Annotated in this window: 56 protein-coding genes and 1 tRNA gene (2 of these 57 cut by a window edge); 25 read left to right on the forward strand and 32 right to left on the reverse strand. The window is 74.2% G+C overall.

Going from position 1 to position 55581, the window contains the following annotated elements:
• On the reverse strand, positions 1–92 hold the 5' end (the start) of the coding sequence (locus tag ACTMS2_RS16725; protein ID WP_441176174.1) for an alpha/beta fold hydrolase. It extends 2773 nt beyond the left edge of the window; only the first 92 of its 2865 coding nucleotides appear in the window; the start codon lies at positions 90–92; its stop codon lies off the left edge, out of view.
• Between the two features lie 364 nt (positions 93–456).
• On the opposite strand from ACTMS2_RS16725, the gene ACTMS2_RS16730 reads away from it, so the two are divergent.
• Genes ACTMS2_RS16730 through ACTMS2_RS16760 form a run of 7 tightly spaced genes read left to right on the forward strand, consistent with a single transcriptional unit; the run spans position 457 to position 8710 of the window.
• Entirely contained in the window at positions 457–1626 is a 1170-nt protein-coding gene (locus tag ACTMS2_RS16730) for a hypothetical protein (RefSeq protein ID WP_441176175.1), read from the forward strand.
• Positions 1613–4141: a nitrate- and nitrite sensing domain-containing protein gene (locus ACTMS2_RS16735; RefSeq protein ID WP_441176176.1), complete on the forward strand. Its 2529-nt coding sequence runs from the start codon at positions 1613–1615 to the stop codon at positions 4139–4141. The genes ACTMS2_RS16730 and ACTMS2_RS16735 overlap by 14 nt, the downstream gene beginning before the upstream one ends.
• On the forward strand, positions 4138–4608 hold the full coding sequence (locus ACTMS2_RS16740) for a roadblock/LC7 domain-containing protein (protein ID WP_441176177.1): 471 nt from the start codon (positions 4138–4140) through the stop codon (positions 4606–4608). Before ACTMS2_RS16735 ends, ACTMS2_RS16740 begins: the two co-directional genes overlap by 4 nt.
• Complete coding sequence (locus ACTMS2_RS16745; protein ID WP_441176178.1) at positions 4605–5078, forward strand: DUF742 domain-containing protein; 474 nt, start codon at positions 4605–4607, stop codon at positions 5076–5078. The genes ACTMS2_RS16740 and ACTMS2_RS16745 overlap by 4 nt, the downstream gene beginning before the upstream one ends.
• Positions 5056–5793 (forward strand): GTP-binding protein, encoded by a 738-nt coding sequence (locus ACTMS2_RS16750; RefSeq protein ID WP_441176179.1) that lies wholly within the window; start codon positions 5056–5058, stop codon positions 5791–5793. Before ACTMS2_RS16745 ends, ACTMS2_RS16750 begins: the two co-directional genes overlap by 23 nt.
• Before the next feature lie 45 nt (positions 5794–5838).
• Complete coding sequence (locus ACTMS2_RS16755) at positions 5839–6387, forward strand: hypothetical protein (RefSeq protein ID WP_441176180.1); 549 nt, start codon at positions 5839–5841, stop codon at positions 6385–6387.
• 22 nt (positions 6388–6409) lie between these two features.
• The gene (locus ACTMS2_RS16760) at positions 6410–8710 is read left to right on the forward strand and encodes an AAA family ATPase (RefSeq protein WP_441176181.1); all 2301 of its coding nucleotides are present in this window, start codon (positions 6410–6412) and stop codon (positions 8708–8710) included.
• 33 nt (positions 8711–8743) lie between these two features.
• Here ACTMS2_RS16760 and ACTMS2_RS16765 read toward each other — a convergent pair whose 3' ends face one another.
• The 19 genes from ACTMS2_RS16765 to ACTMS2_RS16855 all read right to left on the reverse strand — a co-directional run bounded on the left by ACTMS2_RS16765 (position 8744) and on the right by ACTMS2_RS16855 (position 21775).
• Positions 8744–9172, reverse strand: a complete 429-nt coding sequence (locus ACTMS2_RS16765; protein ID WP_441176182.1) for a gas vesicle protein K — start codon at positions 9170–9172, stop codon at positions 8744–8746.
• Complete coding sequence (locus ACTMS2_RS16770; protein WP_441176183.1) at positions 9169–9423, reverse strand: gas vesicle protein; 255 nt, start codon at positions 9421–9423, stop codon at positions 9169–9171. Before ACTMS2_RS16770 ends, ACTMS2_RS16765 begins: the two co-directional genes overlap by 4 nt.
• Before the next feature lie 42 nt (positions 9424–9465).
• Positions 9466–10305, reverse strand: coding sequence for a GvpL/GvpF family gas vesicle protein (locus ACTMS2_RS16775; protein ID WP_441176184.1), 840 nt, complete (start codon positions 10303–10305; stop codon positions 9466–9468).
• Positions 10289–10657, reverse strand: a complete 369-nt coding sequence (locus ACTMS2_RS16780; protein ID WP_088998131.1) for a gas vesicle protein — start codon at positions 10655–10657, stop codon at positions 10289–10291. The genes ACTMS2_RS16775 and ACTMS2_RS16780 overlap by 17 nt, the downstream gene beginning before the upstream one ends.
• 1 nt (position 10658) lies before the next feature.
• Positions 10659–11003: a gas vesicle protein GvpO gene (locus ACTMS2_RS16785; RefSeq protein ID WP_363896366.1), complete on the reverse strand. Its 345-nt coding sequence runs from the start codon at positions 11001–11003 to the stop codon at positions 10659–10661.
• Positions 10957–11268: a gas vesicle protein GvpG gene (locus ACTMS2_RS16790; protein ID WP_441176185.1), complete on the reverse strand. Its 312-nt coding sequence runs from the start codon at positions 11266–11268 to the stop codon at positions 10957–10959. Before ACTMS2_RS16790 ends, ACTMS2_RS16785 begins: the two co-directional genes overlap by 47 nt.
• A 3-nt stretch (positions 11269–11271) precedes the next feature.
• A complete protein-coding gene (locus ACTMS2_RS16795; RefSeq protein ID WP_441176186.1) occupies positions 11272–12027 on the reverse strand; it encodes a GvpL/GvpF family gas vesicle protein in 756 nt (251 codons plus the stop codon).
• Between the two features lie 2 nt (positions 12028–12029).
• A complete protein-coding gene (gene gvpJ, locus ACTMS2_RS16800; protein ID WP_441176187.1) occupies positions 12030–12473 on the reverse strand; it encodes a gas vesicle protein GvpJ in 444 nt (147 codons plus the stop codon).
• On the reverse strand, positions 12470–13705 hold the full coding sequence (locus ACTMS2_RS16805) for an SRPBCC family protein (RefSeq protein WP_441176188.1): 1236 nt from the start codon (positions 13703–13705) through the stop codon (positions 12470–12472). The genes gvpJ and ACTMS2_RS16805 overlap by 4 nt, the downstream gene beginning before the upstream one ends.
• A 2-nt stretch (positions 13706–13707) precedes the next feature.
• The gene (locus tag ACTMS2_RS16810; RefSeq protein ID WP_441176189.1) at positions 13708–14184 is read right to left on the reverse strand and encodes a hypothetical protein; all 477 of its coding nucleotides are present in this window, start codon (positions 14182–14184) and stop codon (positions 13708–13710) included.
• A 275-nt stretch (positions 14185–14459) separates the two neighbouring features.
• Positions 14460–14969 (reverse strand): GNAT family N-acetyltransferase, encoded by a 510-nt coding sequence (locus ACTMS2_RS16815; RefSeq protein WP_441176190.1) that lies wholly within the window; start codon positions 14967–14969, stop codon positions 14460–14462.
• A 152-nt stretch (positions 14970–15121) separates the two neighbouring features.
• Positions 15122–16021: a hypothetical protein gene (locus ACTMS2_RS16820; protein WP_441176191.1), complete on the reverse strand. Its 900-nt coding sequence runs from the start codon at positions 16019–16021 to the stop codon at positions 15122–15124.
• Positions 15990–16751, reverse strand: a complete 762-nt coding sequence (locus ACTMS2_RS16825; protein WP_441176192.1) for a DUF3618 domain-containing protein — start codon at positions 16749–16751, stop codon at positions 15990–15992. Before ACTMS2_RS16825 ends, ACTMS2_RS16820 begins: the two co-directional genes overlap by 32 nt.
• A 22-nt stretch (positions 16752–16773) precedes the next feature.
• Positions 16774–17166 carry a phage holin family protein gene (locus ACTMS2_RS16830; protein WP_441176194.1) on the reverse strand — a complete coding sequence of 131 codons (393 nt, stop codon included), beginning with the start codon at positions 17164–17166 and terminating at the stop codon, positions 16774–16776.
• Entirely contained in the window at positions 17163–17876 is a 714-nt protein-coding gene (locus ACTMS2_RS16835; RefSeq protein WP_441176195.1) for a hypothetical protein, read from the reverse strand. Before ACTMS2_RS16835 ends, ACTMS2_RS16830 begins: the two co-directional genes overlap by 4 nt.
• A gap of 221 nt (positions 17877–18097) precedes the next feature.
• Entirely contained in the window at positions 18098–18640 is a 543-nt protein-coding gene (locus tag ACTMS2_RS16840) for a DUF3263 domain-containing protein (protein WP_441176196.1), read from the reverse strand.
• Positions 18641–18823: 183 nt separating this feature from the next.
• Positions 18824–19840, reverse strand: coding sequence for an ABC transporter permease subunit (locus ACTMS2_RS16845; protein ID WP_441176197.1), 1017 nt, complete (start codon positions 19838–19840; stop codon positions 18824–18826).
• Positions 19837–20847 carry an ATP-binding cassette domain-containing protein gene (locus ACTMS2_RS16850; RefSeq protein ID WP_363619664.1) on the reverse strand — a complete coding sequence of 337 codons (1011 nt, stop codon included), beginning with the start codon at positions 20845–20847 and terminating at the stop codon, positions 19837–19839. Before ACTMS2_RS16850 ends, ACTMS2_RS16845 begins: the two co-directional genes overlap by 4 nt.
• Positions 20848–20989: 142 nt before the next feature.
• Positions 20990–21775, reverse strand: a complete 786-nt coding sequence (locus tag ACTMS2_RS16855; protein ID WP_088998118.1) for a DeoR/GlpR family DNA-binding transcription regulator — start codon at positions 21773–21775, stop codon at positions 20990–20992.
• Between the two features lie 194 nt (positions 21776–21969).
• Here ACTMS2_RS16855 and ACTMS2_RS16860 point away from each other — a divergent pair, with 194 nt between their 5' ends.
• Genes ACTMS2_RS16860 through nagA form a run of 3 tightly spaced genes read left to right on the forward strand, consistent with a single transcriptional unit; the run spans position 21970 to position 24925 of the window.
• A complete protein-coding gene (locus ACTMS2_RS16860; RefSeq protein ID WP_441176198.1) occupies positions 21970–22899 on the forward strand; it encodes an SIS domain-containing protein in 930 nt (309 codons plus the stop codon).
• Positions 22896–23816 carry an ROK family protein gene (locus ACTMS2_RS16865; protein WP_101412986.1) on the forward strand — a complete coding sequence of 307 codons (921 nt, stop codon included), beginning with the start codon at positions 22896–22898 and terminating at the stop codon, positions 23814–23816. The genes ACTMS2_RS16860 and ACTMS2_RS16865 overlap by 4 nt, the downstream gene beginning before the upstream one ends.
• Positions 23816–24925, forward strand: coding sequence for an N-acetylglucosamine-6-phosphate deacetylase (gene nagA, locus ACTMS2_RS16870; protein ID WP_441176199.1), 1110 nt, complete (start codon positions 23816–23818; stop codon positions 24923–24925). The genes ACTMS2_RS16865 and nagA overlap by 1 nt, the downstream gene beginning before the upstream one ends.
• 300 nt (positions 24926–25225) lie before the next feature.
• On the opposite strand, the gene ACTMS2_RS16875 is transcribed toward nagA, so the two are convergent.
• Positions 25226–26434: a DUF4032 domain-containing protein gene (locus ACTMS2_RS16875; protein ID WP_441176200.1), complete on the reverse strand. Its 1209-nt coding sequence runs from the start codon at positions 26432–26434 to the stop codon at positions 25226–25228.
• A 112-nt stretch (positions 26435–26546) separates the two neighbouring features.
• Here ACTMS2_RS16875 and ACTMS2_RS16880 point away from each other — a divergent pair, with 112 nt between their 5' ends.
• Positions 26547–27308 carry a phosphatase PAP2 family protein gene (locus tag ACTMS2_RS16880; protein WP_441176201.1) on the forward strand — a complete coding sequence of 254 codons (762 nt, stop codon included), beginning with the start codon at positions 26547–26549 and terminating at the stop codon, positions 27306–27308.
• A gap of 9 nt (positions 27309–27317) precedes the next feature.
• Positions 27318–28556: an APC family permease gene (locus ACTMS2_RS16885; RefSeq protein ID WP_441176202.1), complete on the forward strand. Its 1239-nt coding sequence runs from the start codon at positions 27318–27320 to the stop codon at positions 28554–28556.
• Between the two features lie 18 nt (positions 28557–28574).
• On the opposite strand, the gene ACTMS2_RS16890 is transcribed toward ACTMS2_RS16885, so the two are convergent.
• Positions 28575–30365, reverse strand: coding sequence for an NAD-binding protein (locus ACTMS2_RS16890; protein ID WP_441176203.1), 1791 nt, complete (start codon positions 30363–30365; stop codon positions 28575–28577).
• A gap of 91 nt (positions 30366–30456) precedes the next feature.
• Here ACTMS2_RS16890 and ACTMS2_RS16895 point away from each other — a divergent pair, with 91 nt between their 5' ends.
• The 4 genes from ACTMS2_RS16895 to ACTMS2_RS16910 all read left to right on the forward strand — a co-directional run bounded on the left by ACTMS2_RS16895 (position 30457) and on the right by ACTMS2_RS16910 (position 34524).
• A complete protein-coding gene (locus ACTMS2_RS16895) occupies positions 30457–30948 on the forward strand; it encodes an MSMEG_6728 family protein (RefSeq protein ID WP_441176204.1) in 492 nt (163 codons plus the stop codon).
• 90 nt (positions 30949–31038) lie between these two features.
• Positions 31039–32571, forward strand: a complete 1533-nt coding sequence (locus tag ACTMS2_RS16900) for an FAD-dependent oxidoreductase (protein ID WP_441176205.1) — start codon at positions 31039–31041, stop codon at positions 32569–32571.
• Positions 32572–32641: 70 nt separating this feature from the next.
• Positions 32642–33829 (forward strand): hypothetical protein, encoded by a 1188-nt coding sequence (locus tag ACTMS2_RS16905; RefSeq protein WP_441176206.1) that lies wholly within the window; start codon positions 32642–32644, stop codon positions 33827–33829.
• A gap of 251 nt (positions 33830–34080) precedes the next feature.
• Positions 34081–34524, forward strand: coding sequence for an HNH endonuclease (locus ACTMS2_RS16910; RefSeq protein ID WP_441176207.1), 444 nt, complete (start codon positions 34081–34083; stop codon positions 34522–34524).
• 114 nt (positions 34525–34638) lie between these two features.
• Here the strand turns inward: ACTMS2_RS16910 and ACTMS2_RS16915 are convergent, their stop codons facing one another.
• A complete protein-coding gene (locus ACTMS2_RS16915; RefSeq protein WP_441176208.1) occupies positions 34639–36513 on the reverse strand; it encodes a hypothetical protein in 1875 nt (624 codons plus the stop codon).
• 311 nt (positions 36514–36824) lie between these two features.
• Between ACTMS2_RS16915 and ACTMS2_RS16920 the strand changes: the two genes are divergently transcribed.
• The gene (locus ACTMS2_RS16920; RefSeq protein WP_441176209.1) at positions 36825–38384 is read left to right on the forward strand and encodes a hypothetical protein; all 1560 of its coding nucleotides are present in this window, start codon (positions 36825–36827) and stop codon (positions 38382–38384) included.
• 104 nt (positions 38385–38488) lie between these two features.
• On the opposite strand, the gene ACTMS2_RS16925 is transcribed toward ACTMS2_RS16920, so the two are convergent.
• Together ACTMS2_RS16925 and ACTMS2_RS16930 are read right to left on the reverse strand one after the other, a co-directional pair.
• Positions 38489–39262 (reverse strand): enoyl-CoA hydratase/isomerase family protein, encoded by a 774-nt coding sequence (locus ACTMS2_RS16925; protein WP_441176211.1) that lies wholly within the window; start codon positions 39260–39262, stop codon positions 38489–38491.
• 123 nt (positions 39263–39385) lie between these two features.
• Positions 39386–41779, reverse strand: a complete 2394-nt coding sequence (locus ACTMS2_RS16930; protein WP_441176212.1) for a M4 family metallopeptidase — start codon at positions 41777–41779, stop codon at positions 39386–39388.
• A 168-nt stretch (positions 41780–41947) separates the two neighbouring features.
• Here ACTMS2_RS16930 and ACTMS2_RS16935 point away from each other — a divergent pair, with 168 nt between their 5' ends.
• The 3 genes from ACTMS2_RS16935 (at position 41948) to ACTMS2_RS16945 (ending at position 44724) form a co-directional block, all read left to right on the forward strand.
• On the forward strand, positions 41948–42442 hold the full coding sequence (locus ACTMS2_RS16935; protein WP_441176213.1) for a hypothetical protein: 495 nt from the start codon (positions 41948–41950) through the stop codon (positions 42440–42442).
• A gap of 69 nt (positions 42443–42511) precedes the next feature.
• Entirely contained in the window at positions 42512–44131 is a 1620-nt protein-coding gene (locus ACTMS2_RS16940; RefSeq protein ID WP_441176214.1) for a succinic semialdehyde dehydrogenase, read from the forward strand.
• Between the two features lie 2 nt (positions 44132–44133).
• Entirely contained in the window at positions 44134–44724 is a 591-nt protein-coding gene (locus tag ACTMS2_RS16945) for a TetR/AcrR family transcriptional regulator (RefSeq protein ID WP_441176215.1), read from the forward strand.
• Positions 44725–45022: 298 nt separating this feature from the next.
• On the opposite strand, the gene ACTMS2_RS16950 is transcribed toward ACTMS2_RS16945, so the two are convergent.
• Positions 45023–45619 carry a hypothetical protein gene (locus tag ACTMS2_RS16950; RefSeq protein ID WP_441176216.1) on the reverse strand — a complete coding sequence of 199 codons (597 nt, stop codon included), beginning with the start codon at positions 45617–45619 and terminating at the stop codon, positions 45023–45025.
• A gap of 718 nt (positions 45620–46337) precedes the next feature.
• Between ACTMS2_RS16950 and ACTMS2_RS16955 the strand changes: the two genes are divergently transcribed.
• Together ACTMS2_RS16955 and ACTMS2_RS16960 are read left to right on the forward strand one after the other, a co-directional pair.
• The gene (locus tag ACTMS2_RS16955) at positions 46338–47558 is read left to right on the forward strand and encodes a LysR family transcriptional regulator (protein ID WP_441176217.1); all 1221 of its coding nucleotides are present in this window, start codon (positions 46338–46340) and stop codon (positions 47556–47558) included.
• A 40-nt stretch (positions 47559–47598) separates the two neighbouring features.
• A complete protein-coding gene (locus ACTMS2_RS16960; protein WP_441176218.1) occupies positions 47599–48801 on the forward strand; it encodes a LysR family transcriptional regulator in 1203 nt (400 codons plus the stop codon).
• Positions 48802–48869: 68 nt separating this feature from the next.
• Here the strand turns inward: ACTMS2_RS16960 and ACTMS2_RS16965 are convergent, their stop codons facing one another.
• Genes ACTMS2_RS16965 through ACTMS2_RS16975 form a run of 3 tightly spaced genes read right to left on the reverse strand, consistent with a single transcriptional unit; the run spans position 48870 to position 50502 of the window.
• The gene (locus ACTMS2_RS16965) at positions 48870–49289 is read right to left on the reverse strand and encodes a VOC family protein (RefSeq protein WP_121401524.1); all 420 of its coding nucleotides are present in this window, start codon (positions 49287–49289) and stop codon (positions 48870–48872) included.
• Positions 49290–49299: 10 nt separating this feature from the next.
• Positions 49300–49746 carry a helix-turn-helix domain-containing protein gene (locus ACTMS2_RS16970; RefSeq protein ID WP_441176219.1) on the reverse strand — a complete coding sequence of 149 codons (447 nt, stop codon included), beginning with the start codon at positions 49744–49746 and terminating at the stop codon, positions 49300–49302.
• A 36-nt stretch (positions 49747–49782) separates the two neighbouring features.
• Positions 49783–50502, reverse strand: coding sequence for a TetR/AcrR family transcriptional regulator C-terminal domain-containing protein (locus tag ACTMS2_RS16975; protein ID WP_441176220.1), 720 nt, complete (start codon positions 50500–50502; stop codon positions 49783–49785).
• Between the two features lie 100 nt (positions 50503–50602).
• Here ACTMS2_RS16975 and ACTMS2_RS16980 point away from each other — a divergent pair, with 100 nt between their 5' ends.
• The gene (locus tag ACTMS2_RS16980) at positions 50603–50830 is read left to right on the forward strand and encodes a hypothetical protein (protein ID WP_089003170.1); all 228 of its coding nucleotides are present in this window, start codon (positions 50603–50605) and stop codon (positions 50828–50830) included.
• Positions 50831–51128: 298 nt separating this feature from the next.
• On the opposite strand, the gene ACTMS2_RS16985 is transcribed toward ACTMS2_RS16980, so the two are convergent.
• Positions 51129–51205, reverse strand: a tRNA-Thr gene (locus tag ACTMS2_RS16985).
• A 331-nt stretch (positions 51206–51536) separates the two neighbouring features.
• Here ACTMS2_RS16985 and ACTMS2_RS16990 point away from each other — a divergent pair.
• Positions 51537–52628, forward strand: coding sequence for an ABC transporter ATP-binding protein (locus ACTMS2_RS16990; protein ID WP_441176221.1), 1092 nt, complete (start codon positions 51537–51539; stop codon positions 52626–52628).
• 60 nt (positions 52629–52688) lie between these two features.
• Here ACTMS2_RS16990 and rlmB read toward each other — a convergent pair whose 3' ends face one another.
• Together rlmB and cysS are read right to left on the reverse strand one after the other, a co-directional pair.
• Positions 52689–53822, reverse strand: coding sequence for a 23S rRNA (guanosine(2251)-2'-O)-methyltransferase RlmB (gene rlmB / locus ACTMS2_RS16995; RefSeq protein ID WP_441176222.1), 1134 nt, complete (start codon positions 53820–53822; stop codon positions 52689–52691).
• Positions 53822–55237: a cysteine--tRNA ligase gene (gene cysS / locus ACTMS2_RS17000; protein ID WP_441176223.1), complete on the reverse strand. Its 1416-nt coding sequence runs from the start codon at positions 55235–55237 to the stop codon at positions 53822–53824. The genes rlmB and cysS overlap by 1 nt, the downstream gene beginning before the upstream one ends.
• Positions 55238–55301: 64 nt before the next feature.
• Between cysS and ACTMS2_RS17005 the strand changes: the two genes are divergently transcribed.
• Positions 55302–55581 carry the start of an IclR family transcriptional regulator gene (locus ACTMS2_RS17005; RefSeq protein WP_089003149.1) on the forward strand. It continues 368 nt past the right edge of the window, so the window shows 280 of its 648 coding nt (coding positions 1–280); it begins with the start codon at positions 55302–55304; the stop codon falls past the right edge of the window.

The raw sequence follows: 55581 nt of genomic DNA on the forward strand, positions 1-55581 counted from the left end.
GCGAGCAGCACGACGACCACCGTCGCGGCGACGACGCGCCGGCGGGTGGGCAGGGCACGCCGGATCCACGCGGCCGACAACGGCGATCTCATTCGGCACACGGTACGGCCCGGATCCTGAGCGTTGGCTGAGATCCTCCGTACGTCCGTCCGGTCGGGCCGATCGGCGTCCGGGGCACGCGGTCCAGACCGTCCCAGGAAGATGAATTCGGATCACGTGAATTCCGATGTTCGTCGGAAATCCACTCCGATCCATCCTTGCCACTCTCCGTCCCGGCACCCACCGTGCCCGCCGAGTCACCCAGGGGTCACTTCGGGCTTCATGACGCAAAGCTGACTGTTCGACGGCCGGATCAACTCCCCGCTGGTCGGTTAGTTTTCCGGTCCGGTGCACGGGACTTCGCCGTCGACCCCCGACACCCACCACCATCCCGTGCTCCCGCCGGAGGAGACAGACATGACAGTCCCCGCGCCGCCGGCCCGCCGGCGGCCCACCACGGTGGGCCGCGTACTGCCGCTGCTGCTCCTCGTCGCCCTGCTCGCGCCGATGACCCTGCTCTTCGTGCAGACCTGGCGGCTCACGGCCGACGACCGGGACCTGGCCAGCCGGGAACGGCTGGGCGTGGAGTACCTGCGCGCCCTCGGCCCGGTCACCCACGCCCTGATCGACGCCCAGTCCGCCGCCGTCGCCGCCCGACCCGCCGACAGCGCGGCGCTGACCCGCGCGGTCGAGGCCGCCGCCTCCGTCGACACGCGGATCGGCGCCGAGCTGCGGACCCAGGAACGCTGGGCCGGCCTGCGGGCCAAGATCGAGGCGCTGGGCGCCCGCGGCCCCGCCGACCCGGAGGCGGCCTTCGCCGCGTACGGCGAGGCCACCGACCTGCTGCTGGCCCTGCACGACAAGGTCCGGGAGACCTCCGGACTCGTCCGCGACCCCCGGTCGGACTCCTTCTTCCTCCAGCACGCGAGCCGGGACCTGCCCGAGACGGTGGTGGCGACCGGGCGGCTGGCGGACCTGGCCGTGCTCGCCGCCCGCCGGCCCGCCGCCGACCGCAACCGCACCGCCGTCGAGATCGCCGCCCTCCGGGTCGCCGTCCTCACCCCGGCCGGCGACCTGGTCACCGACCTGCGGGCCGCCGTGGACAGCTCGGAGAGCGCCGACCTCGGCGCGAGCGTGCTGACCCCGCTCGACACGTACCAGCGGGCCGTCGAGGCGCTGGCGGCCAACTCCGCCCCGACCGGCCGCGACGCCGTTGCCAACCAGGCGCAGATCACCGACGCCCGGCGCGACGCGCAGGCCGCCGCCGAGCAGCTCCAACCCGTCATCCTGGACGAACTCGACGCGCTGCTCGCCGAACGCCTCGGCGGCCTGGACCGCAGCCGGTGGCTGACCGTCGCGGCGGGGGTGCTGGCCGTACTGCTGTGGGCGGCACTCGGCGCGGTGTGGCTCGCCGCCGCCCGCCGGGCCCGACAGCGCGCGGCACAGGCCCGCCGCGAGCGGGACGGGGCCGCCACCCCGCCGGAGGCCACGCCGTGGCCGCCCACCGCCGAACCGCGTCGACTCCAGCCCGTGGGGCCGGCCCGCGAACCCGGCGCGCAGTGGGGGCCCGCCGATGCTGCTCGCTAGGCTCCGGATCCGGGGCAAGCTCGCGCTGCTCGTGGTCATCCCGCTGCTCAGCATCGTGGGGCTGGCCGTGCCGGCGGTGCTCGACCGGGTGTCCGCCGCGCAACGCGCCGGCGACATCGCCGAGCGGGTCCGCGTCGCCAGCCGCATCGGCACCCTCGTGCAGGACCTGCAACAGGAACGCGTCCTCTCCGTCGGCCTGCTGCTCGGCCGGGTCACCCGCACCGAACTGGTGCAGCGGACGGCCAGCGTCGACGACCGGGTCGCCGACCTGCGGGCCACCCGGGGCGACAAGCTGCCGAGCCGGGTCGCCGAGGCCCTGCACGGCGTACGCGGGCTGACCGACCTGCGGGCCGCCGTGCTCGCCGGGGCCGCCACCCCGGACCAGATCATGGCCGCGTACGGGCCCGTCAACACGGCGCTGATCGAGTCGCTGCGGCTGCCGTTCGGGGTGGACACGGAGACGGCGGCGGGACGGCAGGTGCTGGCCCTCGACGGGCTGCTGCGCGCCGACGAGGGGCTGGCCGCCTGCGCCACCCTGATCGTGCTCGTCAAGGCCACCGGCGCGCCCCGGGCGAGCGCCTCGTACGTCGCCTGCATGGCCGCGCTGCGCGTGGACAACCAGCGGTTCCGCAGCCTCATCACCCCGGAGCAGTTCGCCCTGGCGAGACTCAACGACGCGGCCGTGGCCGCCCGTACCAGCGCGGACTTCCTCCACACGAGCGCGTTGGACCCGGCCGGCGCGACCAGGGACATCCCGCTGGACGCGCTCTTCCCGTCGGTCCGCTCGATGATCACTTTCGGGCAGTTCATCGAGAAGAAGCTCGTCGCCGACGTCATCGCCGAGGTGACCCGGCAGCAGCGCCGGGCGCTGACCGAGGCGTACCTGGTCGGTGGGGTCGCCACCCTGATCCTCGCCGTGGTGGTGCTGCTCAGCGCGGCCGTCGCGAGGACGGTGGCCCGGCCGCTGACCCGGCTCACCCGCTCCGCCGACCGGGTGGCCCGGGTCGCCGAGGCGGAGCTGACCCGGGTCGCCGACGACGAGACCGAGGGCGTAGCGCCGGTGCGCCTCGACCCGGTCGACGTACGGGCCCGCGACGAGATCGGCGACCTGGCCCGCGCGTTCGACCGGGTGCAGAGCACCGCCGCCCGGCTCGTCGAACGGCAGGTCGCCGGACGGCGCAACGTGGCGCAGATGTTCGGCCACGTCGGCCGCCGTACGCAGAACCTCGTCGGCCGGCAGATCGCGCTGATCGACCGGCTGGAGCGGCAGGAGACCGACCCCGACCGGCTGGAGCACCTGTACCGGCTCGACCACATCTCCAGCCGGCTGCGCCGCAACGCGGGCAGCCTGGTGGTGCTCTCCGGCTCGGCCGGCGCGGACCCCCACGTGGCGCCGGTGCCGCTCGGCGACGTGGTCCGGCTGGCGCTCGGCGAGATCGAGGACTACACGCGCGTCGACGTGCGGGTCCCGCCCGGCGTGTCGGTGGCGCCCGGCGCCGTCGGCGACCTCGTCCTGGCGCTGGCCGAACTGATGGAGAACGCCACCGTCTTCTCCCCGCCGCACACCCGGGTCACGGTGGACGGCGAGCAGACCGGCTCCGGGGCGCGGCTGACCGTGGTCGACCGGGGCATCGGCATGACGCAGGAGCGGCTGGCGGAGGAGAACGCCCGGCTCACCCGGCGGGAGCGGCTGGATCTCGCACCGACCGAGGTGCTGGGGCTCTTCGTGGTGGGCCGGCTGGCCCGCCGGCACGGCTGGACGGTGCGGCTGGCACCGACTGCTGGCGGCGGCGTGACCGCCCACCTGGAGGTCCCGGAGAGCTCGCTGGTGATCCACCGCGCCGAGCGGGCCGGCGTGGCCGTGGCCCGGGCCGCCGTACCCGCGCGCGACCGGCGCTCCCCCGCCGACGCGCCGGAGGCGGCCCGGGTCCGCGCCACGGCGGCCGAGGCACCGCCCGCCCGGATCCACGCCACAGCGGCCGAGGCACCGGCTGCCCTGCCCCGCGCGGCGGTCGGGACGGCGCCGGGGGCCCCGCCGTCCGGGTTCGACGCGGCGCTGCTGAGCCGCGCCACGCGCAGCATGGAGTCCGGCGCCCCCTGGGACGCGTTCGGCTCCGGGGGCGAGCCCGAGGCGCCGGCCGGCGCCGCCCCGCCGGGCATCCGCCAGCGGGTGCCGGGGGCCACCCTGCGCCCCGCCGACCCGCCGGTGGTGGGGCCGGTGGAGGCCGGCGGCGCCGATCCGGCCGCCGCCCGCGCCCTCGTCGAGGCGGTCGAGTCCGGCGTACGCCGGGCCGAGCGCGGCGGCCGTACCCCGGACGGCACGGTGCCGGGCCAGTTGACCCGGCGGGTGCCCGGGGCCAACCTCGCCGCCACCCCGGCCCGGCAGCCCGACAGCCCGCACCCGGGAAATCCGGACGAGGTCCGCGACCTCCTCACCGAGTTCGAGGCGGGCGTCGCCCGCGCTCTGCGTGAAGTCAGTCAAGACCACCGCTACGAAGAGGGAACATCACGGTGACCAGCCCCTTCCTGCACGACAACGTCGACCACCAGAACCCGGGCGCCGGGGACCTGAGCCCGGAGGCGCGCACCTTCAACTGGTTGCTGGACTCCTTCACCTCCAGCACGGCCGGCGTGCTGGAGGCGATCGCCGTCTCGTCGGACGGTCTGCTGATGGCCATGTCGGCGATCAAGGACCGCTCCAACGCGGAGCGGCTCGCCGCCGTGGTCTCCGGCATGACGAGCCTCGCCGGTGGCGCCGCGAGCTGGTACGCCCTCGGCGGGGTGAACCGGGTGGTCGTGGACATGGCCGAGGGCTACCTGCTGATCAGCGCGATCAGCAGTGGTTCCGTGCTCGGGGTGGTCGCCGACCGCTCGGCGAACCTCGGCACCGTGGCCTACGAGATGACGCTCTTCGCCGGCCGGGCCGGTGGCGCCCTCACCCCGAGACTGATCGCCGAGCTGAAGAACGCCGCTCAGCAATGACCCCGGAGGTCGTCGGCGAGGGACCGGACCCGGAGCCCACGATCCGGATCCGGCCCTACCTGCGCGCGTCGTCCCCCCACGACGCCCGCCCCGGCCTGCCGGCGGCCACGGCCACGCCGACGCCCGAGGACGGGCCGGCGGGCCCGCGCCCGTTCGTGCTCACCGCCGGGCGGGTAACCGGCGCCGACCCGGCGATCGGGCTGGAGACGCAGGTGACCGCCCGACCGGCGACCGACCGCGCCGCGCCGCTGAACCTGCTGGCGCCCGAGTTGCAGGCGATCGTCGCGCTCTGCGACGAGCCGATCTCGGTCGCCGAGATCTCCGCCCGCACCCGGCTGCACTTCGGTGTGGCCCGGGTGCTGGTCGGCGACCTCCGCGCGGCGGGCCACCTGGACGTGCACGACGGCGCCGACGCCCTCGACCCCGACATCATCCTCCGAGTGATTGATGGACTCCGTGCGATCTCCTGAATGGCCGGCCGCCCCGCTGGGCGGGATCGCCGCCAACAGCGCCGCCGCCCGGTACGGCTCCCCGACGGGGCCGCAACCCGCCGCGTCCGCGCCGCCGCCGCACCGGTCGCCGGCCACGGGCGTGGCCTCGGTGCCCCGGCCCGCGCCGGCCGCCGCGCCGCCGATCCCCGTCAAGATCCTCATCGCCGGCGGCTTCGGGGTCGGCAAGACCACCACGGTCGGCGCGATCTCCGAGATCGCCCCGCTGACCACCGAGGCGGAGATGACCAGCGCCGGGATCGGCATCGACGACCCGGGCGTACGCTCCGCGAAGACCACCACCACGGTGGCGATGGACTTCGGCTGCGTCACCATCGACCGCAGCCTGAAGCTGTACCTGTTCGGCACGCCGGGGCAGGCCCGCTTCGGCTTCATGTGGGACGACCTGGCCCGCGGGGCACTCGGCGCCCTCGTCGTGGTGGACAGCGCCCGGCTGGACGACTGCTACCCGGCGATCGACTTCTTCGAGCGGGCCGGCCTGCCCTTCGTGGTCGGCGTGAACGCCTTCGACGGGCGGCTGGCGCACGACCTCGACGCGATCCGGTGGGCGCTGGCCGTCGGCGACCACGTGCCCCTGGTGCAGTTCGACGCCCGGGACCGGCTCTCGGTGCGGGACGCCCTGCTGGTCGTCCTGGACCGCGCACTGGAGCGGGCCACCCGGGAGAGGAAGTCCTGAACCGCCGCGGCGGTTCGACCCGTTTCGCGAGAAGGGGTGGTCGTGATGAGAGGTGGACTGGACGAGACACTGGCCCGGATGGCCCGCCGCGAGGAGGCCCTGCGCCGGCGGGCCGCCGACGCGGGGGCGGCGGGCGGGGAGGTCGCCGAGCCGGCGGAGGCGCACGACGGCTCCGGCCCGGGCCGCGCCGGGACCCGGGCCGAGGTACGCAACGCCGGACCGGGCTGGGCCGACACGCGGCGGGGCGCGGAACCCCGCGACCCCGTGGCGGAGGTCGCCGAGGCCGTCCGCCGGGTGGTGGCCGGCCACCCCGGCACGGCGGTCAGCATCCGGGTGGAGCACGACGGGCAGGCGTACCCGCTGCGGGTCGCCTGGACCGACGCGGGCGTGACGGTCGGCACGGAGGCCACCGCGCCGCCGCCGGAGTGGCCCCTGTCGGTCAAGACCGTGCCGGCCTGGACGCCAACCCGGGAGGGGCTGACCCCCGACCCGGCGGCGCGGCTGGCCGCGCTGATCCGCCGCGACCCGTCCCTGCTCGGCGACGGTGACGGGCCCCGCGCGGCGCAGGACGCCCCGGGGGCGGGCGCGGCGTGACCACGGCGGCTAGGGTCGGGCGGTGGCGGAACCCGACCTGACCCTGACCGCGAGCCTGCGGCCGGCGGCCCTGGACGCCCGGCGGGGCGTCGTCCGGCTGCACCCCGAGGTGCTCACCGCGCTGGCGCTGCGCCCCGGCGACCCGGTGCGGCTGGCGGGCCGGCGGACGACCGCCGGCATCGTCGCGCCGGCCGAGCCGACCGCCAGCACGGCGCTGCTCTACGCCGACGACCTGCTGCTGGGCAACCTCGGGATCCGCGACGGCGGCCAGGTCACGGTGAGCCCCCTGCCGGTCACCCCGGCCCGCCGGGTGCTGCTCGCCGGTCCGGCGCAGATCGCCGCCGTGGTCTCCCCCGAGATGCTCCGCCTGGCCCTGCTCGGCAAGGTGGTGACGACCGGGGACGACGTGTCGCTGCTGCCGCAGGACGTGCTGCCCGACGCCTCGGTGCGCAGCCTTGTGGAGGCCGCCCGGCGCAGCCTCTCCAACAGCGTCGGGTACGCCTGGACCAGCACCCTGCTCGCCGTGGTCGCCGCCGAGCCCGACACCGGCTCGCTGGTCACCATGGACACGGTGGTCGGCTGGGAACACGGCCAGGCGACCCACGGCTCCGCCGGCACCACGCCCGGTGGGGGGCGCCTCGGGGCCGGCGGCCCGACGGCGAACGGGACCGGCCCGGGCCGACCGGGTGCCGCAGGCGTACGCGGCGGCGGCCCGGTCGTGGACGCCACGGGACGGACCGCCGGGAGCGCCGACGACGCGCCGCCCGCCGTGGACGAGCTGCCCGGGCTGCGGGCGCAGGCCGAGGAGCTCACCGAGCTGCTCGACCTCGGCTTCCACCACCGGGAGGTGCTCGGCCGGCTGGGCACGACCGTCTCGCTGGGCGTGCTGGTCGCCGGGCCGGCCGGCTCCGGCAAGGCCGCGCTCGTACGCGCCGTGGCCGCCCGGGTCGGGGCCCGGGTCAGCCCGCTCTGGGCCCCCGAGGTCGCCGCGCTGACCAACCAGGCCGCCGCCGACCGGCTGCGCACCGCCGCCGCCGAGGCGCGCGCCGACGGCCCCGGGGTGCTGCTGGTCACCGACGTGGAGGCACTCGCCCCGGCGGACGGCCCGGGCCCGGTGGCGACCGTGTTCCGGCAGGTGGTCGCCGAGACCGTACGGGCGGGGGTGGCGGTCGTCTGCACCACGGGCCGCCCCGAGGCCGTCGACCCCGCGTTGCGCGCCCCGGACCTGCTCTCGCTGCGGATCAGCGTCCCGCTGCCGGACGCGGCCCTGCGCCGGGAGCAGTTGACGGTGCTGACCCGACAGGTCCCGCTCGCCGACGACGTACGGCTCGACGAGGTCGCCGGGCGTACCCCCGGTTTCGTCGCCGCCGACCTGGCCGCGCTGGTCCGCGAGGCCGGGGTGCGCGCGGCGCTGCGGCAGAAGTCGGCGGAGACGCCGACGGTGGCCATGGCGGACTTCGCCGCCGCGCTGGAGGTCGTCCGGCCCACCACCATGGCCGCCTCCACCCTGGAGCTGGCCTCGGTGACGCTGGACGACGTGGGCGACCTGACGGAGGTCAAGGAGACGCTCACCGAGTCGGTGCTGTGGCCGCTGACCTACCCGGACACCTTCGCCCGGCTGGGCGTGCAGCCGCCGCGCGGGGTGCTCCTCTACGGCCCGCCGGGCTGCGGCAAGACCTACCTGGTGACGGCGCTGGCCGGCTCGGGGCGGGCGAACGTGCTCTCGGTGAAGGGCGCGGAGCTGCTGTCGAAGTGGGTCGGCGAGAGCGAGCGCGCGGTCCGCGAACTGTTCCGCCGGGCCCGGGAGGCCGCGCCCACCCTGATCTTCCTGGACGAGGTGGACGCGCTCGCCCCGGTACGCGGCCAGGCCAGCGACGGCGGCACCACCGACCGGGTGGTGGCCGCGCTGCTGACCGAGCTGGACGGGGTGGAGACGCTGCGCAACGTGGTGGTGGTCGGCGCGACGAACCGCCCCGACCTGGTGGACCCGGCACTGCTGCGCCCCGGACGGCTGGAACGGCTGGTCTACGTGCCGCCGCCGGACGGGCCGGCGCGGGCGGAGATCCTGCGCGCCTCGGCGCGCAACGTGCCGCTGGCACCCGAGGTGGACCTCGCGGAGCTGGGCGCGGAGCTGGACGGCTTCTCGGCCGCCGACTGCGCCGCGCTGGTGCGGGAGGCGGCGCTGGCCGCGATGCGGGAGTCGCTGACCGCGTCCACGGTCACCGCCGCGCACGTGGCCTCGGCCCGCGCCCGGGTCCGCCCGTCCCTGGACCCGACCCAGGTCGCCTGGCTCGCCGCGTACGCAGAGAAGCGGGCCGGCTGACCGCCGGCTCCCCGGTGCGACGGGCCGGCGGGGTCAGTCGGTCGGCAGGAGGGGGCCGAGCGGCCCTAGGTCGAGGTTGAGGTCCTCGGGGGCGAGGCCGAAGTACTCGCGCAGCCCCGTCATCTGCTCCTCCAGCGCCATCAGCGTGGTGCCGATCCGCTCGACCTGTTCCTCGGTGAGGTCGCCGAGGTCGACGCGGCGTAGCGCCTGCCGCTCCATGAGCTGCCGCAGCAGCTCGATCACGGTGAGCACGAGGCTGGCCAGCCCCCGCTCGACGGAGTCCCGGTCGACGGCCAGCCGACGGTCCAGCGGCGTCACCCGGGGCGGCTGCCACCGGGTGTCACCGAGCGCGGCGGCGAGTTCGGCCGCCTCGTCCCGCCGGACGCCACCACCGCCCCGTCCGCCCGTGCCCACCGCGCCGCCCCCGCCACCCGGGCCGGTCGCGCCGTGCGCGGCGGTCATGGCGACGTCCCCGGCGTCGCGGCGGCGGCGCCCGGGACGGCGTCGCGCAGTTCCGGCGGGGCCAACGCGCCGACGGAGGCGACCAGTGCGCGCAGGGAGATCCGGACCAGGTCCACGTCGGCGACGGCGATGGTGATGTCGCCGCTGATCACCACGCCGGTGGCGAGGACCCGGTCGAGCAGGTCGACCAGGGCCACCGGCCGGTAGGCCAGCGGGTCGTCGGCGCTGCTCGGCGCGAGCGACGTGGTCATGTCGCCGGCCCCCGGTCCGTCAGCACGCCGGCCCCCGGTCCGTCAGCACGCCGGCTCCCGTACGGTCAGCGCCGGCCCGGCGGACCGTTCGTCGGCGAAGGAGTACGGCGGCCACGGGCCGGTCAGCTCCAGTCGGATCTCGGGATGCCGCCCGGCGAGCGCGTCGACCAGCCGGCGGAACCCGGCGACCGCCCCGTGCCCGACCAGGTAGGCCCCGTTGAGCGCCATCGCGGTGGGCGCCCCGGAGAGCCGGCGGTCCTGCGGGGGGTGCCGCCGGGCGGCCGCCGCGTGCCCCGCCAGCGCCTCGTGCACGGCGCCGGCGGCCTCGGCAGCGATCCGCTGCCCCTCCTCGCGGGCGGTGAGCTGGGCCCGGCGCCGCCGCAGGTACGCCGCCCCGGCGCCACCCGACCCGGCGGGCTCCGTCGGGCGGGGCGTCGCGCCCGGCACGACGTACCCCTTGACGCCCCACTCGTCGTGGCCGGTGAGCCGGTCCAGGACGGCGGTCAGCTCCGCCCGGCGGGCGGTGAGCTGCCCCGCCACCCGGGCGTCGTCGTGGTGGACGGTGGCCAGTCGGGCGGGCACCACCGCGCCGCCCCGGGACAGGGCCGCGACGACCGCGTGGTGCGTCCGGGCCGCCCGTTCCAACCAGGCCAGGTCCTCCAGGTTGCGGCGCAGGGCCTCCTCGCCGTACTCGGACAGCGGCGCGGCGCTGACGACGGCGACCAGGCCGGCGGCCCGCACCGCGCGCGCCGCGGCACCGTCCATCCCGACGGTCGTGGCGAGCAGGGCCGGATCGACGTCGCGTGTCACGCCGTGCAGCCACACCCCGACGCCGTTGCCCGCCGGCCCGGCGGCGGGCAGGAGGTCAGCCGTCGAACTCATCCCACTCCTCTCCGCGGGCGGCCCGGCGGGCGACCCGGGGGCGGCGTTCCGCCTCCACCTGTTCCGGGTCGCGTGGGCCGGGCTCCACCGGCGGCCTCGCCCGCGAGCTGAGCCACGGGTCGTGCTCCCACCAGTCGATGCCGATCTGCCGTGCCGTGTCGACCGAGGCGATGACCAGCCGCAGCTTGAGCGTCAGCAGCTCGATGTCGAGCAGGCTGACCCGGATGTCGCCGGCGATCACGATGCCCCGGTCGAGCACGCGTTCCAGGATGTCGCCGAGGTTGGCCGGCTCGTGCCCGGCGGGCAGGACCTGACCGGAGTTCTGCACCACCGGTGGCGGCTGCGTGGTCACCTCAACCCACCTCGCCCTTGCCGCGCTGGTAGCGCCGCACCCGCCGGTAGCCGAGCAGGCCGCCCTCCAGGTCCAGCTCCACCTCGTAGAGGCCGAGCAGGTCGGTGGAGGCCGGGAGGCGCCGGTCCTCGACCACCTCCACCCCGACCAGCCAGCCGTCCCGCGACGACTTCAGCGAGGTGGTCCCCACGGGATCGCGGCCGGTCAACTCCACGACCTGCCGCAGCCCCTCGCGCGCCGCCTCGGCGGCCGAGATCGGTTCGAGGTACTCCTCCTCGTCGTACCGGTCGTCGACGGGCTCACTCCTGCGCGCCCGCCCGCCGTCGCCGCGGATCAGATCCACCATCGCGCTCACCTCCCTCGCCACCGCCGGGGGCCACCCCCCGGGCGCCGCCGGTCAGCCGTTCCAGCACCCGCTGCTGCCCCTGGTCCCGTTCCGCGGCGCTGATCTCGCCGGCGGCCTCCGCCGCGTCCAGCGCCTCCAGCTCGCGCCGGACGTCGACGGGGTTGTGCTGCCGTGACTCCGCCTCCCGGGCGACCACCTTGACCACGGCGGTCAGCCCCCGCACCGGCGCGTACGGCAGGGTCAGCAGCGCCCAGAGGATGTCCACCGCTCACCCGGTCAGCTGATGGGCGCTGACGAAGTCGTACGGGGCGAGCGGGCCGAGCAGCCGCATCCGGATCAGCTCCCGGCGCTGCTCGGCGTACTCCTCGACCGCCGCGACGAACTCGTCCTCCCGGTCCTGGTCGACCAGGAAGGCGGCGTTCGCCGCGTCCAGCTCGTTGCTCGGCGCCCGGGGTGCGCTCGCCACGGTGAGCGGGCCGAGCGCGTCGACGAGCTGCCGGTTCTCCGCCTCCCGGCTCAGCTCCACCGCCTGGCTGATGATCTCGCCGAGGCGGATCCGCTGCGGCCGGGTGGCCGCCTCTGGGTGCCCGCGCACCTGGTCCGCCAGCTCGGCGGCGGCCGGGTTCTCCGCCAGCACCGCCGCGATCACGCTCGCCTCGTCGTAGCGGCCGTGCACGGTGTACTGGATCCGGCCCTCGAATTCGTCGAGGGCTGCGGCGAACCGGTCGTGGTGCGCGTCCAGCAGGTCGGCGACCGCGTCGGGCCCGGTGACGACCGTGCCGAAGCGCACCGGAAGCACCGGCGCCACGGCCGCCGTGCCGTCCAGCATCTCCTGGTACGCGGTCAGGTCGGCCGGCCGGCCGATCGGCTCGGTCAGGCTCACCTCGCTGACCAGCGCGGCCAGTTCGCCGTGCCGGATCGCCGCCACCTCGCCGGGCGGGTCGCCGACCCCGGCGGCGTCCGGGGTCGGCTCCACGTCCGAGGGCACGATGCCGTAGATGAACAGTCCGGTCTCCTCGGCCATGCTCACCGACCCCCGTCGCGGCGTCGTCGGGGCCGCTCGCGGTCCCTACCCGGGCCCCCGTCCCGGTCGCCCGCGCCGAGTCCGCCGACGGTGTCCCTGACGGTGCCGCCGAGCGCACCGACGGCTCCGCCGATCCCGGAGACGGCACCGCCCGCGCCGAGCGCGCCGGCGGCGTCCCCGACCAGGTCGGTCAGCCCCTTCTGGTCCGCGGGGGTGATGTCGAACCGGTCCACCGCCTCCGCGAAGCGCAGGTACGTCTCGATGCTGGCGATGGTGATCCGGGCGTTGATCTCCAACAGCTGGATGCCGACCACGTTGACGGAGACCTGGGCGTCGATCACCACGCCCTTGTCCAGCACGGTCTCCACGACGTCGGCCAGGCTCGAGCCGGCCCCGCCGCGTTCCAGGGCACCGCCGGCCGGGCCCTCGCTCGTCGCGATGCTCACTCCCGCTCCTCCCGTCGACGCCGGACCACGGGTCGGCGGGGCGCCTCCGGGGAGCGACGGGCCCGGGGCTCCTCGCGGGGGCGGGGCTCCTCCCTCGGCTGGGGGCGACGGGCTCGCTCCGGGGCGCGACGGCGCGGCGGGGCCGGCTCCTCCTCCGGCTCCTCCCCGTACTCGTCGTAGTCGCCCCCGTCGTACTCGTCCTCGTACTCCTCCTCGGCCGGACGGCGGCGCTGCGGTGGCCGGCGGCGCGCGGTGGGCCGGCGCTCCTCGCGCGGCTCCTCCTCGGCCTCCTCGTCGACCTCCTCCTCGGGCTCGCGCCGGCCGCGCGGCGCACGCTCCGGCCGCCGCCCACTTGGCTGCTCCTCCTGCCGCTCCCGCTCCTCCCGCTCCCGCTCCTCCTGCTCCTCGCGCAGCGCGGTCTCGTGGTCCCGGACGACCTGCGAGTCCTCTATCTCGCCGCGCCAGCCCTGCACCGAGTCCGGGTCGAGGACGGTCTCGGTCATCACGTGCCGGACGAAGTGCTTCAGCTCCAGCCGGACGCGGCGGCCCTGGGCCCGCCACAGGTTCCCGGTGTGCTCGAAGAGACCCTGCGGGTGGTACTCCAGCACGACCAGGATGCGGGTCAGGTCGGGCGACAGCTCGTGGAAGCTGACCGTGCCGTCCACCGAGCCCTTCTCGCCCTTGGAGCGCCAGTGGATGAGCTTGTCCGGGATCTGCCGCACGATGGTGGACTCCCAGGTGCGGTGCGACCAGAAAACCTGTGCCTTCCAGGTCAGCTTCTCGTCGGACTCGGTGTCGACGTTCTCGACCTTCTTCATGAAGCTCGGGAAGTCGCCGAACTGGGTCCACTGGTCGTACGCGACCCGGACCGGCACGCCGACCTCGATCGTCTCCACGATGTTGGTGACCTTGAGCTTCTTTCCGCCGCCCTTGCCGCCCTTGCCGAGAGCCGCCATGACCTTCTCCTTACCGCCGGCCAACCCGGCATGGACCATCGCCTTGACCGGTGAGCCGCCCTCGGCGAGCTTCTGCGCGCCGGTGGCGGCGGCGATCAGGCCGGGGCCGCCGCCCTGCTTCGCGTAGTCGCTGAGCCGGCCGGTCGCGCCGGTGATCCGCTCGGTCACCACCTGGACCGCGCGTTCTCCGATGGCGCTGGCCAGGTTGCGCGCCTCGCCGGCGAGTTGGCCGCGGACCTTGTCCCCGAGGCCGCCGGGGCTCGTCGTACCCGTCATGGTCACCGCCCCCGCTGCTCGGTGCCGGCGTCGGACCGCCCGCCCTCGGCGTCGGCGTCCTGCTGTCCGCCCTGGGCGTCGGCGTCCTGCTGTCCGCCCTCGGCGGAAGCGTCCTGCTGCCCGCCCTCGGCGGCGGCGCCCGGCCGGTCGCCGTCGGGGGTGCCTGCGCCGCCCTTGCGGCGCAGCGCGTCGGCCGAGCCGCGCAGCTTGCCGCTGATGGCGTCGATACCGCTGCCGGCGGCAGCGGTCGCGGCCGCCTTGGAGGCGGCGGCGAGGGGGGCACCGAGGCGGCCGATGTTGCTCAACTGGGGGGACGACTGGATCAGGTTGCCGCCCGCCTTCAGCAGCCCGCCGGGCTCCCGACTGGCCCGGCCGGCCGCGACCGCGGCAGCCAGGGTGAGGGCGGTACGCAGTTTGCGCCGCCGGCCGAGCAGGTAGCCGAAGCCGACCGCGAGCCCGATTCGTGCTCCGCTTCTCATCAGTTCTCCTTCGCTCCCCGCAGCGCCGGACACCTGACGGCAATGGTCGAAAGAATTGCCGCCGGGGATCAGCACGCGCCGGACCGCACATCAGGTGTCCCGTTCAATCGGACCCGGCGGGCAGTACCCGTTGCCCCATCGGCAAAACATTTCCGCGTTTTGCCGACGCCATTGACCGGGGCTCGACCCACACACCTCGCCAAGCGCGCAAAAGGGACACCGGAGCGGCGCAGAGCAGGAAGAACGTCAGATGGTGAAGAATTGCCGAATGGCCGTCACACGGCCGGCAGCGCCGAATCGAGACATATTTCGGCGTGCACCTTACCGCCGTCCTCACGCAATTTAGCGCCGCATTTTTCCAGGACGGACACGGCACCGAGATTGTCGGCCGTGGTCTCCGCGACCACGAGGCGCATTCCGGCCGCCGCCGCCTCGTTCAACAACTCGCGCAGGGCGGCCGCGCCGATCCCCTGGCCCCGGGCGGAGCGGCCCAGCCACATCCCGGTCTCGACCGTGCCGGGCTCGCCGCGTCGGCTCATCCGGATCATGCCGACCACCTCGCCGCCGGCCAGGATCGCGTACATGCGGGTGCCGGTCGGGCCGTCCAGGCCGGCGAAGCTGGCCCGGTGGAACTCGCGGAACGCCTCCCGCCGGGCGTGCGACCACCCCGCCGGCGCCTCCACCGGCGGCATCACGTCGCCGGGCTCCGCCTCCGCAGCCGCTACGGAGAGCAATGGCTCCAGGTTTCGCTCGTCGATCGGCTCCAACCGCACCGTTCCCGCCACGTGCCGCAGTCTGCCGCCCCCACCGGCCCAAGTCCACCCCATCGGGCTTCCACTGGCGGTCCGGCGGAAGGTACCGGCCGGTCGGACCGCTGGTGTTCCGCCTCACGCTCCGCTGTCAAGGCTGGCAGGGCTGCCGGCGGGCGCGGGCCCGGTCAGGGCTCGCCGGCGTCGAATTCGCAGAGCAGCACCGAGGCGTCGTCGGCGGGCTTGTGCCGACGCAACCGGTCCGGATGGTCACGCTCCGCAGCGCGTACCCGGTCGATCAGCGCCCCCGGCCCCTCTGCGGTCGCCACGTCCAGCAGGCCCGCCCAGTCGAGCAGGCCGAACTGCTCCACCATGGCCGACGCCCCGTCGCTGAGCAGCGCCGCCCGCCGTACCGCGCCCGGCCCGCGCAGCGGCAGGGTGCCCGTCACCGCGTGGAACGCCGCGTCCGGGTCGGCGGCGGCCACCCAGTAGCCGTGGGTACGGTTCATCCGCTCCCGCTGCACGCCGACGGCCCGGCGGAACCGGGTGAGCCGGTCGGCGGAACCCGCCGGCACGGCCGCCACCGTGGCCCGCACCGCCGCCATGGCGGCGTCCAGCCGGTCGTCCGTGACCACGCTGATCCGGCCGCCGGCGTCGAGCACCAGCGGGCTGTCGCAGAGCACCAGGTAGTCCAGGTGGTCGCCGCCGTCACGCAGCAGGCAGACGGTGCTCGACGGGGTGCCCGGATGGTCGAGGTCGCACTCGCCGCCGTGGTCGGCCCGCACTCCGAGGATCGCCGCCGCCAGGTTGCTCATCAGGGTCGCCGTCGGCCGGACGGCCTCCGCCAGCCCGAGCCGGGCCGCGAGGTGCCGGACGTACCAGGACGGCCCGTGCACGCAGCCCGTGTCGAAGCCCTCCGGCACGGTCGCGCCGTCCAGCACGCCGGCCAGCGGCCCGAACCGGAAGACGAAGTCCTCGTTGAGCGGCCGGCCGGGCGGCGGCGCGGACGCGGAGCGTACCCGCATCGTCCGCGCCGCCCCGACGACCCGGGTCGCCTCAGCGGCGACGGAGGTCGTCGGCGGCCTCATGCGCCTGCCCCTGCATCTGGTGGGCGGCCGACCGGCCCTGCTCCCGTACGGCGGACGCGCCGCTGACCGCGGTGGAGCCGACCGCGCGGGCCGCCTCCTGCGCCGGCTCGCGCAGGTTGTGGCGCATCTCCTGGCCCACCTCGCGGCCGACCTCGCTGGCCTGCTCCCGAAGGTGCCCGGCCTGCGCACGCAGCTGGTCGGAGTGCTCGCTCACCATCTCCTTGGCCTGCCCGGCCCACTGCCGTTCGGGACGGCTGGCCGGGATCAGCGACGAGACCAGCAGCCCGGCGCCGAACGCGATGAGGGCGGCCGCGAGGGGGTTGCCCTGCGCCTGCTGGCGGGACTGCTGCCCGAGCGAGCGGGCCTCCTCCCGCACCGACCCGGCCACGTGCGACATCTGCTCCCGGGACTGCTCGCCGAAGGCCCGCGCCGAGTCTGCCGCGTGCGACATCCGCTCCCGGGACTGTTCCCCGAGCCCTCGCGCCGAATCGGCCGCGTGCGACATGCGCTGGCCTGTCGCGTGCGACATCCGCTGCGCGGCACCGTGCCCGTCCGACTGCACGCCCATCACCTTCTCCCTGGCCCGGGTGAGCGCGCCACGGGCCTGCCCGACGCGCTCACCGGCGATCCGCCGCGGATTGACCTTGTCGGCCAGCGCGTCGACGTCGCTGCTCAGTTCGTTCCGGGTGTTCTCGATCTCACGCCGGATCCGGTCCGGATCGTTGGACATGATCTGCTCCCTCCCGGCTGGTTCACCGACCGCGCATCGCGTCCGGTATCTCCCCTGTGGTCTGCCTCGTCCGGGGCAGCACCGCGCGGAGTTGCGCCTTCTCCTTGCGCGCCCTGCCGAGCAGGACACCCGTGACGGCGGCCCAGATGACGGCCACGATCAGCGCCGCCCAGCCCTGGTCCATCACGTTGGACAGCCCCCACCACAGCGCGTACGACACGAACAGCACCGTCAGGAATCCGGCCAGCGCCGCCCCGCCGAACATGCCGCCGACCTTGCCGGCCTGACCCGCCTCCTCGCGCAGCTCCGCCTTGGCCAGTTCGACCTCCTTGCGGACCAGCGTCGAGAAGTCCCGGGTCACGTCGCCCAGCAGGTCGCCGACCGACTGCGTCCGTTCCTTCTCGGGGGCGCTCACGGTGCCACCCCGCCGGGGATGTCCGGCCCCTGCCGACCGGGAGGCGAGGCGTTGCGCACCCGGGCCGTCCCGGTGTACGCCTCCTCGGCCACGTACGGCGCCTCGACCGTCCGCTCGTACGGTCGCGGGCCGGCTGGGCTCGGCGCGGCACCCGGTCCGGTCGGGGCGGCGGCCGGCGGGGTCGACGGCTGGCCCGCGCCCCGCGCCCCGTCGCCCGAGGCGGTCAGGTTCCGGGTGAGCCGCCCGACCAGCATGCCGGCCAGGGCCGCGCCGGCCAGGAAGGTGCCCGGGTGCCGGCGCGCGTACGACCGCACCTCGTCGAGCACCGCCGTGGGTTCGCGCTCGTCGAGCCAGCCGGCGGCCTGTTCGGCGGCGTCGGCCATCCGGCGGACCGCCTGACCGGCCATCCCGGAGTCCTCGCTGCGCTCCGCCATCGAGCCGAGTTCGCGCCCGATGCCGCGCAGCCCGTCGGCGGCCCGGTGCTGTTGCGCCCGGGCCTGGTCGCGCAGTTGCGTGCCGGCCTCGCCGGTCAGGTTGCGCGCCTGCCGCCGGGCCTCCGACGCCACCTGTCCGCCCTGTTCGGCGGCGGTGTGCGCGACCTGTCCGCCGGCCTGGGCCGCCTGGTGCCCGACCCGGGACGCCTCCTGCCGGGCCTGCTGTGCGGTGCCGGTCGCACCGTCCGGTGGCCGGCTCGGGTTCATCTGCGTCATCGCCCGCTCCCTCCGTCGGCCCCGGGCCGCAGGTCACGGCCCGGAACGTGAACCGGCCGCGGCACGCGGCCCGGAACGACACCCGCGTACCCGTGCGGGTCGCCGACATTCGTGCGCGGGGTCCGGGACAGCGGTGGGACGGCCGGCCGCGCGGTACACGGCGACGGCACCGGACCGCCGGTGGCCGACGGGTCGGAACCGGTCGCGGGGTGCGACAGCGGTCAGCGGCGGCGGTTGCGGGCCCGGGAGGAACGCAGCCGACGTAGCCGCCCGACCAGAACCGGTTCGGCGGCGAGGGCGGCCGGGTTGTCGAGCAGCGCGTTGAGCAGCTGGTAGTAGCGGGTGGCCGAAAGGCCGAAGGTGTCCCGGACGGCCTGTTCCTTGGCGCCGGCGTGCCGCCACCACTGCCGCTCGAAGGCGAGGATCCGCCGTTCCCGCTCGGTCAGGCCGCCCTCCGGGCGGGCGTCCGCCGGGACGCCGGTGTCGAGGTCGGCGGGCCCTGCGTCGGTGCCGAGGTCGCCGGGCGGTACGCCGGTGTCGAGGTCGGCGGCGCCGGGCGGTGCCACGGCGAGTTCCGGTTCCGCCGCCGAGCGGGGCTGCGGGACGGTCGGTGCCGCGGCGACCGGGCCGCCGCGCGGGTGGGGGACGACGCCTGCGGCGTCGGGCGCGTCGGCGACGACCGCCTCGCCCGTCGCGACCGGCTCGCCGGACCGTCCCGCCGCGGGCGGCTCGGTGGCGGCCGGGGCGGCGTCGGCGGGCTGCATGGCGCTCCTCGTGGGGCTGGTCCTGCTCCGGGCGGATCGGTCTCCTGGGGCGGCGCGCGGGCGGCACACCGCGACAGCCGACCGGTGGGGAACACCAGCCTAACCAGGGCGGACCCGGTTCGCATCGGACGATCCGGCGGTGCGACCGGGGCCGGGGAGAGCCACGGTCGCACCGCCTGACGGTCAGGAGATGTCGCGCCGGCGCATCGCCCAGAGGGCCGCGCCCAGGATCACCACGAACCCGACCGTCATCATCACCGAGGACTGCTGCCAGGTGATGTCCAGAGTGTCCGGTTTACACTCGCCGTAGTAGGTGGCCTGGCAGGTGTTCCAGTCCTCCAGGGTCACCTTCTTCTGCATCCACGCCACGGCGTAGGTCGGCAGCAGCCAGGCCTCGGCGAAGCGCACGCCGGCCATCGCCAGCAGGATGCCGAGGCCGAACTGGCCGACGACCATCAGTGCGATCACCCCGCCCAGGGCCATCGCGGTGTGCCGCCCCAGCGAGGCGAGCGCGAAGCCGATGGTCGCGGAGACCAGTGCGAGCACCAGGCCGCGCAGCCCGGTCAGGGCGAAGGACTGCCACGCCCCGGAGGTCATCTTCGCCGTGCTGCCACGGAACGTGGCGACCAGCCAGAAGCTGCCGAACCACAGCACCGCCGTGGGCACCGCCAGGGCGACCAGCCCGGTGAGCAGCGCCGCCAGCTTCGTCAGCAGTACGGTCAGCCGCTTCGGCCGCCACAGCAGCAGGTTCATCATGCCGCCGGTGTTCCACTCGGCCCCGACGAACGAGGCCCCCACGACGAACCCGACCAGCGCGAGGATCGCCGCGAGCGGCAGCAGCGTGTCGCCGAAGTTCTCCCGGAAGTCGAAGGTGGAGGGCAGGAACCACTGCGTCTCGATCGCCTCGCGGGGCGGCGGCTGGATGGACGCGCAGTCCTCCGGGAAGCCCTCGGACTGGCCCGTTCCGGCGGCCTTCGCCTTGTCGCACTCCGCGCGGTACTGCGCGTTGTGGCGGACGTCCTGCTGCCACTGCTGCTCGGCGGCGCGCTCGGCCTTCGCCACCGCGGCGGCGTCGATCTTCTCGTTGGTGAAGAAGACCCCGACCACCACCATGGCGAGCACCAGCAGGCCCAGCAGGCTCATCCAGCGGGTGAAGCGCCGCTTCGCGAGCCGGCGCAGCTCCGTACGGTAGAGGCTCACGCGCCCCACCCTCCTCCGGCGGCGCCGGGCTGCCCCGCGCCACCGACCTTCGTGGACTGGTCGACCTGCCGGTGCTGGCCGGGTACCGGCGCGGTGGCGGTCAGTTCGAGGAAGACGCTCTCCAGGTCGACGGCGACCGGGGCCAGCTCGCTGACGTAGAGACCCTGCTCGGCGAGGAGCCGGGTCACCGTGGCCGGCTTGTCGACCCCGGCGAGCATCAGGTGGTCGGGCTGACCGGTCACCCGGATGCCCGCGCGGGTCAGCGCCTCGGCGGCGACCGGCAGGTCGGTGACCGCCTCCAGCCGCACCCGGACCGCGCCCGAGGAGTGCTGCGCGAGCACCTGCTCGACCGGCCCGAAGGCGACCCGCCGGCCGAGCGAGATGATGGTGACGGAGTCGCAGATCAGCTGGATCTCGCCGAGGATGTGGCTGGACAGCACCACGGTCATCCCCGACTCGGCGAGGCTGCGCGTCAGGGTGCGCATCTCCCGGATGCCGCCCGGGTCGAGGCCGTTGGCCGGCTCGTCGAGGATCAGCAGCTTCGGGTTCTTCAGCAGGGCCGAGGCGACGGCGAGCCGCTGCTTCATGCCGAGCGAGTAGGTCTTGACCCGCTCGCCGGCCCGGTCGCGCAACCCGACCAGCTCCAGCACCTCGTCGACGCGCTGCCGGGGCACGTCGCCCGCGCCGGCGAGCAGGGACAGGGTGTCGCGCGCGGTGAAGTGCGGGAAGAACTGCGGGCTCTCCACGATCGCGCCGACCTGACCGGCGACGGCGGGCAGCGCCGCGGGCACCTCGTGGCCGAGGACCGTCATCCGGCCGCCGTCGGGCCGGATGAGGCCGAGCAGCGTACGGAGCGTGGTGGTCTTGCCCGACCCGTTGGGGCCGAGGAAGCCGTGCACCTGCCCTTCTTCGACCCGCATGTCGAAACCGTCGAGCGCGTTGCGGGTGCCGCGCCGACGGCTCTTGTACGTCTTGCGGAGACCTTCGATCTCCAGGACAGCTGGCAAGCTGCACCTCCCCCGATGGGCGTATGACACGCGACACCATACGCGGTATGCAGCGCATCGCAATACCCGGTATGCATCCGACGCGCCGACGCATGAGGAAGGTGACTCTGCGTGACCTGGCTTGCCGGGAGGCGCGCGTACCTCAGGCGCAGACGACCGTGACCCCGGCGGCCCGGAACGCCTCCACCACCTCGGGGTTGGCGCCCGAGTCGGTGACCAGGGTCTCCACCCGGTCCACCGGGCAGATCCGGGCGAAGGCGTGACCGCCCAGCTTGGACGAGTCGGCGATGATCACGACCCGCTTGGCCCGCGCCACCATCAGGTTGTTCATCGCCGCCTCGCCCTCGTGGTGGGCGGCGGCGCCGAGCTGCGGGTCGATGGCGTCCACGCCGAGCAGGGCGACGTCCAGGGTGACCTCGCGCAGCAGCGCCCCGCCCAGCGGGCCGACCAGCTCGAAAGACTTCGGGCGGACCACGCCGCCGGCCACCACGACCTTCATCCGGGAGCGGACCAGCAGCTCGTTGGCGATGTTCAGCGCGTTGGTGACCACGGTGAGCTGGGCGCCCTCGGCACTGGTGTTCAGGTCGGGCCGCACGGCCAGGGCCCGGGCCACCTCCGTGCTGGTCGTGCCGCCGTTGAGGCCCACCACGGTGCCCGGCGAGACCAGCGCCGCGGCGGCGGCGCCGATGCGCTGCTTCTCCGCCGAGTGCTTGGCGGTCTTGTAGCGCAGCGGCAGGTCGTACGAGACGCCGTTGGCGACCGCGCCGCCCCGGGTCCGGGTGATCATCTGCTGCTGGGCGAGCTGGTCGAAGTCACGCCGGATGGTGGCCTGGGAGACGTCCAGCCGCTCGGCGGCCTCCTCGACGCTGACCCGGCCGTTGTCGGTCAGCATCTCGAGCAGGGCGTTCCATCTGGCGTACCGGTCCACCCCGGCCCTCCCGTTACTGCGCGGTCGGTGATTGATTGCGTGCACAGTAGTGCGCGAAACTACGAGGGCGCAAAACCCTGTCTTGCGCGATGCCGGGGCTGGTTGCCACAGCCAGCCGCTTTCGCGCAGAATAACGCGCGAAAGGCGGCTCTAACGAGCCGTATTGCGCACCGCTCCCCTGCGTAGGAGTTCTCATGTCGTACGTCGACGCCGAGATCGCGAGCCAGCCCGACTGCTGGCGGGAGGCGGCGCGACTCGCCGCCACCGCGACGAGCCACCTCCCCCGCCCCGGGGAGCGGATCGCCGTCGTGGGCTGCGGCACGTCGTGGTTCATGGCGATGGCGTACGCGGCCCGCCGCGAGCACCTCGGCCAGGGCGAGACCGACGCCTTCCAGGCCTCCGAGTTCCCGACCGGCCGGCGGTACGACCGGCTCGTGGCGATCACCCGCTCCGGCACCACCACCGAGGTCACCGAGCTGATCGCCGCCCTGCGCGGGCAGGTGCCGAGCACCGTCCTGGTCGGCGACCCCGACTCCCCCGCCGTCGCGCTGGCCGACGCGGCGGTCACCATGCCCTTCGCTGACGAGCGCTCGGTGGTGCAGACGCGCTTCGCGACCACCGCGCTGGCCCTGCTCCGCGCCCACCTCGGCGACAACATCGACGCGCTCGCGGCCGACGCCGAGGTGGCCGTACGCGCCCCGCTGCCGATCGACCCGACCCGCATCGAGCAGGCCACCTTCCTCGGTCGCGGCTGGACCGTCGGGCTGGCCCAGGAGGCGGCCCTGAAGTGCCGCGAGGCGGCGACCTTCTGGGCCGAGGCGTACCCGGCGATGGACTACCGGCACGGCCCGATCTCGATCGCCGCCCCGGGCCGGCTGGTCTGGGCGTTCGGCGAGCTGCCCGACGGGCTGCCGGCCGACGTGGCGGCGACGGGCGCGGCGTTCGTGCACAGCCGCACCCACGGCTGCCGCACCGTGCTCGGCAGCTGGGCCGCCGGCCGTACGCCCGTCGACCCGATGGCCGACCTGATCCTGGCGCAGCGCTTCGCCGTCGCGCTCGCCACCAGCCGGGGCCTCGACCCCGACGCGCCCCGGCACCTGACCCGCTCCGTGGTCCTCGCGTGAGGTCGGCCGACGTCGTCGTCGCGCTGGACGTCGGCGGCACCGGGATGAAGTGCGCCCTGGTCCGGGGCGACGGCACCGTGCTGCACGCCGAGCGGCACCCCACCGACGCCGGGCGCGGCCCGGACGCCGTGGTGGACACCGTCCTCGGGGTCGCCGAGGGACTCGCCGGCAAGGCCCGCGCCGACGGGCTCGACCCTGTCGCGGTCGGCATCGCGGTGCCCGGGGTGATCGACGAGGCGCGCGGGATCGCCGTCTGGTCGGCCAACGTGGGCTTCCGGGACGTACCGCTGCGGGACCTCGCCCAAGATCGGCTCGGGCTGCCCACGGCGCTCGGCCACGACGTGCGCGCCGGCGGCCTGGCCGAAGCCCGGCTCGGCGCGGGACGCGACGCCGGGCACGTCCTCTTCGTCGCGATCGGCACCGGGATCGCCGCCGCCCACGTGGTCGCCGGTACGGCCGCCACCGGCGCGCACGGCGCCGCGGGAGAGATCGGCCACATCCTGGTACGCCCCGGCGGACCGCCCTGCGGCTGCGGTCGGCCCGGCTGCCTGGAGGCGGTCGCCTCCGCGTCCGCCATCGGTCGGCGCTACTCCGCGCTGGCGGGGGTCCCGACGAGTGCCGCCGAGGTCGCCGACCGGGCGGCCGCCGGTGAGCCGCTGGCGGCGGACGTGTGGCGGGAGGCCGTGGAGGCGCTCGCCGACGGTCTCGCCACCGGCCAGGCCCTCTACGACGTGGAGACCGTGGTGCTCGGCGGCGGGCTGGCGCGCGCCGGCGCGCGGCTGTTCGACCCGCTCCGGGCCGCGCTGCACGAACGGATGACGTTCCACCGGGAGCCGCGCCTGGTCGCGGCGGCCCTCGGCGACGAGGCCGGCTGCCTCGGCGCCGCCCTGCTCGCCCTCGACAGTCTGGAGAAGTGATGGCCAACCGGGTGAACGGCAAGGTGGTGACCCCGACCGGCGTGATCCGGCAGGGCTGCGTGGAGCTGGACGAGGGCCGGATCCGGGCTGTCGCCGAGTACCCGTCCGTGCGCGACGGGCACTGGATCGTGCCCGGCTTCGTCGACATGCACACGCACGGCGGCGGCGGACACACCTTCACCACCGGCGACGCCGGGCAGGCCCGGCAGGCGGCCGACTTCCACCTGCGGCACGGCACCACCACCCTGCTGGCCAGCCTCGTCAGTTCGCCCTTCGCGCTCATGCGCTCGGCCACCGAGGCGTTCGCCCCGCTGGTCACCGAGGGGGTGCTGGCCGGGATCCACTTCGAGGGCCCGTACCTCTCCTCGGCCCGCTGCGGCGCGCAGAACCCCGAGTACCTGCGCGACCCGTCCACGGACGAGCTGGCCGAGCTGGTCGAGCTGGGCGGCGGGGCGGTCCGGATGGTCACCCTCGCCCCGGAACGCGACGGCGCGCTGGAGGCGATCAAGCTGCTCACCGCGCACCAGGTGGTCGCCGCGGTCGGCCACACCGACGCCACGTACGACGAGACCCGCGCCGCCGTGGCGGCGGGCGCGAGCGTCGGCACCCACCTGTTCAACGGGATGCGGCCGGTGCACCACCGCGAGCCCGGCCCGGTGGTGGCCCTGCTGGACGCCCCGAACGTGGTCTGCGAGCTGGTCGCCGACGGCGTGCACCTGCACGACGGGATGCTGACCTTCGCCACGTCGACGGCGGGCCCCGAGCGGGCCGCCCTGATCACCGACGCGATGGCCGCGGCCGGCATGGCCGACGGCGAGTACGACCTGGGCGGCCAGGCGGTCACGGTGGCGGACGGCGTGGCCCGGCTGGCCCGCGACGGCGCGATCGCGGGCAGCACCCTGACCATGGACGCCGCGCTGCGGCACGCCGTGGGCGCCGGAATCCCGATCGCGGACGCCGTGCGGATGGCGTCCACCACGCCGGCCCGCGCGATCGGCCTCGGCGACCAGCTGGGCGCGCTCCAGGTCGGGCTCCGGGCCGACCTGGTGGTGCTCGACGACGACCTGAACGTGGTCCGGGTGATGCGCGGCGGCTCCTGGGTGGAGTGACCGCCGGCCCGGCTCCGGCGATCCGGCGGTCCTGCCGCCACCGGTCCTGCCGCCACCGGCCCGGACGTGCCACGCCACCGGTTCCTGCCGCTACCGGCCCGGCCGCGCCGGAGCCGGGCCGGGCCGGGCCGCCCAACGCTGTCGAGCTGAGTCGTCTACGACATCAGCCGCCCTCGTCCGCCTGAATCGTCTACGACATCAGCTCGACAGGGCCGCGACGACCCACCACCCGAGGAGGGGCGCCGGCCCGCGCCCGTCCCCGGGACGCGACGGGACGGGACGGACCTCAGGCGTCAGGCGTCAGGTGGTGGGGACCTCGACGCCGAGCACCGCCTGCTCGTCCGGGCGGTGCACCAGCACGTCGGCGAGGAACGACTGCACGGCCGGGGCCATCCCGACGTCCCGGCCGGCCCGCTCGGAGAGCAGCCACTTGTGCTCGATGATCTGGGCGAAGAGCTCCTGCGGCTCCAGCTTGCGGCGCAGGTGCGCGGGCACGGCCCGGACCACCGGCTCGAAGACCTCGGTCAGCCAGCGGTGCGCGGCCTGCTGCTCGTCGGTCAGGTAGCTCTCGGCCCGGTAGGCGTCGAGGTCGTTGAGCAGCCGACGGGCCTGGTTCTCCTCGGCGTCCAGGCCGGTCAGGCGCAGCAGCCGCCGGGTGTGGTAGCCGGCGTCGACCACCTTCGGCCGGATCAGGTACCGGCCGTTGTCGATGGTGGACATGGCCACCTCGGCGACGTCGAAGCCCAGCTCGTTGAGGCGGCGGATCCGCCCCTCGATGTCGTGCCGGGCCTCCCGCTCGACCTGCTGCTCGTAGGTGATCTCGTGCCACAGCCGCTCGTAGCGCTGCACGACCTCCTCGCAGACGACCTCCGGGTCGATCGACTCGTGCAGCAGCCCGGCGGCCTGGAGGTCGAGCGCCTCGCCGAAGATGTTGACCCGGGCGATCTCCAGGTCCTCGCCGCGCTGGCCGTTGGAGAGCGAGTGGTGCAGCGCCCCGGTCTCGGCGTCCACCAGGTAGGCGGCGAACGCCCCGGCGTCGCGGCGGAACAGGGTGTTCGACAGCGAGCAGTCGCCCCAGAAGAAGCCGGTCAGGTGCATCCGGACGATCAGCGCGGCGAGCGCGTCGAGCAGCCGGCCCATCGTCTCCGGGCGCAGGGTGTGCGAGAAGAGCGCCCGGTAGGGCAGGGAGAACTGCAGGTGCCGGGTGATCAGCACCGACTCGAGGGGTTCCCCGTCATCGGTCTGCCGGTCGGCGACGATCGCCACCGCCTCCACCGACGGGAAGTCGATCCGCTCCAGGGCGCGCAGCAGGTCGTACTCCCGCTCGGCGACCCGCTCGCGGGTCTCCTTGAACGCGTAGACGTACTCACCCAGCCGGACGAAGCGCACGATGTGCCGGGAGATGCCCTGGGGCAGCGCCACCAGGTGCTGCGCAGGCCACTCCTCCAGCGGCGTCGACCAGGGCAGGTCGAGCAGCGCCGGGTCCACGAGGGCCGAGGTGATCCGCACGGGCACAAGTCTGACGGGTTCCCCCCGCCGAGCGCCTCCCTTCGTGGCTCGGCACACAGCCGTCCCCGGCCCGTCCCGGTCCGGCGCCGACCGGGGCCGGTAGCGTGACGGGGTGCGCGAGACCACGGCGGTACGGGGAAAGGTCCAGCTCCGGCCGGTCCGGCCGGCCGGCTGGTGGTTCGACGCGCTGCTGCTCACCGCGTTCGCGGCGCTGACTCTCGCGCTCGCCGAAGGGCAGCTCCACGATCTCGACCTGGCCGTCAGCGACTGGGCGTACGCCCACGACCCGGCCCCGCTCTACTGGACCGCCCGGGTGTTCAACCTGCTCGGGCAGGGCGGTTGGCTGCTGATGCCGGTCTCCGGGGCGCTCGCCCTCGCGGTCGCCTGGCGCCGGCACTCCGTGCGGCCGCTGTTACTGGTGGGCGCCGCGTTCCTGCTGACCTCCCTGACCATCGGCCCGCTGAAGCTGTGGACCGACCGGGCGGCGCCGAGCGCGACGGTCAAGGACCCGTTCCTGCCGCCCGGCGAGGCGGTGGAGATCTTCAACCAGCTGCCGGCCGGGGCCTACTCGATGTCCTACCCGTCGGGGCACGTCGCCAACGCGATCGTCTGGTACGGGGTGATCGCGGTGCTGCTGATCGCGCTGACCGCCGGGCGGCTGTCCCCGGTCGCGTACCGGCTGGTCCGCTTCGCGCCACCGGCGATCCTGCTGGTCACGACCACCTACCTGAACTTCCACTGGCTCACCGACGGGCTGGCCGCCCTGCTGCTCGGCCTCGTCCTCGACCGGGTGCTGCACCGGGTGCCCTGGGACGGCCTGCCGTTGCCGGGCGCGCTGCGGGACTGGAACCATCCGTTCATCTCCGTTCCCTAGGGTCCCGCCGTGGATCAACTGGCGCGCCGGCTGGGCGCAGGGGACGCGGTGGTCATCGGTCTGGGCTCGATGCTCGGCGCGGGCGTCTTCGTGGTCTTCGCGCCCGCCGCGGCGGCGGCCGGTGGGGCGGGGCTGCTGGCGGCCCTCGTACTGGCCGGTCTCATCGCCTTCTGCAACGCCACCAGCTCGGCCCGGCTCGCCGCCCGCTACCCGGAGTCCGGCGGCACCTACGTGTACGGGCGGGAGCGGCTCGGCCCCTTCGCCGGGTTCCTGGCCGGCTGGGGCTTCGTGGTCGGCAAGACGGCGAGCTGCGCGGCGATGGCGCTGACCATCGGGGCGTACCTCTGGCCGGGGCAGGCGCGGCTCGTCGCCGTCGGCGCGGTGGCGGCGGTGACCGCCGTGAACCTGCGCGGCGTCGGCAAGACCGCGACCGCGACGAAGGTGCTGGTCGGCGTGGTGCTGGCGGTGCTGGCCCTGGTCGCGGTGGCCGGCGCGGTCCGCGGCGACGTCGCGCTGGACCGGCTCGGCGACCTCGGCGGCGGCGGGCGGGGCGTGCTCACCGCCGCCGGGCTGCTCTTCTTCGCCTTCGCCGGGTACGCCCGGATCGCCACCCTCGGCGAGGAGGTACGCGATCCGGAGCGGACCATCCCCCGGGCGGTCCCGCTGGCTCTCGGCGTGGTGCTGGCGGTCTACCTGGTGCTGGCGGTCGTGACGGTCGGTGTGCTCGGGGCCGACCGGCTGGCCGCATCCTCCGCCCCCCTGGCCGACGTGGTGACGGCCGCCGGGCTGCCCGGCCTGGCGTGGCTGGTGCGCGCCGGGGCGACCGTGGCGGTGACCGGGGTGCTGCTCTCCCTGCTCGCCGGGGTGGGGCGCACCGCGCTGGCGATGGCCCGCCGGCGCGACCTGCCGGGGGCGCTGGCCGCCGTCCACCCGGTGCACCGGGTGCCGCACCGGGCCGAGCTGGCCGTGGCCGCCGTGGTGGTGGCGATCGTCCTGCTGGGCGACGTGCGCGACGCGATCGGCTTCTCCAGCTGCACCGTGCTGGTCTACTACGCGATCACCAACGCCGCCGCGCTGACGCTGGGTCGGGACCCGGGCCGGCGGCTGCCGGTGCGGGCGCTGGCCGTGCTGGGGCTGGTCGGCTGCCTGCTGCTCGCGGTCAACCTGCCGCCGGCCAGCGTGCTCGCCGGCGCCGCCGTGCTCGCCGCCGGCGCCCTCTGGTACGCCCTGCGTCCCCGCCGGGCCTGACGCCGCCGGCCCGACCCGTCACTCCTCCGGCTGCCGGGGCGCGGGCGTGACCGGCTCCTCCGGCGGGGGTGGCGCGGCCTCGCGGAGCAGGGCGTTCAGGCCGGCCCGGCGGGCCACCACCGTCAGCCGGTCGCCCGCGACGATCACCAGGCGCGCGTCGGGCGCCCAGTCGAGGCGCTGGCCGGCCCGGGCGTGCGCCAGCAGGCGTACGCTCTCGGCCCGCCCTACGGCGGCGAGCGGCCGGCCGTCCAGCGGCGATCCGGCGGCGACGCTGACCTCGGTGACCAGCAGCGCGTGCCGGCCGACCGGGATGGTGGCGATCACCGCGCGGTCCAGCAGCGCGGCGGCGAACGACGGCGCCGCGAGGTAGGACACGCTGCGCGAGACGCCGATGCCGAACGCCTGCTGGATGCGTTCGGCGAAGTGGCCGTCGAAGAGCCGCAGCACCACCTGGAGTTCCGGGTTGACGGCCCGGCCGATGAGCGCCGCCTGGAGGTTGGTCTCGTCGTCGGTGGAGACCACCACCAGCGCCTGGCAGCCGCCCACGGACGCCGACTGGAGGGTCTCCTCCAGCGCGGCGTCGCCCACGATCAGCGGTACGCCGAGCCGCCGGGCCAGCGCCCCACCGCGCGGCTCGGCCAGCTTGTCGATCGCCACCACCTCGACGCCGAAGTCGCAGAGCTGGGCCATCACCCGGGTGCCGACGTTGCCCAGCCCGACCACCACCACGTGCCCGGAGCGCTCCGGCTGGATGCGGCCGGAGTGCAGGGCCAGCCGGGCGTTGACGATGCCGTCGACCACCACGGCGGTGATCAGCGGGATCAGCGCCAGCCCGGCCAGGTTGAGCACCACCTGCATGACCTGCTCGGCGGCCGACTTGTCGGGGTTGGGGTCCTGCCCGGTCAGCGTGGTGACCAGCGTGAGGTAGAGCGAGTCCCCCCAGTCCTTCTCGTGCGCGGCGTAGCCGTTGAGCCAGCCGAGCACGCCGATCACCGCCAGCAGCACGATCACCGCCACGCCGATCTTGCGGGTGGCGAAGCTGCGTACGGCGCGCAGCAGCACGGTCAGGGGACGGCGGCGCCGGCGGGCCCGTCTCAGCCGGCGGGCGGCCAACTCCGTACCGGGTGGCGTCCCGGTCGCCTCGGCGATCACCAGGTCGGCCACGCCCTCGTCGGCGGGCAGCAGCCGGACCTGCTGCGGGTCGCGGGTGTCGGCCACCCCGCAGACCACGTCGGTCGGGCGTACGTCGTCGCGGCGGGCCACGTAGAGGGTGCGACCGCCGTGCCGGAAGTGGGTGGGGGCGACCTCGCCCAGGGCGGCGGCCACGAAGGCGGGGGCGGCCATGGAGGCGTCGGAGAGCACCGCCGAGTCGGGGAAGATCTGCCGCACCCCGTTGGCCAGGCCGGTGTTGAACATCCGCACCACCAGGCGCAGCCGGGGCTCGACCTCCTGCGCGCAGAGCGCGGCGTGCATGTTGCCGACGTCGTCCTGGTGCAGCAGGGCCAGCCCGTCGGCGCCGGCCAGCCCGGCCCGGCGGAAGGTGACCTCGTCCAGCCGGTCGGCGCGGACGACCTCGACGCCCTGGAGGTCGCGCCCGTCGGGCTCGTCGGAGCTGGGTCGTTCGGGCACGACCAGGGTGATCCGGACGCGGCCGGCCTGGAACTCGGTGGCGAGCAGTGCGCGCACCACCCAGTAGGCGAGGGCGTCGCGGCCACAGATCACGTAGTGCGCCCGCGCGTCCCCGTTGACCCGGAGCCGCCGACCGGCACGGCGCGCACGATCCAGCAGGGGCTCCGCCATGTGCCGCATCGTAGTCAGCCGGTCGCGGCGCGCGCAGCCCCGTGATCATGAACGCTGGTCGCGTCGGCATGTCCCATCGGGGGACGGGTAGAGCACGGGCATGCAGACGTTCCTGCCGTACCCGGACTTCCTGGCCAGCGCCCGGACGCTGGACCAGAAACGGCTGGGCAAGCAGCGGGTGGAGACCATCCAGGTGCTGCGGGGGCTGACCTGGCCCACGTACGGCTGGCGCAACCACCCGGCGGTCAAGATGTGGGCCGGGTACGAGGAGGCCCTCACCCGGTACGGGCTGGACGTCTGCGCGGTCTGGTGCGAGCCCGGGCGGGCCGACACCTGCGCGAACACGATGACCGCCGACCTCGCCGCCGCCTGCGGCCTGACCCTGGTGCGTACCCAGGCCGAGCTGGCCGAGGCCGGCGAGTTGCCGCCCTGGCTGGGCCGCGACGACCTGCACCTGAGCCACCGCTCGTCGCTGCTGCGCAAGGACCCCGGGCACTACGGCCCGATCTTCGGCGACGACGTCCCGACCGACCTGGAGTACGTCTGGCCCGCCTCGGACCGGCAGCGGCGCTGCCTGCCGCCGCCGACGTGAGTCGGGGCGCGTGAGGCGCCTGCGGTCGGGGAACGTTCCTCCTGACGGGTCAGCGGGCAGACTGGAGACCCATCCGGCGGGAAGGTGCACATGGCGCTGTCGAAGGTGGTCGGTCGGCTCATCGGCGTACGCGAACACGAGGTGGACCCGGGCGGTGGCGGCGCCCCCCGCGTGCCGGGCCGGGTCGAGGCGGTGGTGGTCGGCGGCGGGATCGCCGGCATGTCGGCGGCGGTGGTGCTGGCCGAGCGCGGGGTGGCGGTGACCGTGCTGGAGGCCGCGCCGACGCTCGGCGGCCGGCTCGGGGCCTGGCCGGAGACGCTCGCCGACGGCACCCGGCAGATGAACGAGCACGGCTTCCACGCGTTCTTCCGGCAGTACTACAACTGGCGGTCGATCCTGCGCCGCGTCGACCCGGAACTGGGCTTCCTCAAGCCGATCCCGGGCTACCCGATCCTGAGCGAGCGGTGGCCGACCGAGGAGTTCGGCAGGCTGCCGCCCGCCCCGCCGGCGAACCTGCTGGCGCTGCTGCTGCGCAGTCCCAGCCTGCGCCTGGGCGACCTGCGCGGGATGGACCGGGACGCGGCGCTGCCGCTGCTCACCTACGACCCGAAGCGCACCTACGCCGAGTTCGACGACAGCACCGCCGACGCGCTGCTCACCTCGCTGCGGCTGCCGGACCGGGCGCGGGCGATGCTCTTCGAGGTCTTCTCCCACTCGTTCTTCAACCACGAGGCGGAGATGTCGGCGGCGGAGATGATCGCCCAGTTCCACTTCTACCTGCTCGGCAACCCGGAGGGGCTGGCCTTCGACTGCCCGGACGAGGACTACGCGACGGCGATCTGGGAGCCGTTGACGCGGCACGTGGAGAAGCACGGCGGCCGGGTGGTGACGGGCGCCGCCGCCACCACCCTGACCCGCGACGGCGAGGGCTGGCGGGTGACGACCGCCGACGGCACGTCGTACCCGGCCGGGCACATGGTGCTCGCCGTCGACCCGCCCGCCCTGGCCGCGCTGGTCGCGGCCTCGCCCGGCCTGGCCGACCACGCGCCCCGACTGGCGGCGCGGATGCCCGCGTTCGGCCGGCCCGGCCCGCCGTACGCGGTGGCGCGCTACTGGTGCGACGGGGACGTCTCCGCCGACCGGGCGGTGTTCAGCGGGGTGTCCCGGCAGCCCACGCTGGACTCGGTGACCCTCTACCACCGGCTGGAGAACGAGTCCCGCCGCTGGGCGCAGCGCACCGGGGGCTCGGTCGTGGAGCTGCACGCGTACGCCTGCGACGCGGGCGTGCCCGCCGAGGAGCTGGCCGAACGGATGCGGGCCGAGCTGACCGCGCTCTGGCCGGAGGCGGCCCGGCTGCGGGTGCGCGAGCTGCGCGCCCGGGTGGAGGCGCAGGCGCCCGCCTTCACGCCCGGCAGTCACGCCTGGCGGCCGGGGGTACGCACCGACGCCGCCGGGCTCTACCTGGCCGGCGACGGCATCCGGACGGATTTCCCGAGCGCGCTGATGGAGCGCTCGGCGGCGACCGGGATCGTCGCGGCCAACCACGTCCTGCGGGCCGAGGGCGGCGCGGCCGAGCCGGTGCGCTCGATCCGGCCCCGGGGCCTGCTCGCCGGGCGGGGTTGAGCAAAACGGACAAAAGACCCGACCGGCTGGCCTAGGCTGATCGTCTGGGATGAGCCGGGAGGTCAGCGGGATGGCGCCGCGCACGGACGACGACCCGCTCGTCGCCGACGTGCCGCGGGACGACGCGTACCCGCTGATCCGGGACGAGCGGGCCTGCGTGGTGACCGCCCTGCGGCTCGGCTGGTGGATGGCCGACGCCTACCACCACGCGCAGACCGCCGAGCTGCGCGCCCCTGGGGCCGACCGGCCGGCGGGCGCACCGGCGAAGCTGTCCAACCTGACCGAGATGCCGGGGCCGCGACGCCTGCAGATGTACCTGGACGGCGTGGACGTCGCCCTCGCCCGGATCGCCGAGCTGACCCGGCGCGTCGGCCCCGCGCCCACCACCGCCGACGCGCGGGGCCGGGTCGCCGACGGCTCCGGCGACGCCCTGCTGCTCGCCCTCGACGACCTCAACGTGGAGCTGCTGCGCTGGACGATGGCCACCGACCAGCGGGTGGGGCTGGCGTACCGGCTGGGGCGCTCGCTGGCCGACACCGTCCGCTACGGCGAGGCCGTCCGGCACGGCGACGCGGAACAGGTGGCGCACCGCTTCGGCGGCCGGCAGTTCGAGATCGGCCGGTGGCTGGGCGAGCTGGCCAGCGTGCTACCCCCGTACTCGGCCGCGGTGGTCCGCCGGTCCCTGTCGGCGTGGGCGTCGGCCGTCACCAGGGCGGGCGTGGGCGACCCGACCGAGGCGGGGCTGCCCGAGCTGGCCCGCGAGCTGCGCAACCAGGGCGAGTTGTGGCAGAGCGTGCTCACCGGCGGGCTGCACCCGAGGGACCTGCTGGACGAGGAGGACTACGCGATCGTCGCCCGGAACCTCATCGTCCGGGACCGGAAGCTGGTGGCGCAGGCCGTCCGGGGGATCTTCTGGCCGGTGCTCGTACCGCTGCTCGCGGTGCTGTTCGCCGTCGTGGGGGTGAGCGCGCTCGCCGCCGCCGGGTCGCCGGTGACCCGGGCCGCCGTGGCCCTGCTCGGGCTCGGCGCCGGGCTGGCCGCGATCTGGCGTACGGTCTCCGGGCCGGCGCTCGCGGTCGCCGCAGAGGTCAACCGACCGCTGCTGGAAAGCGAGCTGACCGCCCGGATGGCCGTACGCGTCGACCGGCCCCTGGCCGCCGCGCGGGCCGCTGGCCGGGCCCGCCGCCAGCGCCGCCCCGACCAGCCGGGGCCTCGATCGAAATCCGTTGCCCCTCTCTCCCCCGCCGACCTACCGTGATCGCGCAAGGTCAACCACCGCCGCGGGAGCTGATCATGTCGATGTCGCACGTCACCTGTGTGCCGTCGTCGCTGCCCACGCGTCCGGCGTCGCCGGCGAGCGGCGGCGGCCACCGCGCCGAACACCCCGGGGGCGGCCGGCCCGACTGACGCGTGCCCGCACGACGTCGAGCCGCCCGTCCGCATCCGGACCGGGCGGCTCTTTCGTCCTCCGGTCCGCCCAGCTCGTCACCGCCACGAAGGGAGACACCGGTGGACGCCGTCCTCGTCGTCAACGCCGACCTCGGCCCGCTGCACCGGGTCACCGTCCAGCACGCGATCCGGATGCTCTGCCGGCGGGTCGCCGAGATCCACGAGGCCGAGCCCGACCGGGTGATCGGGGTGTTCCCGGTCCCCCGGGTCGTGCGCCTGGTCCGCTACGTGGTGACCCGGTGGCGGTTCAGCACCGGCCCGGCCTGGTCGCGCGCCGGCGTGCTGCGCCGCGACGGGCGCTGCTGCGCGTACTGCGGGGGGCCGGCCGGCACCATCGACCACGTCCTGCCCCGCTCGCGCGGCGGCCGGAACACCTGGCGGAACACGACCGCCGCCTGCTACGGCTGCAACCAGCGCAAGGGCGACCGGACGCCGGCCGAGGCGGGCATGCCGCTGCGGCGCGAGCCGGCGGTACCGAGCTGGGCGGCACTGGCGGGGCGGTGACGGACCGGCCGGCGGGAACGGGGGGCCGCGTCGGGGGTACGGCCCTCGGTGCGGCGCCCGCCGGCCCCGCACCCGAGGCGGGGCGTGGGAGGGTTCCCGCGCCCCGCCGTCGGGTCACCGGACGGTGGTCGAGAACGACCGCCAGCCAGACGAGGTGCCGTCGGCGTACTTCACGGAGAACCAGAAGTAGGTCCAGCCTGAGGCTGTCGGCGTCCACGTGATCCGGGCCTTGCCGTCGGCGCCCAGCGGAACCACCGTGTGGTTGCTGTCGGCAGTGGTGAACCAGCTGACCGAGGTGGCTCCCTGCGTTACGGCCGGAGCCACCGTGAACACTCCGGGGACACCGACCCCGCCGCCCGAACCCTCGATGGGGTACACGCCGTCCGAGGTCACCGTCGGCGCGTCGTCGACGTAGAAGGTGGTCTCCTGCTCGTACAGCACTTCGCCGGCGGCGTTGCGGCCCGCGTAGCCGAGCGTGTGCTGGCCGCCCTTGAGTGGCCCGATCACCGGCTCGGCCACCCCCTCGTCACCCACCGCGACGGACTGCTGCGCCGCGCCGTCGACGCGGTAGGTGACGGTGGTGACGCCGTTGCCGGGCTGGGTGCCGAACCGCATCGTCACCGCGATGCCGGCCCCGGACGGGTCCGGCTCCTGCTTCGTCGACCAGGCGGTGACCGTCAGGTCCCGGACGTTGAACGTGTACGCCCGTACCGGTGAGGCGTTGCCGGCCCGGTCGACGCTGGTCACGTAGAGCGTCTGCTTCCCGGCGTCGCGGGGCCGCCACTGGATGGTCGCCGCGCCGCCGAGCTGGTCGGCCGGAACCTGGTTGTAGAGGCTCCACTGGCTGTCGCCGTACTGGAATCGCACCACGTCCCCGACGCCGTGCGCGGTGAACAGGAAGGTGCCGGTGACGGAGGTGCCGCCGGTGGGGTTGGCCGGGTTCTCCGGATACTCCGGGGACGCGACGGTCGGCGCGACACCGGGAGCCGTCCGGTCCACCGTGAACCGGCACGGATCGCTCCACGGCGACCAGGCGCGCTGGTCGTACGTCCGGGCGTGCCACGCGTACTCGCCGTCGGGCAGAGAGGTCACCGGCACCGTACCGACGCCGCTCAGGCCGTCCCCGCCGCTCGAGATGGACGCCTGCATCGCGGTCACGGTGGACGGGTCGGCGACCGGCCAGAACTCGAACTCGGGGGTCAGCGAGTCGCCTGGGTCGCGGTCCCGGTCGGTCATGTCGGCGTACGCGCTGAACTCGGACCGGGCGAAGTGCGCTGCGCCGCACGGCGTGTCGGTGTTGCCGTTGTAGAGCCTGGTCGGCTTCAGCGGGGCGGCGTTGGTCAGCTCCACCTCGAAGCGAAACTCGTTGGTCTCCAGCCAGCGGCCGTAGGAGACGTTTGCCTCGTACCGCCTGGGGATGCGCAGCTCGGTGGTGAGCTTGTGGTCGCCCCGGGTCAGTGCGTCGCGCAGGGCGGCGGCCAGGTCCCAGGTCGTCCGCCAGGAAGTGCAGTCGCTTCCCTCCGCGGTCGCGTCGACCGCCCTGCCGATCGTCCTCGGCGGGCTCGACCAGCTGTTCTCACCGGTGAAGGCCGCGGTGGGTTGGGCGATGGTCGTACGTGGACGGGCGCAGTCGTTGGCCCTGCTCTCCCGCGCGACGAGGGTGGCCTTGCTCACCCGCCCCGCGTAGATCCCGCCGATGTCGAAGGTGACGTAGACCCGGGAGGTGTGGACGGCCTGGACATCGTCGCGCCATGAGCCGGCCGGGATCTCGCCCCCGCTGGGGTGGAAGACCGCGGTGTCGGGTGTGGTGGAGTCGGTGTAGGCGAGGAACGAGGGGGTGAGCACGTGGTGTGGCTCAGCGGCGGCCGCCGGCCCGGCCGGGAGGCCGACGGCTCCCAGCACCAGTGCGGCGGCGGCCACCCCTGCCGATGTGCGCCCGCGCCCCCGAAGACCGCGGGTGATGTATTTCAACTGGAGTTCCTCCTTCATGGCGCACCGTCGAGCGGCGGCCCACTCGGATCGTAGTGACCGTCGTCGACGGCGACGGCCCCCACGACAGCCCTCGGCGCGATGCCGGCCGGGAACCACCTGATCGGCGGAGTTCGATCACCCGGCTGGCGGTGGGCCGCCGGGCCGTCCGGCCGGTTCCTGCGGCGAGGTCAGCGCGGGCGAGGGCTGGCGGAGTAGCGTGCGGGCAACCGGAACACCGTGTGGGAACAGCGTGACCGCCGCCCGTGTCAGCCCGTCCGGGTCGCCGGTCCGCCGCCCGCGTCCGCCTCCTCCGCCCGAACGGGGAACAGATGAACCATCCTGCCCGCAGGTACGCCGCCTTCGCCGCGGCTGCGGTGCTGAGCCTCACCACCGGTCTGGCCGCCACACCCGCGTACGCTGAGGAGCCCGCCCCGGGCACGATCACCGGCCACGTGGTGACGGAACGGCCCGGCAGCGTGACCGTCAACCTCTTCACCACCGACGGCGCCGCCGGCGGACAGGTCCTCTCCGACGCCGAGGGCAGCTTCAGGTTCCCCTCGGTGCCGGCCGGGACCTACAAGATCCAGTATGGCTTCCTGGGCCGTTTCCAGTGGTCGCACCAGAAGCTCGGCTACTCCACGGCCGACGTGGTCACGGTCGCGTCCGGCGCGACCACCACGGTCCCCGAGGAGACCATGCTGCTACCCGGCGTCGTGGAGGTGGTGGCCACCGACGCGGTCAGCGGCGCTCCGGTCGACACGATCTGCGGCGGCGTCCAGGAACACTTCCTCCAGTGCGGAGCCACGAACGGTCACCTGCGGCTGGAGAACCTGGCGTCCGGGACGTACACCCTTCACGTGCGCTCGTCGGACGGCCTGCACGCCCGGCAGGAGGTCAAGAACGTCGCGGTCACCCTCGGCCGGACCACCCGGGTCGAGGTCGCCCTCCGTCCCACCACCGCCATCACCACCACCGTGGTGGACCGGGCCACCGGTGAGCCGGTGCCGTACACCTGCGTGGCCGCCCTGCCGCTGGTGTTCGGCGCACTCGACGACGACACCTGCCGGTGGGACGTGAACTACACCGACGACCAGGGCCGGGTCACCCTGCGGGAGTTGGAGCCGGGCGAGTACACCCTGCTGGTCCTCCCCGGCGACGACGTGCACGGCGCCCAGTGGGTGGGCCGCAGCGGCGGCGTCGGCCGGCAGCACGACGCCCTGCGCGTCGACGGGCAGGGCGGCCGGCTGAGCACCGTCTCCACGATCAAGCTGGATCCGGCCGCCCGGATCACCGGAACCATCCGGGACGCCGCGACCGGCGAGCCCCTGGCCAACGGCTGTGCGTCCATACTGCCGCTGCGGCAGGGCAGCGGCGGAGCACCGGGGATCGGCAGATTCTGCACCGACGCAGAGGGTGCCTACACGGTGCCCAACCTCGGCCCGTACGCCTGGCCGTTGCAGTTTTCCCACTACTACGACCACATCGAGCCCTACGCGGCCGTCTGGTCGGGTGACGCGCCGAACCGCAGGGCGGCGGAGGCGATCAGGGCGGGAATCGACGAGCCGGGCATCGCCGACATCTCGCTGCGCAGGACCGGTCCCCGGATCAACATCGCCGCGACCTCCGCGGACGGTCAGCCGTACCACGGATGGCTCGCCGGCGAGGTCTACAACGCGACCACGGGCGACCTGGTGAAGGAGTACTCCTTCTATCACGGGCCACGGGTGATCGAGGGGCTCGCGGACCAGCCGGTCAAGCTCCGCTTCGTCCCGAACCCGCCATGGACCGCCGGATGGTACGGCGGCGCCGACCGGTCCTCGGCAAAGACGATCCGGTTGCGCAACGGCGCGGCCCGGTCGATCACGATCGTCCTGGCCGACCCGGCCTGACCCGGCTGGGGGTGGGGGCGGTCGCCCCGGCCCGCCCCCGGCCAGGTGCCGCCCGGCGCGGGCCGGATGCCGTCCGCCCTACCGGCCGGGGAACGTCCTCGCGGTCAGTGCCGGGCGGGCGGGGTCCAGCCGAAGCGGGGCGGGCGGCGCTCGTGGAAGGCCGCGACGCCCTCGCGGGCCTCGCCGCTGGCCCGGACCTGCCCGTGCCACCAGGCGATCCGGTCCTCGTCCGCCCGCCCGTCGACGATCTCCTTGGCGGCGGCGACGCTGAGCTGCGACCGGGCGACCACGGCGGCGGTCAGCTCGTCCACCCGGGTGGCGAGCCGGTCGCCCGGCAGCACCTCGTCGACCAGGCCCACCCGCAGCGCCCGCTCGGCGTCGATCAGCTCGGCCGTGAAGAGCAGGTGCTTGGCCGCGGCCGGGCCGACCAGCCGGGCCAGCCGGCGGGTGGTCGGCGCGGGATACACCAGACCCAGCCGTGCCGGCGGTACGCCGAACCGCGCGTCGTCGGTGGCGATCCGCAGGTCGCAGGCGACGGCGAGCTGGCAGCCCCCGCCCACGCACGCGCCCCGCACGGCGGCGACGGTCGGCTTGGCGAAGGCGGCGAGCCGCTCCTCGGCGGCCACGGCGATGCTGGCGTCGCCGGCGTCCAGCAGCTCGTCCAGGTCGCCCAGGTCCGCGCCGGCGCAGAAGGTGTCCCCGGCCCCGGTGAGCACCAACGCCCGCACGGCCGGGTCGGCCTCCAGCCCGTCGAGCAGCGCCGGCAGGCGCCGCCACATCGCGGTGGTCATCGCGTTGCGCCGGGCCGGATTACGGATCACCACCGTCGCCACCGGCCCGGTCACCTCGACGAGGAGTTCCGCGTCCGCCACCGTCACCACCCCTTCGACGTCCGCCCGGCCGCCGGGAGCGGCGACGCGTCGGTGCGGCGACCATAACGGCGCGGGCCCGACGACCACCCTGGCGGGGTGGTCGCCGGGCCCGGCGGCGGCGCGGCTACGTCAGGAGACGTTGAGCGCGGTGTCGTCCACGACGAAGGACGTCTGGAGCGACGCGTCCTCGACGCCGGTGAACTTCAGGGTCACGGTCTGGCCCTTGTACGCGGCCAGCGAGAACGACTTCTGGCTGTACCCGGCGGCCTTGTTCAGGTTCGAGTACGTGGCGAGGGTCGCCAGCACCGTCCCGGAGGAGTTGAGCACCTGCACCCGCAGCGTGTCGTACGCGGTGCCGGTGGTGGTCTCCGCCGAGTCGACGTGCAGCCAGAAGCTGAAGTTGTACGACGTGCACCCGGCCGGCAGGCTCACCGACTGGGCGAGCGTGTCGGTGCGGCTGCGGCCGTACCCGTTCAGCCACGCGCTCCACGTGCCGGTGCGGGCCGGCTGCTCGGCGCCGTGCTGGCCGATGACGCCCGAGGTCTGCGTCCAGGTGGTGGCCCCGGACTCGAAGCCCGCGTTGCCGAGCTTCTGACCCGGGCTGGTGCAGCCGCCGCCGGTGCCGTTGACGGTGAGCGTGTAGGTGGCGCTGCGGGTGACCGAGCCGGCACCGTTCACGGTCACCGTGTAGGTGCCCGGCGCCGTGGCGGCCGTGGTGGCGATGGTGAGGGTCGAGGAGCCGCCCGAGGTCACCGAGGCCGGGCTGAACGAGGCGGTCGCCCCGCTCGGCAGGCCGGCGGCCGACAGCGTCACGGTCTGCGCCGAGCCGCTGGTGGTGGCGGTCGCCACGGTGGTGGAGACCGAGCCGCCCGGGTTCACCGCGCCGGAGGTCGGCGAGAGCGAGACCGAGAAGTCGTTGCCGGTCGAGCACGGCGCGTCGTTGCCGGCCACGTTCACCGCGGTCCAGGCCGCCTGGACGGTCCGGTATTCGGTGGAGCAGCTGCCGTACAGGTCGGTGGCGGCGCGCAGGGTGTACGCCCGGGCGGTGTTCGCCGGGTTGCTGGTGTTGACGTACGAGGTGTTGGAGGTGAAGTACGCGTCCAGCGCCCGCCACCAGATCTTCTCGGCCTTGACGCGGCCGATGCCTGTCACCGCCGGGGCGGAGCCGCAGATCGGCGAGGTGCCGTACGGGGTGGCCCCGGTGCCCTCGGCGAGGTTGAAGAAGAAGTGGTTGGCCACGCCGGACGAGTAGTGCACGTCCTTGTTCTTCGTGGAGGTGGACCAGCAGCTGTCGCCGGAGCCGTCCAGGGCCGGGTTGTACATGTAGCGCAGCGGCGTACCGTCGCCGTTGATGTTGATCTTCTCGCCGACCTGGTAGTCGCCCGGGTCGGCGGGGCTGTTGGCGTAGAACTCGACCATGTTGCCGAAGATGTCGCTGGTGGCCTCGTTGAGGCCGCCGGACTCGCCGGAGTAGGTCAGGCCGCCGGGCACCACGTTCTCGGTGACGCCGTGGCTCATCTCGTGGGCGGCCACGTCGATGGAGACCAGCGGCCGGGAGTTGCCGCTGCCGTCGCCGTACGTCATCCGGGAGCCGTCCCAGAAGGCGTTGACGTAGTTGTTGCCGTAGTGCACCCGGCTGGGCACGCCCCGGCCGTCGCCGAAGATGCCGTTGCGCCCGTGCACGTTCTTGAAGTAGTCGTACGTCTTGGCGGCGCCGTAGTGCGCGTCCACGGCGGCGGACTGCCGGTTGGAGGTGGCGCCGGTGCCCCAGGTGTTGTCGGCGTCGGTGATCGTGGTGCAGGTCGACGTGCCGTTGTTCATGTCGCACGTGGAGCCGTTGCCGCGCAGCGGATCGATCATCTGGTACGTGCTGCCGGAGAGCGTGGTGTCCACCGTGACGGTGCCCGAGTAGACGCTGTTGCCCGTGCCGGCGACGGCCTCGATCTCGTCGTACGAGCCGATGACCTTGCCGGTGGTGGCGTCGGTGACGACGTGGAACCGCGACGGGGTCTGCCCGTCCGGGTGCCAGCCGGTGACGACGGTCTCCCAGGCCAGCCGGCCCTTGCCGGAGCTGGCGTCGACGAAGAGCTCCGGGGTGCCCACGGCGGTGAGCGTGCCGGAGAACTCGGCGCGGGCGGCCTTCTTCGCCGCCGCGGCGGGGACCCTGGCCGTGGTGGGCAGGGTCAGCGGGGCGTCCAGACCGACCGAGGAGCCGGCGTAGCCGCCGTTCGGGGTCGTGTGGATGACGAAGTCACCGCCGTACACGCGCAGGCCCTGGTAGGTCCGGGTGTAGCGGGTGTGCGCGGCGCCGTTGGCGTCCACCTTGGTGCTGTGCACCTGGTAGGCCTCGGCGGCGGTGCCCTGGACGGCACCGGGGTTGGTGCGCAGGACGCTCGCCGCGGCGGCGGCGGGCCCGCCCGGGGCGGGGGCGGTGGGGGGTGCCGCGAGCGCCGGGGTGGCGACGCCGGTCAGCAGGCCGCTGGTGAGCAGGGCCGTACCGACGGCGGCAAGGGGTCTTTTCACGTGCCCTCCTGAACGGGGGTATGCGTGACGGGGATAGTCACGCATGTAGATATAACGATGTGATGACCCAAAAGAGAAGGGGTGATCCGAATTCCGTCCGGGACATTGACCGTTCGGTGGAACCGGAGCCGGTGGGAACCGCGCCGCCGCGCCGCGCGTCCGAGCGGCATGAGATCAGCTTCGATGGCCGGCGTCAAGGTCGCGCTGGTGGCGGCGGTCCTGTCCGGCTGCACGACGACCGCGCCGACGGACCGGACCACGCCGCCCACGACCGACCGCCCGGCGGCCGGCACGACGGCCCCACCCGCCTCCGAGCCGACGCCGGCGCGCGTCGTGCTGACCCGTTCGGGCGGGATCGCCGGGCGCGGCGACACGGTGACCGTGGAGCCCGACGGGCGGTGGAGCGTTGTCGACCGCGCCGGGTCGCGGCGTACCGGCCGGCTCTCCGGCGCTGACCTGGACCGGCTGCGCCGGCTCGTCGCCGACCCCGCGCTCGCCGCCGAGGCGGGCCGCCCGTCTGCTCCGACGGCCTGCCGGGACGCCTTCAGCTACCGGCTCACCGTCGGGACGGTGGAGACCGGGTACGTGGACTGCCCGACCGACGGCGGCGCGCCGGCGACCGCCCGCGCGGTGGTGGAACTGCTGGTCGGGGCCACCGGCTGAGCGCCGCACCGCCGGGGCGATCCCGCGCGCAAATTGCAACGCAACGTCGCGTTGCGTTAACGTCGACGCATGACCACCACCGCGCTCACCCCGCACGCCGACCCGGCGGGCCCGGTCACCGGCAACCCCGCCGCCCCCGGTCGCCCACCGGCGCTGCCCGCCGGCGCCGCCGCGCTCGTCGGGCAGGTGCGCGGCACCGGGCCCGCGTTCAGCGCCACGTCGCCGCTGACCGGCGCCCGGACGGTGGACGTGGCGTCGAGCACCCCCGCCGACGTCGACGGCGCCTTCGCCGACGCGCGGGCCGCCCAGCGCCCCTGGGCCGGCCTGCCCGTGGCCCGTCGGGCCGCCGTCCTGCTCCGGCTGCACGACCTGGTGCTCGACCAGCAGGCCGAGGGGCTCGACCTGGTCCAGTTGGAGGCCGGCAAGGCCCGCCGGCACGCGGTCGAGGAGGTCCTCGACGTCGCCATCAACGCCCGCTACCACGCGCGCGCCGCCGCCCGGCTGCTGCGCCCCCGCCGCCGCGCCGGGGCGCTGCCGGTGCTCACCCGCACCCGGGAGCTGCGCTTCCCGGTGGGCGTGGTCGGCGTCGTCTCGCCCTGGAACTACCCGCTCTCGCTGGCCGCCTCCGAGGTGCTGCCCGCCCTGGCGGCCGGCAACGCGGTGGTGCACCGGCCCGACCCGGCGAGCATGCTCAGCGCGCTGTGGCTGCGGGCCCTCGCCGTCGAGGCGGGGCTGCCCCCGGCGCTCTGGCAGATCGTCGCCGGCGAGGGCGCCGACGTCGGGCCGCTGGTCACCGAGCGGGCCGACCTGGTCTGCTTCACCGGCTCCACCCGGGTCGGCCGCGAGGTCGCCGCCCAGGCCGCGCGCCGGCTGGTCCCGTCCTCGCTGGAGCTGGGCGGCAAGAACCCGCTGCTCGTGCTCGACGACGCCGACCTGGACCGGGCGGTCGAGGGCGCGATCCGGGCCTGCTTCGCCAGCGCCGGCCAGCTCTGCGTCTCCGCCGAACGCGTCTACGTGGCCGACCAACTGCACGACGAGTTCCTGCGCCGCTTCGTCGCGCGCACCGGGACGCTGCGGCTGGGCGTGGGCGGCGACTTCGCGGCCGACCTCGGCTCGCTGGCCTCCGCGCGGCAGCTCGACACCGTCACCGCGCACGTCACCGACGCCGTCGGGCGGGGCGCCACCCTGCACACCGGCGGCCGGCACCGCCCCGACATCGGCCCGTACGTCTTCGAACCGGCCGTGCTCACCGGCGTCGCCCCCGGCATGCGGATGTACGCCGAGGAGACCTTCGGGCCGGTCGTCGCCGTGTACCGCTTCCGCACCGACGACGAGGCGGTGGCCCTGGCCAACGACACGGCGTACGGGCTGAACGCCAGCGTGTTCAGCGGCTCCGGGGCACGCGGCGAGGCGGTCGCGGCGCGGATCGACGCGGGCGCCGTCAACGTCAACGACGGCTACAGCGCCGTCTGGGGCAGCGTCGACGCCCCGATGGGCGGCTGGAAGGACTCCGGGCTGGGCGGCCGGCACGGCGCCGACGGGCTGCTCCGGTTCACCCGGGTCAAGACCGTCGCCCGGCAGCGCGGGCTGGACCTGGCCCCCGCGTACCACCGGCCGGGGGCGCACAGCGCGGCCTGGACCCGACGGATGACCGCGGCGCTGCGCCTGCTGCGCCGCACCGGGCTGTGACCGTGACCGGCGGGCCGGCGGCCGTCCGGGGGCCGCGCGGCGCGGGGGCGATCCACGCGGCCGTGCTGGACCTGCTGGAGACCGAGGGGTACGCCGGCCTGACCGTCGAGGGGGTGGCCCGCCGCTCCGGGGTCAACAAGACCACCCTCTACCGGTGGTGGCCGTCGAAGCCCTCGCTCGTCGCGGCGACGTTCCGGCACGCCATCGCCCGGGACCTGCCGGTGCCGGACACCGGCACGCTGCGCGGCGACCTGACCGCCCTGCTCAGGTCGAAGGCCGCGTTCTTCGCCGACGGGCCGGGGCGGCTCGCCGCCGACGTGCTCGCCCACACCGGCGCCGACGCGGAGCTGGGGCGGCTCGCCGACGAGCTGCTCGGCCAGCACTGCGCGCACGTCACCGAGCTGACCGGGCGGGCCCGTGCGCGGGGCGAGCTGACCGGGCCGGTGGACGACGCGCTCCTGGCCGACCTGCTGCTCGGGCCGGTCTGGCTGCGGGCCGTGGTCACCCACCGTCCGCTCACCCCGGCCGACGCCGACGCCCTGGTCGACACCCTGCTCGCCGGCCTGCCGACCGGCCGGGGTCAGCAACGGTAGTCCTTCGGCGGGGCCGGTGTCGCGCAGCCCGGGCGGCAGGTGCGCGCCACGTCGTCGACGGCCACCAGTGCCGGCGTCCCACCATAGGGAGATGGCCGCCGACAGGTGAGACCTTGGGAAGATCCGGCCGACACGGAGGTCACCCGCACCGTCTGGAGTCTGATGCTGTCGGGGCCATCTCATGGTGATCCATGAGATGGCCCCGACAGTTCTCATCGGTCGTTCTCCTGCGGTGCGGCGTCTGACTCGCCTCTGGTGCTGAGTGCTCGTTCCTCAGACCGTCCCGCGTCGCCGGACGTCAGGCTCGGGTGATCCAGTAGAGCAGGTAGGGACCGCAGGTCACCGGGTCCGTCTGCGATCGAGTGACCACCCAACCTGCGGGCACCTGGGTGGCGGAGCAGATGTGCATCCCGTTGTAGAGATTGCTCGTGACCCAGTAGCTCAGGTGGGGTCCGCAGTTGACCGGGTTCGTCTGCGCCTGAGTGGCCACCCAGCCGGCGGGCACGTGGGTGGCGGAACAGATGTGCATCCCGTTGTAGAGATTGCTCGTGACCCAGTAGCTCAGGTGAGGTCCGCAGTTGACCGGGTTCGTCTGCGCCTGAGTGGCCACCCAGCCGGCGGGCACGCGAGTGGCGGAACAGATGTGCATCCCGTTGTAGAGATCGTTGGTGATCCAGTAGAGCAGGTGGGAGCCGCAGCTGGCCGAGTCCCTCTGCGCCTGGGTGACAACCCAGCCGGCGGGGACCGGCGTGGCCGAGCACATGGTGGTGGTGGCTGCCTGCGCGGGGCTGGAAACCGCGAGAGAGAGGCCGAGGCTGGCCGCGGCGAGCGCCACCGCCATCAGAATTCGGTGCACAAGCCTCAGGTGACCTTTCGGATGCTGGCCCGTCTTCATCCGTTCTCCTTCATTTCCGGTTGGATATCGCCCACCGCGCAACGGCTAAGACTGCGGCGAATGGGCTGGGCAACGCCGGACCGCATGACCGGCCGGCCGACAGGCCTCGCCGCCCCGCCGGAGGCAGCGGAACCGTCACTGAATTGGATCAGCAGCAGGCTTGGCCTGGGGACTACCAACTGGTTTCGTCGCCCATACCAAACCCGACGCTCGTGCGATCTCCTGACGCCGCACCGGCGCCCACGCGTACACCCGGGCGGTGCGCACGGCCGACGGGTGGGCAGGACGGCGGCCGGGCGCGCTCTTTCGGCTGCCCACACTCGACTGACGCGGCGGCGAGAAGGCTGCTGGCAGCCGCCGGTGGACCCGCCTCGGCCCGTAAGGCCGGAGCCGTGTGCTCGGCGACTCCCGGCCGGGACGGTCCGGGCAGGCGGCCCCCTCCGCCCATACCGCAGGGGGCGCAGACGTGACCGCGCCTGACGACGCCCTCCACGAGAGACCTATCCGTCAATACGTGGCATATCATTGTTCCTTCTCCTACCGCCCGTCACCGATCGGCGGCAATGGATCGGGAAATGCCGAGCGCCGCGCCGCCGAACTCCATTTCGTGCCCATTCGGTCGCTGTCCGTGCCGACCGTCCTTAGCCCGTCCGATCCACCAGTGGGTCGTGCGAGTTGGCATTACCGATCACGCGCGCCGGCCATACCATCTGAACTCGTGGAAACGGTAGATCTTCGACTTCTGCTGGGTGTCGCTGACGGTGACGACTGTCCCGCCCTCGCCGCCTCGCTCGGCCTCAGCGAATCCGCGGTGCGAAAGCGCCTCCGCCGATTGACCGGTCCCGAGGAGACGGCCTGGCTGCGACAGACGGGACGAAGTCACCACCTGACCGAGCGGGGGAGGGCCGTGTTGGGCCCGGCCAGCCAGGCGGTGGCCGCATCGCAGGAGATCGCGCGGCTCCTCGGCGTCGAGTCCCTTTCGCCGCGCCACGTCCGGGTGGTCACCACGATCGCCGCGACCGGCTCGATCGGCAGCGCTGCCGGCCAGCTACGGATTCCGCAGCCTTCGCTCAGTGCGCAGCTGGCGCGGATCGAACGGCGCTGGCAGGTCACCCTGTTCGAGCGCACCCGAAGCGGTGTCGAGCCCGCCCCGAGACTCGTCGAACTGCTGCCACACCTGCGCCTGCTGGAACGGACGCTGTCCTGCCTCGCCGCGCCGGCCACAGCCGAGGAAGCTTCGGTGACCTCAGGAAACCTGCAGTTGGCCAGCGAATTCGGTTTCCACGGGCTCATCGACGCGCTCCGCGACGATGCTCAGGTCGACGTGCGGCAACACATCATCGACATCCCCGGTCCGGGCTGGGCGCCGACCATGCTCGCCGCCGACATCTGTTTGTACGCCGATCTTCCGTTCGTCAGTCTGGCCGTACCGCCTGGGCGGGACAGGGCCGTCGCCTTCGAGGATCCTGCCCATGTCCTGATGCCACTCGGTGCCGATGGCGGCCGGACGACGGTGGGCCTGCGCGAGTTGGCCGACTACGACTGGATCACTGGTCCGCCAGGCAGCCGCAACCACCAGTCCGTACTCCTGCTCTGCCGGTCGATGGGATTCGACCCGCGGATCCGGTTCACCGCCCTCAACGGGCCCAGCGGTCGCCGCATCATCGAAGATGGTGGAGCGGTGGCCCTCACCGGCGCGACCCTGGTCCCCAGTGGCGCGCTGCGCGCCGTCCGACTCGCAGAGGACGTCCGGGTGCGGATGACCGTCGGATGGCGGCGAGGCAGCACCGCTACCGCGACGGCTCAGTGGATCGTTCGCTGGCTGCGCGACGGTCAGATCCGGCGACTGGCGGAGCTACGCCCGGACCTGCTCGCCGAGATGCGTGCCGACCCGGTCGGCTGGCCCGCCTTCGCCGAAGCGCGAGCCGACCGTCAGTGACAGCCGGAGGAACCTGCCGCCCGTTCTCCTGGAGACCAACGTGGACACGATCGACCTGCGGCTGCTGCTGGGCGTCGCCGACGGGCTCGACTGCCCGGTCCTCGCCGCCCGACTCGGTCTGAGTGAGACCGCCGTCCGCAAGCGGCTACGCCGGCTGGCCGGTTCCGCCGGAGTGTCGTGCCTACAGCGGACCGGGACGGAGTACCACCTGACCGGCCAGGGGCAGGCAGCGTTGGGATCGGTCAGTCAGGCGACGGCCGCTGCCGAGACGATCGCCGCCCTGATCGGCGTCGACGTCGTGGCCAGGCGGCACGTACGGCTGGTGACCTCGGTCGCCGCAGCCGGATCGATCAGCGGAGCGGCCCGTCACCTCGGGCTGCCCCAGCCGGCGGTGAGTGCCCAGCTGACACGGATCGAGCGACGCTGGGGCACCCTGTTCGACCGGACTCCGAGGGGAGTGTCCGCCAGCCCGCTACTCGTCCAGTTGCTGCCACACCTGCAGAGGCTGGAGAAGGAAATGTCCCGGCTGGCCGGGACGACCATGGCCGACGACACAACATCGGTCCCGGGTGGCCTGACGGTGGCCAGTGAGTTCGGTTTCACCGGGCTGGTCGACGCGCTGCGCGACGGAGGCTTGGCCAACGTACGGCAGCACGTCGTCACCATTCCCGGCCCGAACTGGGCACCGGCGATGCTCGCCGCCGACATCTGCGTGTACGCGGACCTGCCCCTCGCCGGCCTTGCCACGCCCGCCGGGTGGGACACGACCGTCGCCTTCGAGGACCCGGCGTACGTCCTGCTCCCCAGGGATGCTGGTGCCGGCCGGACGACCATCGCACTGCGCGAGTTGGCGGAGCACGACTGGCTCACCGGCCCCGCCGGCACCCGCAACCAGCGGTCGGTCCTCGCCGTCTGTCGAGCCGCGGGCTTCGTACCCCGGATCCGCTTCACCGCCCTCAACGGGCCCAGTGGTCGCCACATCCTGAAGGATGGCGCAGCGGTCGCCCTCACCAGCGCCACCCTCGTGCCTCCCGGCGAGCTGCACACCGTGCGGCTGGCAGAGGACCTCCGGGTCGCATTGACCGTCGCGTGGCGGCGCGGTGGCCCGGCCGCGCCGACCGCCGCGTGGTTGGCGCGGTGGCTGCGTGACCGACACATCGGGCAGTTGGCCGAACGTCGCCCGGACCTGCTCGCCGTGTTGCGCGCCGACCCCTCCCGCTGGCCCGGCTACGCCCCGACGTGAGTCGGGGCGCCCCTTCCGGTAGGCACCCACCGGCGGCACGCTCCCGATCAGGGTCCCCGCCGCGAGGGTCAGCCCCTGGGGAACATCTGGCCGATGCGGATCTTGTTGCCGAACGGGTCGCGGATGCCGAAGTCGATCCCGTACGGGCGCTCCATCGGCTCGTCGGTGATCTCGACGCCCTTGGCGACGAGGTCCTCGTACGTCTTGTGCGCGTCGTCGGTCGTCATGAAGAGGTAACCGCCCAGCGCGCCCTTGGTGAGCAGCTCCCGGACCTGCTCGGCGGTGGCCGGGTCCAGCGCCGGCGGGCCCGGCTTCTCCAGCAGGATCTCGCGCTCCGGGTCGCCGGGCAGGTTCACCGTCAGCCAGCGCATGAACCCGAGGTCCTGGTCGGTGTTGACCTCCAGGCCGAGCTTGCCGACATAGAAGTCCAGGGCCTCGTCCTGGTCGAGCACATAGATCTGGGAGCGGCTGATCGCGTTCATCGTCATGCCGGAAACGCTACGGGGCGGGCCTGACCTGCTGCTTATCCAAAACTGACGTCTGCTGCCCGAAGCTGCTGGGCCGGGTCCACGCCTTGGTGAAGCACACCGGCACGGCGGCGGCCGGCGCCTTGCGGCGGCGGTACTCCGACGGCGGCTCCCCGACGATCTGCCGGAACGTGCGGCTGAATGTGCCCAGGCTGGAGAAGCCGACCGCGTAGCAGACGTCGGTGACGTCCCGGTCGGTGTGCAGCAGCAGGTACATGGCCCGCTCCACCCGCCGCCGCTGGAGATAGCGGTGCGGGGTCTCGCCGAAGGTGGCCCGGAAGGTGCGGATGAAGTGCGCCTCCGAGACGTACGCGATCCTGGCCAGGGCGGGGATGTCCAACGGCTGGTCGTACGCGCGGTCCATGGCGTCCCGGGCGCGCAGCATGGCCCGGTTCGACTCCTCCGTCGCCCTGCTCACGCCGTCCAGCATAGGGTGCGCACCACGCCGGGCCCGCTACCCCGGCGCGGACGCCAGGATGGCGTCGAGGCCCAGGTCGAACAGCTCGTCGTCGCTCCATCGCGCCTCGTCGAGGTGGCCGGAGGCGCCGAGGGTCGGATAGGCGGTGGGGTTCGCCGTGATGTGCCGCCGGGCCTCGGCCCGCGCGTGCGGATCAGCGGTCTGGCGCCAGGTGGCCTCGGTGAGCGCAGCGCCGATGACGTAGTTGGCGAGCAGTCGGGTGGCCACCGCCAGTCGACGGTCCGAGAAGCCGCCGCGGACCAGGGCCGACTGGAGGAACTCGGTGCGCGCGAGCACGTTGGGGCCCAGCATGGGACGCCCGATCAGGCTCGCCGCCCAGGGGTGGCGGAGGATGGCCGCCCGCCAGTTCCGGGCGAGCGTACGGACGTCGTCGCGCCAGTCGCCCACGTCGCGCGGGAGTCGCACCTCGCCGAAGATCTCGTCGACGGCCAGGTCGAGCACGTCGTCCTTCGTCCTCACGTGCCAGTACAGCGCGGTGGGGGTGACGTCGAGCTGCTGGGCGAGGCGACGCATGGTCAGTCCGTCGATGCCGTGCCCGTCGAGCAGTGCCACGGCGGCGTCGACGATGCGCTGGCGGTTCAGCGGCGGCGTACGGCGCTCGCGGGCGGGGTCCGCACGGAGCCACACCGAGCGGGGAGCACCGGCACGACCGACCGGCTCTTCGCGCGGCGCCCCGTCGGATCCGTTGATGGTCACCCGACCACCCTAGTACGGTGCTGAAGTAACTTAACGACGGTAAGTTGCCCCCACGACGTTAGGTTCGCCGGCCACGACACCGATCGAGGGAGGTCCGGACATGCCCCTGATGCGGATCCAGCTCGACACCGACCCGACGACGGCCCGCCGGGTCCTGGCACTGCACCGCGCCGGGAGACACCACCACGAGTCCCGGGAAGCCGCCCGCAGCGAGGTCTGGCGCCACGGCCGCACCCCGGCCGCCGACCCGGTCTTCGTCGGCGTCACCAACGGCAGACCCGTCCGCCTCATCTACGACGTGGAGGTCCATCTCGACACCACCGCGTAAGCCGGGCAGCTTCAGCAGGGAAAACGCCGTGCCGCTGACTGCACGGGTGGCCCTCTCGTGGTGATGAACGGAGCCCTCGTCGGGGTCTCATCGGCGTGCGCGCTGTCGACGCCACGGTCGACGTCAAGCAGCGCCTGCGAGAACTGCTCCGCGAGGCCGGCGTCGACCCCGACCTCGTTCAGGCGCCCGGGCGCGACCGGTGACGCCCTCACAGGTCAGCAGGGCGGAGCGCCCGAAGGCCCGTCGGAGTCCACGGACACCCAGCCACGCCCGCCCGGCGCGAAGTGCTGATGAAATTTGGAGCCCCCGGCCGGGATCGAACCGGCGACATCTCGCTTACAAGGCGAGTGCTCTGGCCAGCTGAGCTACAGGGGCGTGTGGTGCCGACGTCAGCATAGCGACTGACGTCCGGATTTCCGCCTCGGCAGGCCCCCCGACCACGGGAAACGTCACCGACGCGCTGCGGCGTACCGGCATTGGCGGTCGATTGATGTCCGCCCGTGCCCGAGTGACCGGAATGTCTATGCGGCCCGTCCCATCCCGTGCGCCCCGCCTTGGCAGGTGACGAAAAGCCGTTTACCGTGCAGTGACACGGACGACATCTCGATCATCGAGAGGCTGCCCGTGGGCCGGCGCGTCCCGTGCCGACCGCTCCTTCACTCGGATCGTCCGGCACGTTCCTGCCGGTGAGAGGAAGCACCCCACCATGGCTACGGTCACCTACGCCAAGGCGTCCCGGATCTACCCGGGCACCGAGCGTCCCGCCGTCAACCAGCTCGACCTGGAGATCGGCGACGGCGAGTTCCTCGTCCTGGTCGGCCCCTCCGGTTGCGGCAAGTCCACCAGCCTGCGCATGCTCGCCGGCCTGGAGGACGTCGACCAGGGCTCGATCCACATCGACGACCGGGACGTCACCCACCTGCCGCCGAAGGCCCGCGACATCGCGATGGTCTTCCAGAACTACGCCCTCTACCCGCACATGACGGTGTACGAGAACATGGCGTTCGCGCTCAAGCTGCGCAAGACCTCCAAGGCCGAGATCGACCGGCGGGTGAAGGAGGCGGCGGCGCTGCTCCAGCTGGAGGAGTTCCTCGGCCGCAAGCCGAAGGCCCTCTCCGGCGGTCAGCGCCAGCGGGTGGCCATGGGCCGGGCGATCGTCCGCGAGCCGCAGGTCTTCCTCATGGACGAGCCGCTGTCGAACCTCGACGCGAAGCTGCGGGTGCAGACCCGTACCCAGATCGCGTCGTTGCAGGCCAAGCTGGGCGTCACCACCGTCTACGTCACCCACGACCAGGTCGAGGCCATGACCATGGGCCACCGGGTGGCGGTCATGCTCGACGGTGTGCTCCAGCAGGTGGACACCCCGCGCGCGCTCTACGACACCCCGGCCAACGTCTTCGTCGCCGGCTTCATGGGCTCCCCCGCCATGAACATCAAGACCGTGCCGCTGAGCGAGCGGGGCGCCGCCTTCGCCGACCTGCACATCCCGCTCACCCGGGAGCAGGTCGAGGCGGCCCGCGCCGACGGCGGCGCCGACAAGGTGACCGTCGGCTTCCGCCCCGAGGACTGCGACCTCGTCAGCCCGACCGAGGGCGGCATGCCCGTCGTCGTCGAGCTGGTCGAGGACCTCGGCTCGGACGCCAACATCTACGGCCACGCCGCGCTCGAGGGCAACAACGAGCGCTTCGTGGTCCGTACCGACCGGCGCAGCATGCCGAACATGGGCGACACCGTGTTCGTCAAGCCGCGCGAGGGCCGCAGCCACGTCTTCAACGCGAGCACCGGCAACCGCATCTGACGTACGACGGAAGAGGGGCGGCCCGCCATCGGCGGACCGCCCCTCTTCGTGTCTGCGGGATCAGCCCTCGGCGGCCCGGCGGCGCGCCACCTCGGCGAGGGTGACGGCGGCCGCGACGCTGGCGTTGAGCGACTCGACGTCGGAGACCATCGGGATGCTGACCGTGAGGTCGCAGGTCTCGCCGACCAGCCGGGAGAGCCCCCGGCCCTCGGAGCCGACCACCACGACCAGCGGGCCGACGGCGGCCTCCAGGTCGTAGAGGTCGGTCTCGCCGTCGGCGTCCAGGCCCACCACCATGAAGCCAGCGTCCTGGCAGGCCTTCAGCGACCGCGTCAGGTTGGTGACCTGGGCGACCGGCACCCGCGCCGCCGCACCGGCGCTGGTCCGCCAGGCGGTCGCGGTGATCCCGGCGGCCCGCCGCTCCGGTACGAAGACGCCCTGCGCGCCGAAGGCGGCGGCGGAGCGGATCACGGCGCCGAGGTTGCGCGGGTCGGTCACCCCGTCCAGCGCCACCAGCAGCGGGGCGGCCTGCTCCAGCGCCGCCGCGACGAGGTCCTCGAAGGGCTCGTACGCGAACGGCGGCACCTGGAGACCGACGCCCTGGTGCAGCACGCCGCCCGTCATCCGGTCCAGCTCGGCCCGGCTGATCTCCAGGTTGGCGATGCCCCGGTCGGCGGCCCTCCGGATGATCTCGTTGACCCGGTCGTCGACGTCGATGCCCTGGGCGGTGTAGAGCGCGGTCGCCGGCACCAGGGCGCGCAGCGCCTCCAGCACCGGGTTGCGTCCGACCAGCAGCTCCGGGGTGTCCTTCGACGGGTTGGACTTGCGGCCCGGGGCGACCCGGGGACCGCCGCGACCCGTGGGCCTGGCACCCCGACCACCCGTACCGCGCCCGCCCGTGGTCGGTACGCCCCGGCCACCGCCCTTGCCCCAGGTGGTGTCCTTGCTGCCGGGCTGGCCGATCTTGGGAGCGCGGCCCTCCTCGGCCGCCGCCCGGCGCTCCTTGTCCTGCTTCCAGGCGGTGCGCTGGGGCAGCTTCTCGGTGCCCGAGTATGCCTTGTGCCAGGGCCGCTCGTCGGCGGGCAGGGTCCTGCCCCGCCCGGCGAGGGAGTCCTTGTTCTTGCCACCGGAGCCCTTCGGGGCTCCCGCCTTCGGCGTCAGACGCCGGCCACGGCGCTGCGAGTTGCCGGCCATCAGTCCTGCTCTCCAATAGTCCAACGGGGGCCCTGGGGGGTGTCCTCGACCACCACGCCGGCCTGCTTGAGCTGGTCGCGTACGGCGTCGGCCGCGGCCCAGTCCTTGCGACCGCGGGCCTGTGCGCGCTGTTCCAGGGCCAGCGCGACCAGCGAGTCCACCACGCCGCGCAGGTCGTCCGCGCGGCCGCCACCGGTCCACGCCGGGTCGAGGGGGTCGATCCCGAGGATATCCAGCATGGCGCGGGCCGCGGCCAGCGCCGTGCGGACGGTCACATCGTCGCCGCCGGTCAGCGCGGTGTTGCCGTCGCGGACCACCTCGTGCAGGACGGCGAACGCGGCCGAGGTGTTCAGGTCGTCGTCCATCGCCGCCGCGAACGCGCCCGGCAGCTCACCGAGCTGGCCGGGGCCGACGCGCTCGACGGCCCGCTGCACGAACCCCTCGATCCGGCGGTACGCGACGGCGGCCTCGCGCAGCGCGTCCTCGGAGTAGTCGATGCGGGACCGGTAGTGCGCGGCGGCGTAGTAGTAACGCAGCTCCACCGGGCGCACGCCGAGCGAGTCGACGTACGTCAGGTCGAGGGCGTTGCCGAGCGACTTGCCCATCTTGGCGCCGCCGATGCTGAGCAGCCCGTGGTGCACCCAGTAGCGGGCGAACGGCAGCCCGGCGGCCTGCGACTGGGCGATCTCGTTCTCGTGGTGCGGGAAGGTGAGGTCCAGCCCTCCGCCGTGGATGTCGAACTCGGCGCCGAGGTAGCGCCAGCACATCGCCGAGCACTCGATGTGCCAGCCCGGCCGGCCCCGCCCCCACGGCGACGGCCAGTAGGCGTCCGCCGGCTCGTCGGGCTTGGCGCCCTTCCACAGCGCGAAGTCGCGCGGGTCGCGCTTGCCCCGGTCGGGCGCGTCCCCCGCCGACTGCATCGCGTCCGGCGACTGCCCCGACAGGGAGCCGTACGCCGGCCACGAGCGGACGTCGAAGTAGACGTCGCCGGAGTCGTCGGTGGCCGGGTAGGCGTGCCCGTCGGCGATGAGCTTGGCGATCAGCTCGTGCATCTCCGGGATGTGCCCGGTGGCCCGCGGCTCGTACGTCGGCGGCAGCACGTTGAGCGCCTGGTAGGAATCGGCCAGGATCAGCTCGTTGGCGTACGCGATCGACCAGAACGGCCTGCCCCGCTCCATCGCCTTGACCAGGATCTTGTCGTCGATGTCGGTCACGTTGCGGATGAAGGTGACCTCGTAGCCGGCGGCGAGCAGCCAGCGGCGCAGCACGTCGTAGTTGACGCCGGAGCGAAGGTGACCGATGTGTGGCGGGGCCTGGAGGGTGAGACCACACAGGTAGACCCCCACCTTGCCGGCTTCCCGCGGGACGAAGTCCCGCACCGATCGGGTGGCGGTGTCATACAGGCGTAGCGTCACCGTACAAGGGTAGCCGTCCCACGCGTTCCGGGGTTGTCCGGAGCCGGGTCGTACGCTGCTGGTCGTGGAGACGACGGCGCGGGGCGGGGAGACGGCGCAGACCCTGGACCGGGGGCTGCGGCTGCTGCACCTGGTCGCCGACGCACCGGGCGGGCTCACCGTCACCGAGGCGGCGAACCGGCTGGGCGTCGGCCGGGCGGCGGTGTACCGGCTGGTCGGCGCGCTCGCCGCGCACGGCATGCTGCGCCGCGACGGCGAGGGCCGGCTGCGCCTCGGCGCCGGGGTGCTGCACCTGGCGCGACGGGCCCAGCCGCTGCTCGCCGAGGGGGCGCTGCCCGCGTTGC

Origin of the sequence: Micromonospora sp. SD12, from assembly GCF_052068495.1 — a bacterium.
Classification (GTDB): domain Bacteria; phylum Actinomycetota; class Actinomycetes; order Mycobacteriales; family Micromonosporaceae; genus Micromonospora; species Micromonospora echinofusca.

Bases quoted from the DNA above. Each gene is read 5' to 3' on its own strand.
- ACTMS2_RS16730 (WP_441176175.1), top strand. From the start codon at position 457: ATGACAGTCCCCGCGCCGCCGGCCCGCCGGCGGCCCACCACGGTGGGC.
- ACTMS2_RS16735 (WP_441176176.1), top strand. From the start codon at position 1,613: ATGCTGCTCGCTAGGCTCCGGATCCGGGGCAAGCTCGCGCTGCTCGTG.
- ACTMS2_RS16745 (WP_441176178.1), top strand. From the start codon at position 4,605: ATGACCCCGGAGGTCGTCGGCGAGGGACCGGACCCGGAGCCCACGATC.
- ACTMS2_RS16750 (WP_441176179.1), top strand. From the start codon at position 5,056: ATGGACTCCGTGCGATCTCCTGAATGGCCGGCCGCCCCGCTGGGCGGG.
- ACTMS2_RS16755 (WP_441176180.1), top strand. From the start codon at position 5,839: ATGAGAGGTGGACTGGACGAGACACTGGCCCGGATGGCCCGCCGCGAG.
- ACTMS2_RS16765 (WP_441176182.1), bottom strand. From the start codon at position 9,172: ATGACCGCCGCGCACGGCGCGACCGGCCCGGGTGGCGGGGGCGGCGCG.
- ACTMS2_RS16770 (WP_441176183.1), bottom strand. From the start codon at position 9,423: ATGACCACGTCGCTCGCGCCGAGCAGCGCCGACGACCCGCTGGCCTAC.
- ACTMS2_RS16775 (WP_441176184.1), bottom strand. From the start codon at position 10,305: ATGAGTTCGACGGCTGACCTCCTGCCCGCCGCCGGGCCGGCGGGCAAC.
- ACTMS2_RS16785 (WP_363896366.1), bottom strand. From the start codon at position 11,003: ATGGTGGATCTGATCCGCGGCGACGGCGGGCGGGCGCGCAGGAGTGAG.
- ACTMS2_RS16795 (WP_441176186.1), bottom strand. From the start codon at position 12,027: ATGGCCGAGGAGACCGGACTGTTCATCTACGGCATCGTGCCCTCGGAC.
- ACTMS2_RS16805 (WP_441176188.1), bottom strand. From the start codon at position 13,705: ATGACGGGTACGACGAGCCCCGGCGGCCTCGGGGACAAGGTCCGCGGC.
- ACTMS2_RS16810 (WP_441176189.1), bottom strand. From the start codon at position 14,184: ATGAGAAGCGGAGCACGAATCGGGCTCGCGGTCGGCTTCGGCTACCTG.
- ACTMS2_RS16820 (WP_441176191.1), bottom strand. From the start codon at position 16,021: ATGAGGCCGCCGACGACCTCCGTCGCCGCTGAGGCGACCCGGGTCGTC.
- ACTMS2_RS16825 (WP_441176192.1), bottom strand. From the start codon at position 16,751: ATGTCCAACGATCCGGACCGGATCCGGCGTGAGATCGAGAACACCCGG.
- ACTMS2_RS16835 (WP_441176195.1), bottom strand. From the start codon at position 17,876: ATGACGCAGATGAACCCGAGCCGGCCACCGGACGGTGCGACCGGCACC.
- ACTMS2_RS16840 (WP_441176196.1), bottom strand. From the start codon at position 18,640: ATGCAGCCCGCCGACGCCGCCCCGGCCGCCACCGAGCCGCCCGCGGCG.
- ACTMS2_RS16860 (WP_441176198.1), top strand. From the start codon at position 21,970: ATGTCGTACGTCGACGCCGAGATCGCGAGCCAGCCCGACTGCTGGCGG.
- nagA (WP_441176199.1), top strand. From the start codon at position 23,816: ATGGCCAACCGGGTGAACGGCAAGGTGGTGACCCCGACCGGCGTGATC.
- ACTMS2_RS16890 (WP_441176203.1), bottom strand. From the start codon at position 30,365: ATGCGGCACATGGCGGAGCCCCTGCTGGATCGTGCGCGCCGTGCCGGT.
- ACTMS2_RS16895 (WP_441176204.1), top strand. From the start codon at position 30,457: ATGCAGACGTTCCTGCCGTACCCGGACTTCCTGGCCAGCGCCCGGACG.
- ACTMS2_RS16900 (WP_441176205.1), top strand. From the start codon at position 31,039: ATGGCGCTGTCGAAGGTGGTCGGTCGGCTCATCGGCGTACGCGAACAC.
- ACTMS2_RS16905 (WP_441176206.1), top strand. From the start codon at position 32,642: ATGGCGCCGCGCACGGACGACGACCCGCTCGTCGCCGACGTGCCGCGG.
- ACTMS2_RS16915 (WP_441176208.1), bottom strand. From the start codon at position 36,513: ATGAAGGAGGAACTCCAGTTGAAATACATCACCCGCGGTCTTCGGGGG.
- ACTMS2_RS16920 (WP_441176209.1), top strand. From the start codon at position 36,825: ATGAACCATCCTGCCCGCAGGTACGCCGCCTTCGCCGCGGCTGCGGTG.
- ACTMS2_RS16935 (WP_441176213.1), top strand. From the start codon at position 41,948: ATGAGATCAGCTTCGATGGCCGGCGTCAAGGTCGCGCTGGTGGCGGCG.
- ACTMS2_RS16940 (WP_441176214.1), top strand. From the start codon at position 42,512: ATGACCACCACCGCGCTCACCCCGCACGCCGACCCGGCGGGCCCGGTC.
- ACTMS2_RS16950 (WP_441176216.1), bottom strand. From the start codon at position 45,619: ATGAAGACGGGCCAGCATCCGAAAGGTCACCTGAGGCTTGTGCACCGA.
- ACTMS2_RS16965 (WP_121401524.1), bottom strand. From the start codon at position 49,289: ATGACGATGAACGCGATCAGCCGCTCCCAGATCTATGTGCTCGACCAG.
- ACTMS2_RS16980 (WP_089003170.1), top strand. From the start codon at position 50,603: ATGCCCCTGATGCGGATCCAGCTCGACACCGACCCGACGACGGCCCGC.
- ACTMS2_RS16990 (WP_441176221.1), top strand. From the start codon at position 51,537: ATGGCTACGGTCACCTACGCCAAGGCGTCCCGGATCTACCCGGGCACC.
- rlmB (WP_441176222.1), bottom strand. From the start codon at position 53,822: ATGGCCGGCAACTCGCAGCGCCGTGGCCGGCGTCTGACGCCGAAGGCG.